Source organism: Aeromonas piscicola, from assembly GCF_000820005.1.
Classification (GTDB): domain Bacteria; phylum Pseudomonadota; class Gammaproteobacteria; order Enterobacterales; family Aeromonadaceae; genus Aeromonas; species Aeromonas piscicola.
This window is the reverse complement of record NZ_CDBL01000039.1, coordinates 100387-149913: the sequence shown is the minus strand read 5'-3', so window position 1 is coordinate 149913 and position 49527 is coordinate 100387. Positions and strand designations below refer to the sequence as shown.

At 60.4% G+C, this 49527-nt stretch carries 42 protein-coding genes, 9 tRNA genes and 1 pseudogene; 29 read left to right on the top strand and 23 right to left on the bottom strand.

What is annotated here, in order from left to right:
* Positions 1 to 50: 50 nt before the first annotated feature.
* Positions 51 to 1493: an alanine/glycine:cation symporter family protein gene (locus tag BN1128_RS08920; RefSeq protein WP_042867779.1), complete on the bottom strand. Its 1443-nt coding sequence runs from the start codon at positions 1491 to 1493 to the stop codon at positions 51 to 53.
* Between the two features lie 722 nt (positions 1494 to 2215).
* On the opposite strand from BN1128_RS08920, the gene tal reads away from it, so the two are divergent.
* Together tal and BN1128_RS08910 are read left to right on the top strand one after the other, a co-directional pair.
* Entirely contained in the window at positions 2216 to 3166 is a 951-nt protein-coding gene (tal, locus tag BN1128_RS08915) for a transaldolase (RefSeq protein WP_042867777.1), read from the top strand.
* 160 nt (positions 3167 to 3326) lie between these two features.
* Entirely contained in the window at positions 3327 to 3509 is a 183-nt protein-coding gene (locus BN1128_RS08910) for a DUF3545 family protein (protein WP_042867775.1), read from the top strand.
* A gap of 50 nt (positions 3510 to 3559) precedes the next feature.
* Here the strand turns inward: BN1128_RS08910 and BN1128_RS08905 are convergent, their stop codons facing one another.
* Positions 3560 to 4108, bottom strand: coding sequence for a hemerythrin domain-containing protein (locus BN1128_RS08905; protein ID WP_042867773.1), 549 nt, complete (start codon positions 4106 to 4108; stop codon positions 3560 to 3562).
* Between the two features lie 180 nt (positions 4109 to 4288).
* Complete coding sequence (gene ung, locus BN1128_RS08900) at positions 4289 to 4957, bottom strand: uracil-DNA glycosylase (RefSeq protein ID WP_042867793.1); 669 nt, start codon at positions 4955 to 4957, stop codon at positions 4289 to 4291.
* 610 nt (positions 4958 to 5567) lie between these two features.
* Between ung and grcA the strand changes: the two genes are divergently transcribed.
* The gene (gene grcA, locus BN1128_RS08895) at positions 5568 to 5948 is read left to right on the top strand and encodes an autonomous glycyl radical cofactor GrcA (RefSeq protein WP_042867771.1); all 381 of its coding nucleotides are present in this window, start codon (positions 5568 to 5570) and stop codon (positions 5946 to 5948) included.
* Between the two features lie 106 nt (positions 5949 to 6054).
* Here the strand turns inward: grcA and BN1128_RS08890 are convergent, their stop codons facing one another.
* From BN1128_RS08890 to hemA, 7 genes are all read right to left on the bottom strand, one after another.
* Positions 6055 to 7338 (bottom strand): dicarboxylate/amino acid:cation symporter, encoded by a 1284-nt coding sequence (locus BN1128_RS08890; RefSeq protein WP_042867769.1) that lies wholly within the window; start codon positions 7336 to 7338, stop codon positions 6055 to 6057.
* A gap of 303 nt (positions 7339 to 7641) precedes the next feature.
* The gene (gene kdsA / locus BN1128_RS08885) at positions 7642 to 8496 is read right to left on the bottom strand and encodes a 3-deoxy-8-phosphooctulonate synthase (protein ID WP_042037513.1); all 855 of its coding nucleotides are present in this window, start codon (positions 8494 to 8496) and stop codon (positions 7642 to 7644) included.
* 98 nt (positions 8497 to 8594) lie between these two features.
* The gene (locus tag BN1128_RS08880; protein WP_042867766.1) at positions 8595 to 9395 is read right to left on the bottom strand and encodes a SirB1 family protein; all 801 of its coding nucleotides are present in this window, start codon (positions 9393 to 9395) and stop codon (positions 8595 to 8597) included.
* A gap of 11 nt (positions 9396 to 9406) precedes the next feature.
* Entirely contained in the window at positions 9407 to 9790 is a 384-nt protein-coding gene (locus tag BN1128_RS08875) for a SirB2 family protein (protein ID WP_042867765.1), read from the bottom strand.
* Between the two features lie 43 nt (positions 9791 to 9833).
* Positions 9834 to 10688, bottom strand: coding sequence for a peptide chain release factor N(5)-glutamine methyltransferase (gene prmC, locus BN1128_RS08870; protein WP_042867791.1), 855 nt, complete (start codon positions 10686 to 10688; stop codon positions 9834 to 9836).
* A 49-nt stretch (positions 10689 to 10737) separates the two neighbouring features.
* On the bottom strand, positions 10738 to 11826 hold the full coding sequence (gene prfA, locus BN1128_RS08865) for a peptide chain release factor 1 (protein WP_005317010.1): 1089 nt from the start codon (positions 11824 to 11826) through the stop codon (positions 10738 to 10740).
* 53 nt (positions 11827 to 11879) lie between these two features.
* On the bottom strand, positions 11880 to 13136 hold the full coding sequence (gene hemA / locus BN1128_RS08860) for a glutamyl-tRNA reductase (RefSeq protein WP_042867763.1): 1257 nt from the start codon (positions 13134 to 13136) through the stop codon (positions 11880 to 11882).
* Between the two features lie 121 nt (positions 13137 to 13257).
* Between hemA and lolB the strand changes: the two genes are divergently transcribed.
* From lolB to BN1128_RS08785, 15 genes are all read left to right on the top strand, one after another.
* Positions 13258 to 13842, top strand: coding sequence for a lipoprotein insertase outer membrane protein LolB (gene lolB, locus BN1128_RS08855; RefSeq protein WP_042867761.1), 585 nt, complete (start codon positions 13258 to 13260; stop codon positions 13840 to 13842).
* A 26-nt stretch (positions 13843 to 13868) separates the two neighbouring features.
* Positions 13869 to 14738, top strand: a complete 870-nt coding sequence (gene ispE / locus BN1128_RS24580) for a 4-(cytidine 5'-diphospho)-2-C-methyl-D-erythritol kinase (RefSeq protein WP_082030390.1) — start codon at positions 13869 to 13871, stop codon at positions 14736 to 14738.
* Positions 14718 to 14792 (top strand) — tRNA-Gln (locus BN1128_RS08845). Before ispE ends, BN1128_RS08845 begins: the two co-directional genes overlap by 21 nt.
* A 311-nt stretch (positions 14793 to 15103) precedes the next feature.
* The gene (locus tag BN1128_RS08840; RefSeq protein WP_005317019.1) at positions 15104 to 16051 is read left to right on the top strand and encodes a ribose-phosphate pyrophosphokinase; all 948 of its coding nucleotides are present in this window, start codon (positions 15104 to 15106) and stop codon (positions 16049 to 16051) included.
* 101 nt (positions 16052 to 16152) lie between these two features.
* Positions 16153 to 18141: a bifunctional metallophosphatase/5'-nucleotidase gene (locus BN1128_RS08835; RefSeq protein ID WP_042867757.1), complete on the top strand. Its 1989-nt coding sequence runs from the start codon at positions 16153 to 16155 to the stop codon at positions 18139 to 18141.
* A gap of 197 nt (positions 18142 to 18338) precedes the next feature.
* Positions 18339 to 18935, top strand: a complete 597-nt coding sequence (gene pth / locus BN1128_RS08830; RefSeq protein WP_042867754.1) for an aminoacyl-tRNA hydrolase — start codon at positions 18339 to 18341, stop codon at positions 18933 to 18935.
* Between the two features lie 164 nt (positions 18936 to 19099).
* Positions 19100 to 20191 carry a redox-regulated ATPase YchF gene (gene ychF / locus BN1128_RS08825; RefSeq protein WP_042867752.1) on the top strand — a complete coding sequence of 364 codons (1092 nt, stop codon included), beginning with the start codon at positions 19100 to 19102 and terminating at the stop codon, positions 20189 to 20191.
* Positions 20192 to 20426: 235 nt separating this feature from the next.
* Positions 20427 to 20503: transfer RNA gene (locus tag BN1128_RS08820), tRNA-Met, on the top strand.
* Positions 20504 to 20516: 13 nt separating this feature from the next.
* Positions 20517 to 20591, top strand: a tRNA-Gln gene (locus tag BN1128_RS08815).
* Between the two features lie 47 nt (positions 20592 to 20638).
* Positions 20639 to 20713 (top strand) — tRNA-Gln (locus tag BN1128_RS08810).
* 146 nt (positions 20714 to 20859) lie between these two features.
* Positions 20860 to 20934, top strand: a tRNA-Gln gene (locus tag BN1128_RS08805).
* Positions 20935 to 21067: 133 nt separating this feature from the next.
* A tRNA-Met gene (locus BN1128_RS08800) sits at positions 21068 to 21144 on the top strand.
* Positions 21145 to 21161: 17 nt separating this feature from the next.
* Positions 21162 to 21236, top strand: a tRNA-Gln gene (locus tag BN1128_RS08795).
* A gap of 36 nt (positions 21237 to 21272) precedes the next feature.
* Positions 21273 to 21349: transfer RNA gene (locus BN1128_RS08790), tRNA-Met, on the top strand.
* A gap of 8 nt (positions 21350 to 21357) precedes the next feature.
* Positions 21358 to 21441: transfer RNA gene (locus BN1128_RS08785), tRNA-Leu, on the top strand.
* A 185-nt stretch (positions 21442 to 21626) separates the two neighbouring features.
* On the opposite strand, the gene BN1128_RS08780 is transcribed toward BN1128_RS08785, so the two are convergent.
* A complete protein-coding gene (locus tag BN1128_RS08780) occupies positions 21627 to 23459 on the bottom strand; it encodes an SLC13 family permease (RefSeq protein WP_042867750.1) in 1833 nt (610 codons plus the stop codon).
* 296 nt (positions 23460 to 23755) lie between these two features.
* Between BN1128_RS08780 and pnuC the strand changes: the two genes are divergently transcribed.
* From pnuC to nifJ, 10 genes and pseudogenes are all read left to right on the top strand, one after another.
* Positions 23756 to 24478 carry a nicotinamide riboside transporter PnuC gene (pnuC, locus tag BN1128_RS08775; protein WP_042867748.1) on the top strand — a complete coding sequence of 241 codons (723 nt, stop codon included), beginning with the start codon at positions 23756 to 23758 and terminating at the stop codon, positions 24476 to 24478.
* On the top strand, positions 24475 to 25200 hold the full coding sequence (locus tag BN1128_RS08770) for a nucleoside phosphorylase (RefSeq protein ID WP_042867747.1): 726 nt from the start codon (positions 24475 to 24477) through the stop codon (positions 25198 to 25200). The genes pnuC and BN1128_RS08770 overlap by 4 nt, the downstream gene beginning before the upstream one ends.
* A 157-nt stretch (positions 25201 to 25357) precedes the next feature.
* Positions 25358 to 26029, top strand: a complete 672-nt coding sequence (locus tag BN1128_RS08765; RefSeq protein WP_042867745.1) for a Crp/Fnr family transcriptional regulator — start codon at positions 25358 to 25360, stop codon at positions 26027 to 26029.
* A 34-nt stretch (positions 26030 to 26063) separates the two neighbouring features.
* Entirely contained in the window at positions 26064 to 26387 is a 324-nt protein-coding gene (gene yqfB, locus BN1128_RS08760; RefSeq protein ID WP_042867743.1) for a N(4)-acetylcytidine aminohydrolase, read from the top strand.
* Positions 26388 to 26465: 78 nt separating this feature from the next.
* Complete coding sequence (locus tag BN1128_RS08755) at positions 26466 to 26846, top strand: DUF1622 domain-containing protein (protein WP_082030388.1); 381 nt, start codon at positions 26466 to 26468, stop codon at positions 26844 to 26846.
* Between the two features lie 195 nt (positions 26847 to 27041).
* A complete protein-coding gene (locus tag BN1128_RS08750) occupies positions 27042 to 28649 on the top strand; it encodes an alpha-glucosidase (RefSeq protein ID WP_042867739.1) in 1608 nt (535 codons plus the stop codon).
* A 482-nt stretch (positions 28650 to 29131) separates the two neighbouring features.
* Complete coding sequence (locus tag BN1128_RS08745) at positions 29132 to 30922, top strand: hypothetical protein (RefSeq protein WP_042867737.1); 1791 nt, start codon at positions 29132 to 29134, stop codon at positions 30920 to 30922.
* A 381-nt stretch (positions 30923 to 31303) separates the two neighbouring features.
* Positions 31304 to 32863, top strand: a complete 1560-nt coding sequence (locus tag BN1128_RS08740) for an ABC-F family ATP-binding cassette domain-containing protein (RefSeq protein ID WP_042867735.1) — start codon at positions 31304 to 31306, stop codon at positions 32861 to 32863.
* Positions 32864 to 32873: 10 nt separating this feature from the next.
* Positions 32874 to 34028 (top strand): annotated as a pseudogene (locus tag BN1128_RS08735) (MFS transporter).
* 419 nt (positions 34029 to 34447) lie between these two features.
* The gene (gene nifJ / locus BN1128_RS08730) at positions 34448 to 37978 is read left to right on the top strand and encodes a pyruvate:ferredoxin (flavodoxin) oxidoreductase (RefSeq protein WP_042867733.1); all 3531 of its coding nucleotides are present in this window, start codon (positions 34448 to 34450) and stop codon (positions 37976 to 37978) included.
* An 84-nt stretch (positions 37979 to 38062) separates the two neighbouring features.
* Here nifJ and BN1128_RS08725 read toward each other — a convergent pair whose 3' ends face one another.
* Entirely contained in the window at positions 38063 to 39427 is a 1365-nt protein-coding gene (locus tag BN1128_RS08725) for an MDR family MFS transporter (protein ID WP_042867731.1), read from the bottom strand.
* Between the two features lie 175 nt (positions 39428 to 39602).
* Here BN1128_RS08725 and BN1128_RS08720 point away from each other — a divergent pair, with 175 nt between their 5' ends.
* Positions 39603 to 40199 (top strand): HAD family hydrolase, encoded by a 597-nt coding sequence (locus BN1128_RS08720; protein ID WP_042867729.1) that lies wholly within the window; start codon positions 39603 to 39605, stop codon positions 40197 to 40199.
* A gap of 7 nt (positions 40200 to 40206) precedes the next feature.
* On the opposite strand, the gene BN1128_RS08715 is transcribed toward BN1128_RS08720, so the two are convergent.
* The 11 genes from BN1128_RS08715 to rpe form a co-directional block, all read right to left on the bottom strand.
* Positions 40207 to 40422 (bottom strand): hypothetical protein, encoded by a 216-nt coding sequence (locus tag BN1128_RS08715; RefSeq protein ID WP_042867727.1) that lies wholly within the window; start codon positions 40420 to 40422, stop codon positions 40207 to 40209.
* A complete protein-coding gene (locus tag BN1128_RS24065) occupies positions 40422 to 40673 on the bottom strand; it encodes a hypothetical protein (protein ID WP_156140160.1) in 252 nt (83 codons plus the stop codon). The genes BN1128_RS08715 and BN1128_RS24065 overlap by 1 nt, the downstream gene beginning before the upstream one ends.
* Positions 40674 to 40917: 244 nt before the next feature.
* Positions 40918 to 41715 (bottom strand): DUF1338 domain-containing protein, encoded by a 798-nt coding sequence (locus tag BN1128_RS08705; protein ID WP_042867725.1) that lies wholly within the window; start codon positions 41713 to 41715, stop codon positions 40918 to 40920.
* Between the two features lie 261 nt (positions 41716 to 41976).
* Positions 41977 to 43446, bottom strand: a complete 1470-nt coding sequence (gene astD, locus BN1128_RS08700; RefSeq protein ID WP_042867723.1) for a succinylglutamate-semialdehyde dehydrogenase — start codon at positions 43444 to 43446, stop codon at positions 41977 to 41979.
* Positions 43447 to 43517: 71 nt separating this feature from the next.
* Complete coding sequence (gene astA, locus BN1128_RS08695) at positions 43518 to 44537, bottom strand: arginine N-succinyltransferase (RefSeq protein WP_042867721.1); 1020 nt, start codon at positions 44535 to 44537, stop codon at positions 43518 to 43520.
* A gap of 75 nt (positions 44538 to 44612) precedes the next feature.
* On the bottom strand, positions 44613 to 45830 hold the full coding sequence (locus BN1128_RS08690; RefSeq protein ID WP_042867719.1) for an aspartate aminotransferase family protein: 1218 nt from the start codon (positions 45828 to 45830) through the stop codon (positions 44613 to 44615).
* Between the two features lie 277 nt (positions 45831 to 46107).
* Positions 46108 to 46689 (bottom strand): aminodeoxychorismate synthase component II, encoded by a 582-nt coding sequence (locus tag BN1128_RS08685; RefSeq protein ID WP_042867717.1) that lies wholly within the window; start codon positions 46687 to 46689, stop codon positions 46108 to 46110.
* A gap of 21 nt (positions 46690 to 46710) precedes the next feature.
* On the bottom strand, positions 46711 to 46926 hold the full coding sequence (locus BN1128_RS08680; RefSeq protein ID WP_042867714.1) for a hypothetical protein: 216 nt from the start codon (positions 46924 to 46926) through the stop codon (positions 46711 to 46713).
* Positions 46927 to 47049: 123 nt separating this feature from the next.
* Complete coding sequence (gene trpS, locus BN1128_RS08675; protein ID WP_042867712.1) at positions 47050 to 48054, bottom strand: tryptophan--tRNA ligase; 1005 nt, start codon at positions 48052 to 48054, stop codon at positions 47050 to 47052.
* Positions 48055 to 48093: 39 nt separating this feature from the next.
* Positions 48094 to 48762: a phosphoglycolate phosphatase gene (locus tag BN1128_RS08670; protein ID WP_042867710.1), complete on the bottom strand. Its 669-nt coding sequence runs from the start codon at positions 48760 to 48762 to the stop codon at positions 48094 to 48096.
* Positions 48749 to 49423, bottom strand: a complete 675-nt coding sequence (gene rpe / locus BN1128_RS08665; RefSeq protein ID WP_042867708.1) for a ribulose-phosphate 3-epimerase — start codon at positions 49421 to 49423, stop codon at positions 48749 to 48751. Before rpe ends, BN1128_RS08670 begins: the two co-directional genes overlap by 14 nt.
* Positions 49424 to 49527: the final 104 nt, after the last annotated feature.

The following is a 49527-nucleotide window of genomic DNA, read 5'->3' as shown; positions in this document are numbered from 1 at the left end:
AGGGGAGCCAGTGGCTCCCCTTGTTCATCAGGCAACAGCAAACGTCAGGCTCAGGCCTGCTTGCTGCTCTGGGGCGGGTTGTCCCAGATCCCCTCTTCCAGCTGGCTGCGGATCTCTGGGTACTTGTTGGCATCGAAGGTAGGCACCTTGCCCAGCTTGAGCTGATCGTTGTAGTCCTTGGCCAGCTTGATGGCCACGCTGGAGAGCAGCAGTATGGCCACCAGGTTGACGATGGCCATCAGCCCCATGGAGACATCCGCCATGGCCCACACGGTCGGCAACTCGCCCACGGAACCGAACATCACCATGCCCAGCACGAACATCCGGAACAGCATCAGGCCGCCCTTGTGGTTGTGCTCTAGGAACACCAGGTTGGTCTCGGCGTAGGAGTAGTTCGCCACTATGGAGGTGAAGGCGAAGAAGAAGATGGCCGCCGCGATGAAGATGTTGCCACCGCCACCTATCTGTGAAGAGAGTGCACGCTGGGTCAGCTCGACCCCTGTGATGCCGGAGCCAGGTTCAAACTGGCCGGACATCAGTATGATGGCCGCAGTACAGGTACAGATGACGATAGTGTCGAGGAAGACTCCCAGCATCTGCACATAGCCCTGGGAGGCCGGGTGCGGCGGATAGGGAGTCGCGGTCGCTGCGGCGTTGGGAGCTGAGCCCATACCGGCTTCGTTGGAGAAGAGACCGCGCTTGATGCCGTTGATCATCGCCTGGGAGATGGCGTACCCCATGGCGCCGGACCCCGCCTGCTCGATGCCGAAGGCCGACTTGATGATCAGCGCAAACACCCCTGGCAATTCGCTGATGTTCATCGCCACCACGAACAGCGCCATCAGTATGTAGGCCAGCGCCATGAAGGGCACCACCAGTTCGGCGAAGCGGGCTATGCCACGAATGCCGCCGAAGATGATGAGGCCGGAGAGCACCACCAGCGCCAGGCCGGTCGCCCAGTCAGGAATGCCGAACGCCACGTTCATCGCCAGGCTGATGGAGTTGGCCTGCACCGCGTTGAACACCAGGCCGAATGCCAGCAGCAGACAGAGGGAGAATACCACCCCCATCCAGCGCATGCCGAGGCCGCGCTCCATGTAGTAGGCGGGGCCACCACGGTAGTTGCCGTCCTCGTCCTTCACCTTGTAGAGCTGGGCCAGAGTGCTCTCCACGAAGGCCGTCGCCATGCCGATGAAGGCGATCAGCCACATCCAGAAGATGGCACCCGGGCCACCGAGGTAGATGGCCACGGCCACACCGGCCAGGTTGCCGGTGCCCACGCGGGCGGCAAGACTGGTACAGAGTGCCTGGAAGGAGGAGATGCCGGCCTTGTCCGATTTGCGGCTATTGCGCAACACGGAGAACATGTGGCCGAAATGGCGGATCTGGATAAAGCCCAGCCGGAAGGTAAAGAAGATGCCGACCCCGATGAGCAGGTAGATGAGCACGGCTCCCCACATCAGGTCGTTTAGCATTGCGATCAAGGTGTCCATATGTCTCTCGTTGTTATCACGTCCATGGCCAGTCTGCGCTGACCCCTTGCTGTCTGTTTCTGAATTAGCGGTTCACTAAAGGGGCGGAATCTAGCATAGCGAGGGAGTTCAGAATAGTGATCGCGATCACTGAGAAAACAAAAAACGAGCTGTCCGGCGCAATAAAGCTTCATTTAACACGCAAATTTTCAACAAAACTTGAAACTCAATCAATCAGCTGACAAATTAGACCCAAAAGAGCACGATTTGGCAATTATCTACATAGAGGTAGATGAGTTCACGGGGAAGCAAACTAGGGCGCAAGCGTTTACCTGAAATGGATTTCAAAATGGCCCCATTTTGCCAAACGTTTTACACGTAATAAAATTTCAAGTGGCTGACCACACAATTTATGTGATCGATGACACAAAACCGATAATCAACCAAAAAAGTTGTTTTTATCGGGGGATAAATCCATTTGTGAAAAATGGATAAAAGTCGTTTTTTATCAATCACTTTTATCCACTTCATCCCCGCGCCGCCAGCGACTGGCTGATAAGCATACAAGCCCCCCTATTGCAGGATGAGCCGCATCCGTATTAATTAGGCAGGCAATGGCGATGGGCCTCCCCCATCGTGCTTTTCTGAGCCTGAGCCGCCGGGATTTTGTAATTTTATTTCAGAACTGTCGTCTCACGCCCGCAACCCCGGGATCCCTCCCTCATTAAGAGATGATATTTGCTATGGCCGATAAATTAACCCAGCTGAAAGCCCTGACCACAGTTGTCGCCGATACCGGTGATATCGAAGCCATCAAGCGCTACCAGCCCATCGATGCCACCACCAACCCCTCCCTGGTGTTGAAGGCATCCGAGATCCCCGAATACGCGGCGCTGATCGAAGACGCCATCAACTGGGCAAAATCCCAGAGCCAGGACAAGGCACAGCAAATCATCGACGCGGGCGACAAGCTGGCAGTCAACATAGGTCTGGAAGTGCTTAAGATAGTCCCGGGCCGCATCTCCACCGAAGTGGACGCCCGTCTCTCCTTTGATACCGACGCCAGCATCGCCAAGGCCCGCAAACTGATCCGTCTCTACAACGAAGCCGGTATCGCCAACGATCGCATCCTGATCAAGCTGGCCTCCACCTGGGAAGGGATCCGTGCCGCCGAGGTGCTGGAGAAAGAGGGTATCCAGTGCAACCTGACCCTGCTGTTCTCCTTCGCCCAGGCCCGTGCCTGTGCCGAAGCCGGCGCCTTCCTGATCTCCCCGTTCGTGGGTCGCATCCTCGACTGGTACAAGGCCAAGCACAACCGTGACTACACCCCGAGCGAAGATCCGGGCGTGGTCTCCGTCACCGCCATCTACGACTACTACAAGCAACACGACTACCCGACCGTGGTCATGGGTGCCAGCTTCCGCAACACCGGCGAGATCCTGGAACTGGCTGGCTGCGACCGCCTGACCATAGGCCCGGCCCTGCTGGAAGAGCTGAGCAAGACCGATGGCGCCGTGGTGCGCAAACTGAACTACACAGGCGAGCGCAAGGCCAAGCCGACCCCGATGACCGAAGCCGAATTCCGCTGGGAACTGAACCAGGACGCCATGGCCCACGAGAAGCTGGGCGAAGGGATCCGCATGTTCGCCATCGACCAGGGCAAGCTGGAAACCATGCTGGCCAGCCGCCTCTAATCAGGGCGCCAAGAGCAGACAAAAACCGGGCTCCCGCGAGGGAGCCCGGTTTTTTTATGGGCGCTGGATCCCCTGTCATGAGTTCGTCACGAAAACGTTTTAATTTTAATGGCGTTATGTTATACGGGTGATGAAAATGATAATAACCAAGGAGGGAGCCATGGAAATGTTCAACTTCGATTATGACGATGTGGTTGAGCTCGGTTCACGTAGCCGCGGGACAACGGGAAAGAAACGTAAATGGCGTGAGATTGAGGCGTTGAAAGACAAGCATCGCCTGCAGAAGGAGCTGCAATCCATTGACATCGCCTATGAAGGTCTCTCGGAAGAGATCGAACTGTAAAAACAGCGCCCCAGTTAACCGGGGCGCTGTTTTTTAGTGGCTTGTGACTGTCAGGAAGAGAGTGGCAACGACAGGCGTTTGGCCAGCTCCTGGAAGTGTTGACTGATCTCGGCGCCAAACAGGGGATCCCCTATGGCCCGGTTATGCCAGATCTGCTCCAGGTGACGCCAATCGTCCTCGGTCAGCGAATCACGCAGATGGGGGAAGATGACTCCCTCTTCATAGTTCATGTGCGCCTCTTGCAGCGCCACAAACTGCTCCAGCCTTGCCGTAAACTGATCCAGCGGGATGACGGCGTCCATCAATATCATCTCCACCATCTCCTTGAGCTCGGCACCGGCCTCCAGCAGTCTGGCGTGTTCCTCCTGCAACCGGCTGGCGACCTCGCCTTCCACCACCCGGTATTTCAGGTAGTAGTCGTAGATCATGTCCTCTTTCGGGTGGTGGTACTTGTCCGACACCTCCCGCAAATAATCCACCACGTCCCGGATCAGGAAGTAGCTGACCGGCTGCTCACTGCGAATGGCGGCGAGCTTGTGTTTGAGCAGCGCCAACAACCTGGCGATGTTGAGATGATCCTTGTGCAGACTGGCTAGCATGGGCACTCCTTGCGCTGAAATGAGACGATCCTGTTTCGAGTATACGGTCATTTATCACGCTAACTTTGCACTCAATCAAGTCATCTGCAGACAAAATGCCGAGTGACGCACAATGCCAGACTCCTGCTCCTGCCATCCTGACTCGACACCCGGCGACAGTCATGGCCCTTCAGTGTCCGCTTATTCGCAGACCGAATGCCAGTTGATGGGGCTCATCCCCTGCTGGGCCAGCAGACGGTTGGTTTCGGAGAAGTGGCCGCAACCTATGAAGCCACGATGGGCGGAGAGCGGACTGGGATGAGGGGCACTCAGCACGTGATGGCGCTGCCGGTCGATGAAACGGCCTTTCTTCTGGGCATGGGCACCCCACAGCAGGAAGACAACTCCCTGACAGCTGGCGTTGATCTGCTCTATGACCCTGTCCGTGAAGGTCTCCCAACCCAGATGGGCGTGAGAGTGGGCCATGCCCGCCTGTACCGTCAGCACCGTATTGAGCAACAGCACGCCCTGCTGGGCCCAGGACTCCAGAAAACCGTGATTGGGTGTGACAAAACCCGGCAGATCACGCTGCATCTCCTTGTAGATGTTGACCAGCGAGGGGGGCGTACGCACGCCGGGCAGCACGGAGAAACAGAGGCCATGGGCCTGGTTCGGGCCGTGATACGGGTCCTGACCCAGGATCACCACCTTGACCCGATCCAGCTCGGTCAGTTTGAAGGCGTTGAACACCTCGGTTGCCGGGGGATAGATCAGCTTGCCCGCCTCCCGCTCGCTCCTGACGGTCGCCAGGGTCGCCTTGAAATAGTCCTGCTCTTTCTCAGAGCCAATCACATCTGTCCAGCTCGGCACCCCAGCCTCCTCAATCAATGCGGCAGGATCAGACCCCTGCGGTCCTCTCCCTCTCTCCTCTTTCTCCGAATCCAGTACATCTGTCCAGGTCAGCACCCCAATATCCTCAATTAATGCGGCAAGGGGCTCAGGATAGGGGGGCAGACCACAAGACGCAACCGCAGCGCCATCGGCTGAGCCCCTCCCGGCGGATCCTCGACCTTTATAGAGGAGGCGAGAACCCGAGGTTGCCGGATGATGGGCATCCAGCCCAGCGCCATGGCCCAATCTGTCGGTGAGACCGGCAGCGCCCTGACTTCCGCAGAGTGAAACAGCTATAACATGTAGTTAAATTACTAGATTTAATTAATGAAAGATGCATAATTTGGATATCTTACATAATCAGAAAAATGACCTATTTTTGATTAATCTCAATAATTTAATCCCCACACACAGGAGCAAAACGCGCATTTTTTGATTTAGATCAATTTTCGTATTATTACCATCGTGGTATATATGACCCAACAAAGTAAAGGTGTAAGGCAAGGGCCCTTTAAATCATCCCGGTGGTTTAAATACATCAGGGTAATTTCCTTACAGTTGAATCCGCTTTCCTATGAGGAGTCATACCATGATCAAGGGCATCCAAATCACCCAGTCCACCAACGCAGCACTGCTGAACTCTTTCTGGCTGCTGGACGAAGAGAAGCAACAGGCTCGTTGCATCTGCGCCAAGGGCGACACCTTCACCGCCGATCAGGAAGTCAGCGTCTCTGACCTGGGTCAGTTCGAATACCGTGAGCTGCCGGTTCAAGCCGAACCTGCCGTGGAAGGTGGCCAGCACCTGAACGTCAACGTGCTGCGCCGCGAGACCCTGGAAGACGCCATCGCCAATCCGGAGAAATACCCGCAGCTGACCATACGTGTTTCTGGCTACGCCGTGCGCTTCAACGCACTGACCCCAGAACAGCAGCGTGACGTGGTCACCCGTACCTTTACCCAGAGCCTGTAATTCCCTCTGCGGTGATCTGCACCATGAAAAACGGCCCACACGGGCCGTTTTTTTATGGGCAAGACACAGTGCTTGCCCATCTCTCCTCGCAGGCCGCGCCCACCAGCTATCCGTGCTGGTCGACCTTCTGTACGGCGGCCGGGTTGGCGAGCACCTCATTCATCTGCTGCTCATCAAGCTGATCGCAGTAGCGGGCCACCACCACAGTGGCCACCCCGTTGCCGATCAGGTTGGTCAAGGCACGCGCCTCTGACATGAAGCGATCTATCCCCAGGATCAGCGCCAACCCGGCGAGCGGCAGGTGCCCCACCGCCGAGATGGTGGCCGCCAGCACGATGAAGCCACTGCCGGTGACGCCGGCCGCCCCTTTCGAAGAGATGAGCAATACCACCAGCAGGGTGATCTGCTGGAACAGATCCAGCGGCGTGTTGGTCGCCTGGGCGATGAAGATGGCCGCCATGGTCAGATAGATGGAGGTGCCATCCAGGTTGAAGGAGTAACCGGTCGGGATCACCAGCCCCACCACAGACTTCTTGCAGCCAAGCGCCTCCATCTTGACCAGCATGCGCGGCAACACGGATTCGGAAGAGGAGGTTCCCAGCACGATCAGCAACTCTTCCTTGATGTAGGAAATAAAGCGCAGGATGCTGAAACCATTCGCCCTGGCGATGCTGCCCAACACCATAAAAATGAACAGCAGACAGGTCATGTAGAAGCAGGCTATCAATTGCCCCAGCTGGATCAGCGAGCCAATACCGTATTTCCCTATGGTAAAGGCCATGGCACCAAATGCTCCGACCGGCGCCAGTCGCATGATCATGTTGATGATGCCGAAAATAACCTGGGAGAAGCTGTCGATGACATTGAAGATTAATTTTCCCTTCTCGCCAATATGATGCAGAGAGAAGCCAAACAGCACTGCAAACAGCAATACCTGAAGAATATTGCCGCTGGCAAAGGCGCCGATCACGCTGCCCGGGATCACATCAAGCAGGAAGGCGATGATGCCCTGCGACTTGGCCTGCTCGGCATAGGCCGAGATGGCGCTGACATCCAGCGTGGCGGGGTCCACGTTCATGCCCACCCCGGGTTGCAGCAGGTTGACCACGCACAGCCCTATGACCAGGGCGATGGTGCTCACCACTTCAAAGTAGAGCAGCGCGATGGCACCGGTTTTTCCTACCGCCTTCATGCTCTCCATGCCGGCGATACCAGTCACCACGGTACAGAAAATAACGGGGGCAATGATCATCTTGATTAATTTAACGAAGCCATCACCCAGTGGCTTCATATCCGCCCCGAGGTCGGGATAGACGTGCCCCAGAAATACCCCCAGGGTGATCGCAAGCAGCACCTGAAAATAAAGGCTGCTGAATATTTTTTTTCGCATTATTAACGTCCTGTTAATTAATCGACATATCATATGGCAGAAATAAGCATGCGGGAGCCGTAACGAGAGATCATCATTCTCTCGCCAGCTTCATGCTATTTCGTCATCGTAACGGCGCCACTGTCACACGTTATAAGAAGCAATTAAGAGACATTAATCACACAACACATTTAACATCATTAACACCACGGCAACTGTGATATATTTGGTCGGTGATTTATTTAAGACCTTAATGACAACATCCTGGATATAAAAATGCCCCGCATGGCGGGGCACCTGGCATCACGACACCGGCACTGCGGATCAGGCGGAGGTATCGAGGGGCTCGAAGCCCTTGATGAGGTCGTCGATCGCCTTCATCTGCTTGAGGAAACCTTCCAGCTTCTCCAGCGGCAGGGCACTCGGGCCATCGCAACGGGCCACTTTCGGGTCTGGGTGTGACTCGATGAACAGACCGGCCAGGCCGACCGCCATGCCAGCACGGGCCAGCTCGGTCACCTGATCCCGACGACCACCAGAGGCCGCCCCCAGCGGATCGCGGCACTGCAATGAGTGGGTCACGTCGAAGATCACCGGATAGCCACCTGTGCTCTTCTTCATCACGCCCAGACCCAGCATGTCCACCACCAGGTTGTCATAACCGAAGTTGGCGCCACGCTCGCACAGGATCAGCTGATCGTTGCCGCACTCCTCGAACTTGTCGGTGATGTTCTTCATCTGGCTTGGGCTCAGAAACTGCGGTTTCTTGATGTTGATGACGTTGCCGGTGCGGGCCATGGCCTCCACCAGATCGGTCTGGCGCGCCAGGAAGGCGGGCAGCTGGATGACATCAACCACTTCGGCCACCGGCTTGGCCTGATGAACCTCATGCAGATCCGAGATGACTGGCATACCGAAGGTCGCTTTCAGCTCCTGAAAGATCTTCATCCCCTCTTCCAGGCCTGGGCCGCGGTAGGAGTGGATGGAGGAGCGATTGGCCTTGTCCCAGCTCGCCTTGAACACGAATGGTATGCCCAGCTTGCTGGTCACTTCCACGTACTTCTCGCACACCGCCATCGCCATGTCGCGGGATTCCAGCACATTCATGCCACCGAACAGCACGAACGGTTTGTCGTTGGCTACATCGATGTCATTGATCTTGATATTCTTCTGTTCCATCTCAGGCATCCTTAAGTGAAGGGGCTTGAATCCAAATTAGTCCGCTGCGCCTTGGCACACCGGCCTTGATACTCTTCCGTTGCAGCTCCCGGGCACTTTTAATGGAGGGGCTTGGGGCTCAGATCCAGCGCGGCCAGTTGCACCTTGAGCACATCGGCCACCGGATCGTCCGGACATTGTTCAATAAAGTATTCAAAATCGTCGGCGGCGAAGCGCGGGCAGTCGAGCTGCTCATAGATGAAGCCGCGATCCCGCGTCTCCAGCGGATCGCCAGGCTTCATGCGCAGCAGCAGTTCGCTGCAGCGCAGCGCTTCCGTCATGCGATCTTCCCGCAGCAGGGCACCCTTGCTGACGTTGAGCAGCCGCTCGATGATCTCCCACTGGCCCGAGGGCTGCAGGTGTTCAGAGGTCAGGGTAGCCAGATTACCGAGGGCGCCGCGCAGCAGCAGCTCGATGCGGTGCAGGCTCAACTCGTCGCCGGTGAAGGGGTCCACATAGACCTCGCCCTCACTGCCAGCGAAGCTCACCAGGAAGTGACCGGGGAAACAGATCCCCTCAACATCCAGCCCGAGCTTGCGGCCCAGCTGTATGATGAGGATGCCGAGGCTGACCGGAATGCCCTGCTTGCGGGCGAGCACCTGCGCCAGATCGCAATTGGCGGCGGAGAAGTAATCCTGCCAGTCACCGTGAAAACCCAGGGTCTGGTAAAAGCCCTGCAGCAGCTGACGACGCACCTCGTCGCAGTTACCCTCGTCGATCGTCTCGTCCAGCCAGGCATCGAGCCGGGCCAGCTCGGCATCGCCACGACCGCCGATACCATAGATCTCGTCACTCACCGACAGCGCCAGCTCGGCGATGTCGTGGGCCTCGAAATCGGTCCATTCGTCTACGCGTATCATAGTCATCATCCTTAACCGAACAGACCGGCCTGCTTCTGCAGCGCAAGCTTGGCGATAAAGAAGAGCCAACCCAGGGCACCGAGGAAGGCAAACCAGCGGATACCCTTGTTGCGGGCCAGCCGCAGCGCCATCATGGCCAAAAATGCCACCACCAGAATGGCGGTCAGCTTCTCGCTGAGCCAGGGGGTGCCGTTGTTGAGCGGATTGAGATCCAGCACCATGCACAGCAGCACGCCGGAGAGCACCACCAGCCCATTCAACCAGCTGCTCAGTTGCAGGACCCGGCTGCCATAGGCGCCGCCCGTCCCCTTCTGAACCCAGTAAAAACGCAGCATAAACATCAGCACGGCCGAGGCGATCAGCACCAGATGCAGATGTTTGAGAGCAACATACATAACATGTCCTTGAACAGAGGCAGGCCGGGCCCGCCCGTCATCATCACCGAGCCAGGCGCCCCAGGGTCACCCGCTCGTTATCCCCGTAATCGCGCACGGTTTCCACCTGGCTGTAGCCGTGCTGCAGCAGGAGTTGACGCACCGCCTCACCCTGTTGCCAGCCGTGCTCCAGCAGGAGCCAGCCACCGGGCAGCAGATGGGCAGGCGCACCGGCTACTATCAGCCGGATATCCGCCAGCCCCTGTTCGTCGGCCACCAAGGCGGAGCGAGGTTCGAAACGCACATCCCCCTCAGCCAGATGGGGGTCGGCGCCGTCGATGTAGGGCGGGTTGGAGACTATCATCCCGAAGCGCGGCGCGCCCGAGAGTGGCTCAAACCAGCTGCCATCGCGCACCGTGATGGGCAAACCCAGCGCGGCGCTGTTGGCGCGCGCCAGTGCGGCCGCCTCCGGCATCCTATCCACCGCCCATACATCGGCATCGGGCCGCTCTGACTTGAGCGCCAATGCAATGGCACCTGTGCCTGTACCCAGATCCAGCAAGGCACAAGGCGCCTGATGCGGCGAAGCGGGCCTGGGGGGCAACCGCGCCAGCGCCTGCTCCACCAGCACCTCGGTGTCAGGGCGCGGGATCAGGGTGGCCGGGCTCACCTTGAGCGGCAGTGACCAGAACTCCCGCTCACCCACCAGGTGAGCGATGGGCTCGCCGTTGAGACGACGGCTCAGCCAGTCCTGCAGCCTTGCCTGCTGGGCGGCATCCAGGGTGCGCTCCGGCCAGGTCATCAGATAACTGCGCCGGCAGCCGAGCAGATGGCAAAGCAGCACGTCGGCGTCGGCGCGGGGAGACTCGCCTCCGGCCAGGGTCGCCATTATGTGGGCGCGAGCCTGCTGGATCTGCATCAGCGGCGCCCCACCGCCGTGATGGCGATATCTGCACAAACCGGCTGCATCAGCTGTTTTCCGCCAGGGAGGCGAGCTGATCGGCCTGATACTCCTGGATCATGGGGCTGATGATGCAGTCCAGATCCCCCTCCATGATCTCGCCGAGACGATAGAGGGTGAGGTTGATGCGATGCTCCGAGAGGCGCCCCTGCGGGTAGTTGTAAGTGCGGATACGCTCGGAACGATCGCCGGAACCCACCAGGTTGCGACGGGTGCTCTGCTCGGCGGCGCGGTGGCGCTCATCCTCGGCCGCCTGCAGGCGAGCGGAGAGCACGGACATCGCTTTGGCGCGGTTCTTGTGCTGGGAGCGCTCATCCTGGCACTCCACCACTAGGCCGGTAGGTAAGTGGGTGATGCGGATGGCGGAATCCGTCTTGTTGACGTGCTGGCCACCGGCCCCGGAGGCGCGGAAGGTATCTATCTTCAGGTCGTTCGCATTGATCTCGATCTGCTCGGCTTCCGGCACTTCCGGCAGCACGGCGACGGTACAGGCGGAGGTGTGCACCCGACCCTGGGATTCGGTCTCGGGCACCCGCTGCACCCTGTGACCGCCGGATTCAAACTTGAGGCGGCCGTAGACATGCTCGCCGTCCACCTTGGCGATCACCTCCTTGTAGCCACCGTGCTCGCCGTCGTTGCAGCTGACGATGGAGATGCGCCAGCCCTGACGCTCGGCGTAACGGGAATACATGCGAAACAGGTCACCGGCAAAGATGGCCGCCTCGTCACCGCCGGCACCGGCCCGGATCTCGAGGTAGCAGTTGTTGTCATCCTTGGGATCCCGCGGCAACAGCATAACCTGCAGCGCCTGCTCCTGCTCCTCCAGCGTGCTCTTGGCCAGCGGCAACTCCTCCTGCGCCATCTCGCGCAGGTCGGCGTCATCCTCTTCCAGCATCAGCTTGGTGGCCTCCAGGTTCTCTTCGGCCTGGCGGAAGCGCTGGAAGGCGTGAACGATATCTTCCAGCTGGGCATATTCCCGGGTCAGGGCGCGGTAGCGATCCTGATCCGAGGCCACCCCGGGCTCGCCGAGCATGGCCTGTACTTCTTCGTGGCGCTCGATGAGGCCTTCCAGCTTTCTGATCAGTGACGGATTCATAAATCTTGTTTTCTCGATGGAGGAAGGGGCCGCCAGTCGGCCACCCCGAACAATTACTCTGGTGACAATCCCAGCACCTGACGCAGGCGGGAGAGCTGATGGTGATCCCCCTGGGCCGCCGCCTGGCGCAGGGCCTGGGTCGGTGCATGGATCAACTTGTTGGTGAGGCGGTGCGCCATGGCCTTGAGGGCCTGCTCGGCATTCTCGCCCTGTTGCAGGGCCAGCAAGGCACGCTGCAACTCCTCATCGGCCACCTGCTGGGCCTGATGACGATAATCGCGGATGAGATCTACCGAATGCTGGCTGCGATACCAGCCCATGAACTCATCGCGCTCTTCCTGCACTATAAGCTCCGCCTCGGCGGCGGCCCGTTTGCGGGTCTCCAGGTTCTGCTCGATGATGCCCTGCAGGTCATCAACCGTGTAGAGGTAGGCATCGGAGAGCTCGTCCACCTCGGCCTCGATATCCCGTGGCACGGCGATATCCACCAGGAACATGGGCTTGAAGCGACGGGCCTTGAGGGCGCGTTCCACCATGCCCTTGCCGATGATGGGCAGGGGACTGGCGGTCGAACTGATGACGATGTCCGCCTCGTGCAGATAATCAGGGATCTCTTCCAGGGTCATCACCCGGGCGCCGAACTCCTCGGCTAGCAGCTGGGCCCGCTGCAGGGTGCGGTTCGCCACCATCATCTGGGTGACGTTTTGCTCGCGCAGATGACGGGCCACCAGTTCTATGGTTTCGCCGGCACCGACCAGCAGCACCTTGGTCTGGGAGAGATCGGAGAAGATGCGGCGACCCAGGCTGACGGCGGCAAAGGCCACCGACACCGCGCTGGCACCTATCTCGGTATCGGTGCGCACCCGCTTGGCCACGGAGAAAGACTTCTGGAACAGACGCTCCAGCGAACCCTTCACCGCCTCGGACTGCTGGGCATGGGCATAGGATTGCTTGATCTGCCCCAGGATCTGCGGCTCGCCCAGCACCAGGGAATCCAGGCCGCAGGCGACCCGCATCAGGTGACGCACCGCCTCTTCGTCCCAGTGCTGGTAGATGGCGGACACCACTTCTGCCGCGTCCAGGCCATGGAAACGTTGCAGCCAGTGCAGTACCTGCTCCCCCTGCCCCTGCGCCAGACTGCAGTAAAGCTCGGTGCGGTTGCAGGTCGAGACGATCACCGCCTCGCTTACGCCGGGTTGGGTGACCAGCTCACGCAGGGCGCGATCGATGCAGTCCGGGCCGAACGCGACCCGCTCCCGCAAGGCGACACTGGCGGTGTTGTGGTTGATTCCGAGGGCAAGCAAACTCATGAGTGGGTGGTGATCGTATCTGTGCGCTGGGAGTAAAGGCCGTCAATTGTACGAGAAAGGGTAAGGCTTTAAAAGCAATACGGCCGCCCCGTATACTGTGGCAAATCCCCGTATCTGGAGCATGACCTTGTTGTTGCGTATTTTCACCTTCGCCTGCCTGCTGTTGCTGGCCGGTTGTGCCACCACCCAACCCCAGCGGGATCAGGTCAATTGGCAGCAGGAGCGGGCCCGTCTCGAGCAGCTCAGCCACTGGCAGCTGTCGGGCAAGATGGCCATCATCACGGCCCAGCAGAAGGGCAGCGCCCGGGTCAACTGGCAGCAGGATGGGGACGACTACCGCCTCAACCTGAGCAGCATAGTTGGTACCCACATACTGGAACTCTCCCGCAGCAAGGGCGAGATCACCCTGATCGACAATGAGGGCAAGCCGCACCAGAGCCAGGATGCCGAGGCGCTCGTCTATCAGCTCACCGGCTGGAACATACCGGTGCAGGGGCTGCCGGAGTGGATCAAGGGGCTGCCGGGCAAGGCCGAGTTCGAACTCAATCCCGACAGCAGCCTGGCCAGCGTGCGTGACGGCCAATGGCAGATCGTCTACGGCGACTACCGGGATCAGGACGGCTACCGCCTGCCGCACCAACTGACCATGACAGGCCAGGGCAGCCGCCTCAAGTTGCAGATCAACCAATGGACGCTCGCTCGCTGATGGCTGCGACTGACAAGGAGGCGACAATGACCGCCACTCGCTGGCCGGCACCGGCCAAACTCAACCTCTTCCTGCACGTCAATGGCCGTCGTCCGGACGGCTATCACGAGCTGCAGACCCTGTTCATCTTCCTCAGTCACGGTGACTGGCTCGAATTCGAGCCGCTCACCGGTACCGACCTGCTCACCCTGAGCCCGGCCATTCCCGGCGTACCGGATGAGCAGAACCTCATCATCCGCGCCGCCCGCCTGCTGCAGGCGCGGTTGCCCAGCCCGCAGGGGGCCCACATCCGGCTTGAGAAGGTATTGCCCATGGGCGGTGGTATCGGCGGTGGTTCCTCGGATGCAGCCACCACGCTCGTGGCGCTTAACCACCTCTGGCAGGCAGGCTTGAGCGAAGATGAACTGGCACAGCTTGGCGTTCAGCTGGGGGCCGACGTGCCCGTGTTTGTTCGTGGCCGCGCCGCTTTTGCAGAAGGGGTGGGCGAGCGACTGCAACCGGTCGAATTGCCAAGCGCCTGGTATCTGGTGCTCAAGCCCGATTGCCACGTGGCGACGGCCGCAGTATTTCAGGATCCGGACCTGCCCAGAGCGACCCCGAAAATGGCATTTCACAACTTGCTGGAAGGGGATTGGAAAAACGATTGCGAATTGCTGGTGAAAAAGCGCCACCCCGAGGTTGCCAATGCGCTCGGCTGGTTGCTAGAATACGCGCCGTCAAGAATGACGGGCACAGGAGCCTGCGTCTTTGCTCAATTTGAAGACGAAGAGGCTGCTCGGGAAGTGTTGGCAAAAGTGCCGAAGAGATGGGATGGGTTTGTCGCCAAGGGCGAGAACATATCACCACTGTTCGTGACATTGCAACAAATCAGTGATTGGGGTATCGCCAAGCGGTAAGGCAGCGGGTTTTGATCTCGCCATTCCTAGGTTCGAATCCTAGTACCCCAGCCATTATCTTGGTGATTGACACAGGTGTGTCGGTAAACCGGCGGCAGAGGATCTTGACAAAGCGCAATCTCGTCAAGCCCGTCTGCAACCATTATCGCCCCCTTGTCACTCACAAAGAGGTCATCGATCTCCTGGATGACGGCGGCCCGCAAACGCGACAGCCATCCGATTTGAAACATGTAACGATATGCACCTAGCCTGAAAGCGGCCTATAGTGGCCTGACCCGTCAACCTGATAAATCGTTTGCCCCAAAACGATACGGGTCTGAATCAGACTCCCCCACATACTGGATGCAACCCCGAGGTTTCAAACCGTGCCTGACATGAAGCTGTTTGCTGGTAACGCAACGCCGGAACTAGCCCAGAAGATCGCAGATCGCCTGTTTATCAAACTCGGCAATGCTGCCGTAGGTCGCTTTAGCGACGGCGAGATCAGCGTACAGATCAATGAGAATGTACGCGGTGGCGATATCTTCATCATTCAATCCACCTGTGCCCCGACCAACGACAATTTGATGGAATTGATCGTCATGGTGGATGCTCTGCGTCGTGCTTCAGCTGGCCGTATTACTGCCGTTATCCCCTACTTTGGTTATGCCCGTCAGGACCGCCGCGTCCGCTCCGCCCGAGTGCCCATCACCGCCAAGGTTGTCGCCGACTTCCTCTCCAGCGTGGGTGTGGACCGTGTGCTGACCGTTGACCTGCATGCCGAGCAGATCCAGGGCTTCTTCGACGTCCCGGTCGATAACGTGTTCGGCAGCCCGGTGCTGCTGGAAGACATGAAGTCCAAGAACCTCGAATCCCCTGTCGTTGTATCGCCGGACATCGGCGGCGTGGTGCGTGCCCGTGCCATCGCCAAGCTGCTGGACGATACCGACATCGCCATCATCGACAAGCGTCGTCCCCGCCCGAACGTCTCCCAGGTCATGCACCTGATCGGTGACGTGGCCGGCCGCGACTGCATTATCGTCGATGACATGATCGACACCGGCGGCACCCTGTGCAAAGCCGCAGAAGCCCTGAAAGAGCGCGGCGCCAAGCGTGTATTCGCCTACGCCACTCACCCGGTCTTCTCCGGTTCCGCCGTGGAAAACATCAAGAACTCGGTCATCGACGAGCTGATCATCACTGACTCCATCCCGCTCACCGCGGAGATGAAGGCGGTCGACAAGGTCAAGCAGCTGACCCTGTCAACCGTGCTGGCCGAAGCCATTCGTCGTATCAGCAACGAAGAGTCCATCTCTGCCATGTTTGAGCATTGATAGACGCCGTTGTGACAAAAACCGCCAGCTGGCGGTTTTTGTCTTTCTAGCCCTGTCACACCCGGTATTGCCCTGCCCCACCGCAGGTTAAGGATTGATCCATGAATCGCTTGCGCCCGCTGCTGCTCCTCGTCCTCTGCAGCTTCCTGTTCGCCTGTCAGCCCGGCAAAGAAAACCAGCCCTTCGTGCTAACCCTGGCGCACATGAACGACACCCACTCCCAGTTTGACCCGGTCAACGCCGAGCTGAAGGGGCCCATCTTTGGCAAGCAGGGGGAAACCGACACCCTCTACACCCGCTTCGGCGGCTATCCGCGCCTGCTCACCATGGCGAAATCCTTTCAGGCCGAGGCGCTTGCCAAGAACCAGCCGCTCTTGCTGCTGCACGGTGGCGATGCCTGGCAGGGCAGCGGCTACTTCAAGCTCAACGAGGGAATGGCCAATGCCGAGCTGCTGAGCCAGTTCGGGCTCGATGCCATGGCCCTGGGCAATCACGAATTCGATCTCGACAACCAGAAGCTGGCCCGCTTCATCGAAGGGGTCAACTTCCCGGTGCTGGCCGCCAACCTGGATACCCGTGACGACCCGGATCTGCGCCACACCACCAACCTCAAGCCGTTCGTGATCTATGCCTTCGAAGGCAACCGAAAGAGCCCGGTCACCGATCTCAACAACCTGCCGCAGGGCAAGCAGCTGGTCGCCGTGATGGGGCTGGTGCTGGAGGACATGGCCAATATTTCTCCCAACGTCGGCAAGCTGCGCTTTGGCAAGGAGGTCGCCTCGGCCCAGGCGACCGTGGATCTGTTGCGCCAGAAGGGGATCCACCACGTCATCGCCCTGACCCATATCGGCAACCAGCGGGATCTCGCGCTGGCGGCCGAGGTGAACGGCATAGATGCCATCGTCGGCGGCCACTCCCACAGCCTGCTCGGCGATTTTCGCAACATCGGCTGGGGCAAGACAGGCGAATACGCCCAGCTGGTCACCAATCCGGACGGCGTCGGCCTGACCTGTGTGGTGCAGGCAGGCTCCTACGCCCAGGCCATCGGCCTGGCCCGGGTCAGCTTCGACGGCCAGGGCCGGGTCATCGCCTGCAAGGGCCAGAACCAGCTGCTGGCCAGCCGTGACTTCTTCGCCGATCCGGCCCGCAAGCAGGTGCTGGATGAGGCGCGAGGCAAGCAGGCGGGCAAGTTCATCGATGCCCAGCCCAACCTGGTGACAGTGGATGAAGACCCGCGCCTGCGCGGCATCATCGACAGCCACTACAAGCCGGCGCTGGAGCAGGCCTTCGGACCCGTCATCGCCACCCTGCCGGCGGCGCTGCAAAATGCCCGCCGCCCCGGCGACAACGGCAGCGACAGCCACGGCTCCGACGTCGCCCCCCTGGTGGCTGAAGGCCAATACTACTGGGCCAACACTCCGGCGGTGCAGGCCCTGACCGGCGGCCCTGTCCACTTCGCCCTGCTGGCGGTGGGAGGCGTGCGCGCCGATCTGCCCGCCGGCGAGTTGCGCGAAGGGGACGCGGCGCTCACCCTGCTGCCGTTCAAGAATCAGCTCTCCGTGCTGACCCTGACCGGTGCCGAGGTGCGCGCCCTGCTGACCGAGACCATCACGGCCACCCTGCCTGCCAGCGCCCACGCCGGCAAGTTCCCCTACGGCGGCCACCTGCGCTACACCTTCACCGAAACCGTGCCGGCCAAGCGTGGCGAGTTGACCCGACTGCAATGGCTGAGCGCCGAAGGGCAATGGCAGGATCTGGTCGACAGCCAGCGCTACCGGGTGGTGATGAACGCCTACAGTGCCAATGGCAACGACGGCTGGCAGGCTCTCGCCCGCGCCCAGCGCCAGCAGGCCGAGCGGCTGGATCTCGCCTGGGTGGATGGCAAGCTGACCGGCTTCCCCATCGAGAAAGTGGAGCAGAGCGGCGATCAGCTGAGCGCCCGCTATGCGCCGGGCCAGCAGCTCGACTGCAAGGCCAGCAGTGTCAACTGCAGCACGGACGCGGCCTCCTTCGTGCAATACGTGCGAGAGCAGCGTCCGATCCTGACCGCGTTGACAGAAGAGACGGTCACGCTGCTGCGAGCCAAATAAGGCACCACCCCAGCCAACACCGACCAGCACGGGCCTCGACAAGGGGCCCGTTTTGCTGTCATTGGCAACCCGATCAGCGGTTATTCCCTCACGGTGGCCGAGCTTTGGTTGAGTGATCGCCAGTCGGCGGCTAGAATATTGCGTCCCATTGCCTTGGGCAGTCTGCCCATTGCAAGTAGCGAGTGAAGACATCAAGCGTGACAAGCCAAATCAAACTGATCGTGGGACTGGGCAATCCCGGCCCCGAATACGCCAAGACCCGCCATAACGCGGGCGCCTGGTATGTGGAGCAGCTGGCTCGCTGGCACAATGTCAGCCTGCGCGAAGAGCCCAAGTTCTTCGGCCACACGGCCCGCATTCAGGTGGAAGGTCAGGATGTGCGTCTGCTCATCCCGAACACCTACATGAATCTCTCCGGCAAGGCCGTGGCGGCGCTGGCCCGTTTCTACCAGATAGAACCGGAAGCCATGCTGGTGGCCCACGATGAACTGGACCTGCCCCCCGGCATCGCCAAGTTCAAGCAAGGTGGTGGCCACGGTGGTCACAATGGCCTGAAAGACATCATTGCCAAGATGGGCAATAACAATAACTTCTTCCGGCTGCGCCTCGGGATAGGCCATCCCGGTGCCAAGGAGCTGGTGGCCGGATTCGTCCTGACCAAGGCCCCAAGCAGTGAACAGAGCCTGATCGAGGCCGCATTGGATGAATCCCTGCGCGCCACCGATATCCTGTTCAAGCAAGACATGACCAAGGCCATGAATCGCTTGCACAGCTTCAAGGCCGAAAAAGTATAGGGATGTTCGATCATGAGTCGGCTCCACTCAAGGGCGCGTTCAACGACGAGCCCAAGCCGGACATGCTCAGGGCCATGAGCGGTTTCATACCGTCTCGAGGCCGAAAAAATATGACACGGGACGCCTGCGCCCCTCACAGCATCTATCAAGTAAGGTAACAATCCATGGGTTTTAAATGCGGTATCGTGGGCCTGCCCAATGTAGGTAAATCCACCCTGTTCAATGCGCTGACCAAGGCCGGCATCGAAGCCGCCAACTTCCCGTTCTGCACCATTGAGCCGAACACGGGTGTGGTTCCCATGCCGGATCCGCGTCTCGACCAGCTGGCGGCCATCATCAATCCCCAGCGTGTCGTACCGACCACCATGGAATTCGTGGACATCGCCGGTCTCGTTGCCGGTGCCTCCAAGGGTGAGGGTCTGGGCAACCAGTTCCTGGCCAACATCCGTGAAACCGAAGCCATCGGCCACGTGGTACGCTGCTTCGAGGACGAGAACATCATTCACGTTGCCGGCAAGGTCTCTCCGGCCGACGACATCGAGGTGATCAACACCGAACTGGCCCTGTCAGATCTGGACGCCTGCGAGCGTGCCATTCACCGCCAGTCCAAGCGCGCCAAGGGCGGCGACAAGGATGCCAAGCTGGAAGTGGAAACCCTGGAGAAGATCCGGGTCGCGCTGGAAAACGGCCAGATGATCCGTGGCATGAAGCTGGACAAGGATGAGCTGGCCGCCGTCAGCCACCTCAACTTCCTGACCCTCAAGCCCACCATGTATATCGCCAACGTGGCGGAAGACGGTTTCGAGAACAACCCCTTCCTCGACAAGGTGCGTGAAATCGCCGCCGCCGAGAACGCGGTTGTGGTGGTGGTCTGCTGCGCCATCGAATCTGACATCGCCGAGCTGGATGACGACGATCGCGCCGAGTTCATGGCAGATCTTGGCATCGAAGAGCCAGGCCTGAACCGGGTGATCCGCTCAGGTTACGAGCTGCTCAAGCTGCAGACCTATTTCACCGCCGGCGTGAAGGAAGTGCGTGCCTGGACCATACCGGTTGGCGCCACAGCCCCGCAAGCGGCGGGCAAGATCCACACCGACTTTGAAAAAGGCTTTATTCGCGCCCAAACCATCGCCTTCGAAGACTTTATCACCTACAAGGGTGAGCAAGGTGCCAAGGAAGCAGGCAAGATGCGCGCCGAAGGGAAAGACTACATCGTCAAAGATGGCGATATCATGAACTTCCTGTTCAACGTCTAATCCCATGAGAGGCCAGCATTTGCTGGCCTCTCTTTTATCTGGCAGAACGCCGTATCTTCCGGCAAATGTCGTAAAAAAAACCAGATTGTTGGGCTTTTGCACGACAGCGACCAATAACTCGCCAAACGCACCCAAATTCGGTTTTTCTGGCAAAAAAAGGGTTGACGCCCCAGAGCCAGATACGCATAATTCGGCCCGCACAGTGACGAGGCAACGACTCACTGGAAGCACGGTTGGCTATGTAGCTCAGTTGGTTAGAGCATCGCACTCATAATGCGAGGGTCACAGGTTCGAATCCCGTCATAGCCACCATTAATTGTTCAGTTGGGGTATCGCCAAGCGGTAAGGCAGCGGGTTTTGATCTCGCCATCCCTAGGTTCGAATCCTAGTACCCCAGCCATTTTTAAAAGTTCTTTGACCAGTCACATGACTGTCGAGGAGCGCTGTTGGGGTATCGCCAAGCGGTAAGGCAGCGGGTTTTGATCTCGCCATCCCTAGGTTCGAATCCTAGTACCCCAGCCATTATTGCTTTTCATCGACCTCGTCGGTGATCGCTGTGGTAAACGTAAGAGGTTTCGATCTCGTCAACGTGCATAGGTTCGTTTCCTAGTACCACAGCAATGTTTAAACGTTCTTTGCCAGTCTACATGACTGTTAAGGAGCACTGTTGGGGTATCGCCAAGCGGTAAGGCAGCGGGTTTTGATCTCGCCATCCCTAGGTTCGAATCCTAGTACCCCAGCCATTTTTACCCGTCATCGACCTGTCGATGATTTGCTGTGGTAAGCGTGAGAGATTTCGATCTCGTCAACGTGCCTAGGTCCAAACCCTAGTACCCAGCCATTTTTACTTGTAGACGACCCTGTCGCATACAAGACGGCTATGTAGCTCAGTTGGTTAGAGCATCGCACTCATAATGCGAGGGTCACAGGTTCGAATCCCGTCATAGCCACCATTTTGCAGTTGTTCAGTTGGGGTATCGCCAAGCGGTAAGGCAGCGGGTTTTGATCTCGCCATTCCTAGGTTCGAATCCTAGTACCCCAGCCATTTTTGACTTGTCAGCAATGATATTGGTGACAAGACGGCTATGTAGCTCAGTTGGTTAGAGCATCGCACTCATAATGCGAGGGTCACAGGTTCGAATCCCGTCATAGCCACCATTAATATTGCGGAAGTGGCGAAATTGGTAGACGCACCAGATTTAGGTTCTGGCGCCCTAGGCGTGAGAGTTCGAGTCTCTCCTTCCGCACCATTAATAGCAGTACCAAACAGACCAGCTCAGGCTGGTTTTTTTGTGCCCGTTTTTCGCCCTCTATCCCCCTTGCCAACCTATCTCTGCCTCACTTCCCTCTCGCTCTGCTGCCACCCAGGCTCATGCGGAGCGACAAAAAAGCGGCCCGCAGGCCGCTTGTCTCTCTTTTCCCTGAATCAAACCAGTCAGAACGGGAAGAACCAGGGGATGGCGATGACGCTCACCACCATCACCAGCAGGGTGAAGGGCACGCCAATGCGCACGAAATCCACGAACTTGTAGTTGCCTGGGCCCAGCACCAGGGTATTGACCGGCGACGAGACCGGCGTCATGAAGGCCGCCGAAGCCGCGATGGCGATGGTCATGGCAAAGGGATAGGGGGAGATCCCCATCTGCTGGGCCGTTCCCAGCGCAATGGGCGCCATCAGTACCGCCGTCGCGGTATTGGAAATGAAGAGCCCGATCAGGGCGCACAGGGCAAACAGGCTGGCCAGCATCACGCGAGGGCCCATCTCACCTACGGCCGCAATCAGACCGCCGACAATCAGGTCCACCCCGCCGGTCTTCTGCAGCGCCAGGGCAAAGGGCAGCATGCCGACGATCAGGATCAGAGTGGGCCAGTGGATGGACTTGTAGGCGCTCTCCATGTCGATGCAGCGGAACTTGCCCATCAGCAGACAAGCCACCAGCGCCGCGATGACGTTGGGTACGGGATCCGTCACCATCAGCACCACCATGACCCCAAGACAGATCAGGGCGTGGATGGCCTGGCTGCGGGCCGGCGCCATCTCGTCCACCTCGGCGGGCAGGCCCAGCAGCAGGAAGTCGCGGCTGTGGGTCTGCAACAGGCGGATCAGGCTCCAGTTGCCCACCACCAGCAGAGAGTCGCCCATCTGCAAGGGATCATCCACCAGCTTGCCGGTCAGCGCCTCGCCGTCACGGCGGATCCCCACCACGCTCAGACCGTAGTGGGAGCGAAAGGCCACCTCGCGAATGCTCTTGCCCAGCAGACGGGATTCGGGGATGAGCGACACCTCGGCCATGCCCACCTCCCGCGCCTGATCGGAGAAATACTCCCCACGCAGTATCATGGGCTCTAGCCGTGCCTCGCTGCAGAACTCTCGCACATCCACCTCGGGGTCGGACATGTCGATCAGCAGCACGTCCTTGGACTGGAACTCGGTGACGCCGGAGACGGTCACCATCACCCGCCGAAACTTGCGCCAGCGCTCCACCCCGATGACGTTGGCGCCGTAACGGGCCCGCAGCTGCAACTCGTCCAGGGTCTGGCCTATCAGGGGGGAGTCGGGCCGGATCGCCAGCCGGCGGGCCCGCCCGGCCAGCCGGTAATCGCGGATGAGATCGCGCATGGTGCTGCGCCCCGCCTGCTTGCCTTTTCCCTCCTCCCCTTCACGCACCAGGGAGCCCCGCATCAGCAGCATGTAGATGATGCCCATCACCAGGATGATCAGCCCCATGGGGGTGAACCCGAAGAAGCCGAAACCATGGATGCCATGGCGCATCAGCTCACTGTTGACCACCATGTTGGGCGGCGTCGCCACCAGCGTCATCATGCCGCTGATGAGGCCGGCAAAGCCAAGCGGCATCATCAGGCGGCCGGCCGGGATCCCCATGCGGTTCGCCACGCTCAGCACCACAGGGATGAAGATGGCCACTACCCCTGTGCTGCTCATCACGGCTCCCAGCAGGGAGACAGCCACCATCAACAGCACCAGCATGCGGATCTCGCTGCTGCCCGCCACCTTCACCAGCATATCCCCCACCTGATAGGCGATGCCGGTACGGACCAGCCCCTCCCCCACCACGAACAGGGCAGCGATCAGAATGACGTTGGGATCGCTGAATCCCGCCAGCGCCTCCGGCAGGGTCAGGGTACCGCTCAGCACAAACAGTATGATGATCAACAAGGCGACTACGTCCATGCGTACCTTGTTGGTAATAAACAGATAGATGGCGCCCACCAGCATGCAGAGGACCCAGATCAGTTCGGAATTCACACTTGCTCCTTTCGTTCATGTCCGCCATTGCACAATGGGTGAAATGGCGGACTCCATCAGACCACAGCTTGTTCTGCCCCGGTTTGTTACATATCAATAAAGGGCAAGGGCCATCATCGCATATCGGGGCCCCCTGCGGTCCGCAAAAATGGCGAGCCTTTGCCGCCCCCCTTTATCCATTCTTTGATGTGGCTCAGGCTGGCTCGGACAAAAGTCCTGCGTTAGCCCCCGCGCAGCCCCTAGAATAGGCCCGTTCCGATCACCCCCCTTCTTTCAAATTTTCAAAGGAAACGAAAATGAGCATATTCGAGTGGTTCAGCATCAATCACACCCTGGTGACCATACCGCTAGGCGGCGGTTACGCCATGTCGTGGATTGAAGCCATCGGCACTCTGTTCGGCCTGGCCTGCATCTGGTTCGCCAGCCAGGAGAAGACCATCAACTATCTGTTCGGCCTCATCAACGTCAGCCTGTTTGCCATCATCTTCTTCCAGATCCAGCTCTACGGCCTGCTGATGCTGCAACTGTTCTTCTTCTGCGCCAACGTCTACGGCTGGTACGCCTGGACCCGCCCCGCCAACGAGCAGGGAGACTGCTTGCAGATCCGCTGGCTGAGCAAGTCCAAGCTGATGGTGACCGCTGCCCTGAGCGTGCTGGCCATCGCCCTGCTGACCCTGTTTATCGACCCAGTGTTCGCCACCCTGGCCCGCACCTCGGTCGCCCTGCTCAACCTGTTCGGCGCCGGTCTGGCTACCCCTGAGCCCTCCCCCGACGCCTTCCCGTTCTGGGATGCCAGCATGACGGTGCTCTCGGTGGTGGCCCAGATCCTGATGACCCGCAAATACGTGGAGAACTGGATCCTCTGGGTGGTCATTAACATCATCAGCATCGGCGTCTATGCCGCCCAGGGCGTCTACGCCATGTCGCTGGAGTACCTGATCCTGCTGTTCATCGCCGCCAATGGCACCCGCCTCTGGATGCTGGCTGCCAAACGCCCGCAGCAGGAAGTGATCGCATGAGCCTGCTGCCCCATCTGCAATGCCGCCCGGATCAGATTGCCGAGCGGGTGGTGCTGTGCGGCGATCCAGCCCGGGTCGATCGCATCGCCAGTCAGCTGCAAGGGTGCGAGTCACTCGGCCAGAACCGGGAGTATCGCCTGATCAACGGCCATCATCAGGGGCTGCCCATCACCGTCTGCAGCACAGGCATCGGCGGCGCCTCCGCCATCATAGCGCTGGAGGAGCTGGTGCAGGCGGGTGCCCGCTCGCTCATCCGGGTCGGCTCCGCCGGCGCCCTGCAGCATGAGATGGCGCTGGGTGATCTTATCGTGGTGGAGGGGGCCGTGCGCCACGATGGCGCCTCGCTGGCCTACCTGCCCCCCGAGTACCCCGCCTGCGCCGACATTCGGCTGCAGGCCGCCCTGCTCGAGCATATCGCCGCCAGCGGCCAGCCTCACTGGCACGGCCTGGTACGCTCCCACGACAGTTTCTACCGGGATGACGAGCAGGCGGTGTGCCGCTACTGGCACGAACGCGGCCTGCTGGGGGCGGACATGGAGACCGCCTCCCTGCTCACCGTCGGTCGGCTGCGCAAGGTGCGGGTCGCCGCCGTGCTCTGCAACGTGGTGGCATTCGAGCAGGACGTGCAGCAGGGGGTAAACGACTACGCCAGCGCAGAGGCGGCCATGATGGCCGGTGAGCGGCTGGCCATCACCGCCGCGCTCCATGCGCTGGCGCAATAAGCCAGGCCCCCCACCCGGATCTGACCAGCCCAGGGGCCGGCACCATCGCCGGCCCCTGCCAAAACGTTAAGCCCGGCACATTCGATGGCACGGGCGCTGGCATCCGGCCCCCGCTCTTGCTAGCCTCATGGCCCTCGTTTCCACGCGCGGGTTTCTCATGCAGCAACACCCCTACCCCCTCGGTCGCTTTCACGCCGAACTTGAGCAGCTTGAACCCCGCTTTGCCGCGGCGCTGGAGGCGTGCACCCTGTTTTTGCGCCGCTACCTGCCGGGCGAGCCCATCATGCGCCAGGGGGAGCAGAGCGAATGCCTCTATCTGGTGGAAACGGGGCGGGTCTCCCTCAACAGTGCCGTGCACTCGGGGCGCCTGTTTCAGCTCGGGGAGATAGCATGCCAGCGCCAGATCTTCGGTGAGATGGAGTTCTTCAGTGCCACCCCGGTGCAGTGGAGCGTGGTGGCCGAGACAGAGCTGGATGCCAGCGTCATCTGTGCTCACAAGCTGGCCCAGCGGCTACTGGCAGAACCCGAGCTGACCCTGTTCTTCGCATCGGCCCTGGCCAGCGACTATCTGGATACCCTGGACATCACCACCAGCCGCCTGCTGCACCCCATCGCCTACAACATCGCCTTTGAACTGTGGCGAGAGCGCCAGCGCACCCCCATGCTGGGCTCGCGCAAGCGTTCCCACGAGGCGGCGCGCTTTGGCACCACGGAGCGCGTCTACCGCCGCGCCCTCAAGGAGCTGGTCGAACAGGGGATAGTATGCGACGGCGCTGACGGCCCCACCATCGCCGATCTGGCCAGGCTGCGCGCCTATCTCGACCTTTAATCTCGATTCACTCTTCACCCCTGTCGGAGCATCCATGTCTACCCATCCCTATCCCGAGTTCACCTTCTTCAGCCGTTTCGTGGCCGATATCCAGGCCGGCCGCAAGACCATCACCATCCGCGACGAGAGCGAAGCCCAATGGCAGCCCGGCCAGCGGCTCTCACTCTTCACCAACCCCGAGCACCAGCCGTTCGGCGCCATAGAAGTGCTCTCGGTCAATGCGGTCGCCTTTGATGAACTGAGCGACGAACACGCCCGCCAGGAGAACATGACCCTTCCTGAGCTAAAACAGGTGATTCGGGATATCTACCCTGACCTGCCTCCGCTCTATGTGATTGAATTCAAACTGATCGCCTGATTGATGGCCCGGGCCGGATTTGGCCCTGGCCGAGCAATATGTTAATAGTGTTCCTTTTGAATCGTGGAGAAGCCGAACGTGTTTGAGATAGCGAGCCTGAAAGAGGGAATGATGCACGGCGTCGAGCTGTTCCAGCTGCTGCTGGAGATCATCTCCATCGCCTGCGTGGTCATTGGGCTTGGCAAGACGCTCTGGCTGGCAGCACGAGTCCGGGATCACGCCCCCGGTTTCCCCCGTATCCGCCTCTGTTTTGGCAGCTGGCTGATCCTGGCGCTGGAGTTTCAGCTCGCCGCCGACATACTGGCCACCACAGTCGCGCCGAGCAAAGAGGAGCTGATCCGCCTCGCCATCATCGCGGTGATCCGCACCTTCCTGAACTACTTCCTCGGCAAGGAGCTGGAAGCGCAAGCGGAACGCCAACAAGAACCAAACGCCGAGCAGGCCGGGGCGACCCGATAACGAGTTATGCCAAAAGGCATATGAGCAGCACGCCATCCCGACCACGCCCGTAGCTCGGGATGGCACCTTTGTGACCCTCCCCTCACTTTTGACAACCAGTCACTTATGGAACCCTTTTCAGCCACTCCCCTGCCCTGTTGAGGGCAACCCGGAGCGCCTAGAATAGGGTTACCCCTTCCCCAGCCGACCAGCGCCATGACCCCTCTCGACACCTGCGTGATTTACCAGATCTATCCCATGAGTTTTCAGGACAGCGATGGCGACGGCATGGGGGACATCAAGGGTATCCGCCAGCGCCTGGACTATCTGGCGACCCTGGGGGTCGATATGCTGTGGCTCACCCCTGTCTATCGCTCCCCCAAGCGGGACAACGGCTACGATGTGGCAGACTACCGCGCCATCGACCCCACCTTCGGCACCCTGGCCGAGATGGAACAGCTGATCAACGATGCGGCCACCCGCGGCATCGGCATCATGATGGACATAGTCGCCAACCACACCGCCACCGAGCATCTGTGGTTCCAGCGAGCCCTGGCGGGAGATCCCCGCTATCAGGCCTATTACGTATTCCGGGACCAGGCCTTTGTCGATGCCCACCCGGTGCAATCCATCTTTGGCGGCAGCGGCTGGGAGTATGTGCCAGAGCTTGATCTCTACTACCTGCACAACTTCGACATAAGCCAGGCCGATCTCGACTGGGACAACCCGGCGGTGCGCACCGAGATGGCTGAAGTGATCAACTTCTGGCTGGCCAAGGGGATAAAGGGGTTCCGCTTCGATGTGATCGACATGGTGAGCAAGGAGTGGTCGCCCCTTGCCATGAGCAACGGCCCCCGCCTGCACGACTATATCCGCGAGCTCAACGGCGCCAGCTTCGGCAACAAGGGGATCATCACGGTCGGGGAAACCTGGGGGGCGGATCTCGCTCATATGCAGCACTATTCGAACCCGAATGGCAGCGAATTCAGCATGGTGTTCAACTTCGAACACCTAGGGCTGGGGCAGGACAAGTGGTCGTCGCATTTTGATCCCCTCACCTTCAAGCGGTCCATGGCCCGCCACCAGCAGGGGCTGCACGGCCGGGGCTGGAACAGCCTGTTTCTGGGTAACCACGACCTGCCCCGCGCCGTCTCCCGCTTTGGCGACGACAGACCCGAGTGGCGCGAGCCGAGTGGCAAGCTGTGGGCCCTGGTGCTGCACATGATGCAGGGCACTCCCTTCATCTATCAGGGGGAGGAGCTCGGCATGACCAATCGCCACTGGCAAACCGATGAACTGCGCGACGTGGAGGCTATCCACTACAGTGCCAGCCAGCCTGGGCTGGCTCCTGCCGAGCTGAGCCGACGACTGGATGCCATCGGCCGCGACAACGCCCGCACCCCGATGCAGTGGGATGCCAGCCCTCACGCAGGCTTTAGCACCGCCAAACCCTGGATTGCGCTCAACGACAACTACATGGACATCAACGCCACCGAGCAGCTGGCCCGCACCGGCTCGCTGTTTCACTGCTATCGCCAGCTGATTGCATTGCGCAAGGCCCACCCCGTCATTCGCCACGGCGACTTCGAGCTGCTAGATGGTGACGATCCGCTGCGCATCAGCTACCACCGCCGGTGGCGGGATCCTGCCACCGGCGAGACCCACACCCTGTTGCTGCTTGCCAATCTCACCGCGGGCACCTTGCCCATGCCCCATCTTGATCTGGTGGAGAGGGGGGCCACCCTGCTGATGGGCAACTACCCGGACGCACCCACGACCACCTTCGCCCCCTATCAGGCCGCCATCTGGCTGATGCTGGCATAACCGGGTGAGTGACAGGCGGCGCTTCGGGGCCAGCACATAGCCTCCCCGCTGGTGTTGGCTCCCAATATCCGTCTCGTTTATCGCCGACAATACATGACCAGATCCTGACCCCGTTATTTTCCTGTATTGTTCTCCTCCCTATTGGCCCGCACCATTTATCTTTAATCACTTAAAAACTTCGTATTTCCAGGCAGGTGGTAACCAGCCAGAAATATAACAACCGATCTCTTTATAGATAATAGAGACACCACAATACGTTGTTTATAATGAAGTAATAATTAATGGAAGTCTATTGAATGGTTATTTACAGGATGTATTTTGTGCTGTTTAGTCAGGGTTAAAAGTCAATTCAAATCTGCGGCCTTGTTATTCCTAGCCTGAACCTTATGGTTTCCATCCGGAGCGAGGAGATCCTCGCTCTGCGCCAACATGCAGTTCAGGCTCGCGGGATAATTATCCCGCCATAACAAAAGGTAATCACCATGCGTAAAACCGGTGTGGCACTCGCCATCTCGACCCTCTTCTGGCTCAATTCAGCCACGGCAACCCCCATCATATTCCCGGACGACCCGCTGGCCAGCCATGGACCGGAGACGCCCGCCCTCGCTCGCACCTTCCAGCTGGCGCAGGATGATCTGGGCAACCGGATCCACCAGCTTCATCTGCCAATTCAGACCGAACCCGAGCTGGTGGCTGAGCTGGAGCAGATCGGCAGGCAGCAGGGATTCTCGGTCAATACCCATGGCGACATGTACACCTGGACCGAGGACAACATGTGGCTATCACGGGATGGCACCCTCGTCTTCCGCCCCCGGGCACCGCTGGCCGACAAGGACAGGTACCACGCCTTCGTCACCGCCTTGACCCCAGAAAGCCCGCAGGCCGAGCAGGAGGGCCACCACAGCCTGGGCAGCCAGGACTCCCAGGGGCTGACAGATGGCATGCTGGCCCAGGCCGACAGCTTTGCCAGCGAACAGGGGCGCGAGCTTCTCCCGACCTTCTCCATCATAGATGGCGGCAACATGCTGACCGGTCAGCGCGCCGACGGTAGCCCCTATGCACTGATCGGTCGCGATGCCCTGCTGCAGACCACTCTGCACCACAGCCGGCTGGATCGGGAGCGCATCGCCACCCGGCAGGAGACCATGGAGCGTGACGGTGACTTTCGCCTGCAGCTGATCGAGCGTGAGTGGCTGGGCAGCCCCCATACGGTGCAGATCGGCCACGATCCCGAGATTGACCTCATACTGCTGGAGGCGGCCAACCTGCTGCCGCAGGGGCTGGATGAGCCACAGCGCCACGCCTTTGCCAGAACCGCGCGCGCCAAGGTCGAGCTGGCACAGTACCAAGTGGACTGGGACAGCCGGCAGGCCGCACAGGGGCGGATGTTTCTGAGCCAGCAGCAGGGCGCCCTCATCGCCGAGCGCTATCGCGCGCTCCATGGCCAGGCGCTGCCGGCCTCCTTCAATCTGCTGGCTCAGCTGAAACAGGACTACGCCAGCCTGGTGGTCACCGCCGATCTCCACTCTGACTTTGCTGATGACCAGATAGAGAAGGAGCTGCAAACGCTTCAGGCCGATGCAGCCACCCTGACCCGGCTGGGACGCATGCTGCAAGCCGGCGGCTACCAACGCAAGGAGTTGGCCAGCGCCGAGCTGGATGAGCAGACCCGCCGTTTCCTCGCCATGATGGCCATCAGCCAGCGCCTGATGGCGCAGGAGCTCAAGGTGACCGAGCGCGATCTGGTGATCCTGGCCCAACCCGGTTTTCACCTCGACATGGCCATGCGCCCGCTGGCCGATGGCCGCATCCTGTTCAACGACCCTGCAGCCAGCGGGACGCTGATCCAGCAGGTACTGACCAATGATGGCAGCCTGAGCGACAGCGAACGCCAGGGCCTCACCGAGACCCTCACCAGCCTGAAACAGCAGGCCGAGCGCTGGCACAAGATCCATGCCCTCATCCGGCAGCAGCTGACCGACGCCGGTCTGACCCCCATCGCCACCCCGGGCGCCTTCAGCGTGAACAAGCGGGCGGTGAACTGGATGAACGGCATCATGGGCACGGCGCAGCAACCCTTCTACATCACCAACGCCGCCAGCATAGCCCCCCTGAATCAGGCCTTCGGCGCCTGGTTGAAACGCGAGGTGCCCGAGCTGACCACCTACTTCGTGGGTCAGACAGCGAGCAGCACGCGGGCAGGATTTAACCAGGCGGAGGCTCTGCTCTGGGGCAGCGGTGGCCTGGATTGCATCACCTTGCACCACGAGTAGCGAGCGCTTGAGTCAAATGTTCAACCGACGGTCATTTGACTCGCAGGCGGGTTCTGTGTACTTTGCGACCAGAATTTTTGTTGGACCGCTTTTCCATGTTGTACATCCTGTTCAAATGCTCTGTCAGGAGGCTGTGCTCCGTGCACTAACACGATGAAGTGTTGCCCGGAGCCATCCCTCTTCTGAATCTTCATCAGCTGCGTGCATGCCCTCTCACAGGGAGGCGGCCCCGCATCTGATGAAAACAGGAGACTCAGGCCGGCGAGATGCTTCATCGCCGGCCTTTTTGTTTCTGATATTCAGGACAAAGTTTCAATATTGCTTGAAACGGGGGGCCGGTACGCCAAGTACCAGCCCCCCGTTTTTTATGGATGTCACATCATGAGTTTACTCACCATTCAAAACCTGACTTGTCACATGGGTGACAAGACCCTCTACCAGCAGGCCAACTTCACCCTCTTCGCCGGTGAGCATATCGGCGTCACGGGCAAAAACGGCGCGGGGAAAAGCACCCTGCTGAAACTGCTGCAGGCGGAGCTGTTGCCCGACGGGGGCGACATCCTCTGGCAGCCCGCTGTGCGCCTCGGTTATCTGGATCAGCATGCCGAGATGGACGCGCAAACAAGCGTGCGCGAATACCTGCAAACCGCTTTTGCAGATCTCTACCGGCAGGAGGCCGAGATGATGGCCATCTACGCCTGCCCGGCGAAAAGTGTCCAAGCCCGCCATCTGGCACGTGCCGCCACCCTTCAGGCCAGCCTGGAGAGCCGGTCGTTTTATCTGGTCGACAGCCGGATAGATGCGGTGGCGGATGGCCTGGGGATCACCCAGTTGGGTATGCATACCCGGTTGGGGGAATTAAGCGGCGGCCAAAGGCACAAGGTCATGCTGGCCCGCCTGCTGTTGCTCGCGCCGGATGTCCTGCTGCTGGACGAGCCGACCAATTATCTGGATACCCTTCACCTTGACTGGCTGGCGAACTACCTGAGCGGCTTCAAGGGAGCTTTTATGGTGGTCTCTCACGACAAGGCATTTCTAAACCGGATTGCCACGGCCATTTGCGACATAGACCGGCAGCAGATCCGCAAATTCAAGGGTAACGTCGACAAGGCCATGGCTCAGAAAGCCACTGAAGATGCCGCCCATGGGAAACACTATCTGGCGCAGCAGCGACATATCGACAAGCTGGAACGGTTCATCGACAAAAACGGAGCCGGGGTCAATGCCAGCATCGCCAATGGCCGCAAGAAACAGCTGGCACGCATAGACAGGCTGGCCGCGCCGGAGCAGGAGAAGCCCCTCTCCTTCTCGTTTCGTAACGCCCCGCACAATGGCCTGCAGCTGCTTGCCGCCACTGAGCTGGTCATTGGCTATCGACGCCCCCTGTTGGCGCCCATCTCGCTGACCCTGAGCCGTGGCGACAAGCTGGTGATTGCCGGGTTCAACGGCATCGGCAAATCCACCCTGCTGAAAACCTTGGTGGGCGAGCTGCCCCCGGTATCTGGCCAGCTCGCCCTGTCACCGGCCCTCAAACTGGGTTATTTCGAGCAGGCACTGCGCTGGGCCGACCCGGATGCCACACCGGTGGATCTGGTCAAAGCTGTGTGCCCGGGCGTGGATGACAAGGTGGCCCGGCAACATCTGGCACGCTTTGGCATCACGGGAAAACTGGCATTGCGGCCGATTGCCTCCCTCAGTGGTGGTGAGCAGACCAGGGTGAAACTGTGCAGGCTGACCCTGCAACCCACCAATCTGCTGGTACTGGACGAACCGACCACACACCTGGATGCCACCGTCAAAACAGCCCTGCAACAGGCCTTGCAGGACTATCCAGGTACTGTGGTGCTGGTCTGCCACGAACGGGAGTTCATCGTCCACTGGCCGGATCGGGTGGTGGATATTCACGCCTTCACTGCCGCTGAACATACGTATTGCGTTTGAGGTCAAAGATATGTTTTTGAAAATATTGCTGTTCTTGATTGCGTTTCTGGTGGGGGCCGATGAGCTGATGCTGGGCCCCATACTGGCTCCCATCGGCAAGGATCTGGGAGTTCAACCCGAGCGCGTGACCCTCTTCATCACCGCCTACAGCCTGGCACTGGCGATGATAGCCCCCTTGCTGGGTAGCCTCTCGGATCGCCTTGGCAGGATAAAGATGATGCTGCCCGCCGCCCTGTTGTTCGGGGCGGCCTCAGTCGCAACAGGCCTGGTGGAGAACTTTGAATGGGGGCTCGCAAGCCGGGTGCTCACCGGCCTTGCCAGTGCCGGCATGTTGCCCATCGCCTTTGCCATGGCAGCTGACAGCGCAGGGACAGATGCCATGAAACGCATTGCCTAGGTTCAGGCAGGCCTGACCCTGGGCATGATAGCGAGCCCAGCAGTCGGGGCTCTGCTGACCCAATGGCTCTCCTGGCGGGCTGCCTTCATCCTGCTCGGCGTGTGCGCCTGGGGGGTGGCGGCGGCGCTGGCCTTGCTGCCCACCGGCCAAGATCCGGCAGAAAAATCGGCTGAGCATCAGGAGGACAAGGGCCCCCACCTGCTGGCCATCCCGGGCGCGGTCGGTGCCCTGCTGGCCATGTGCCTGGGCCTTGGCGGCGGCATCGGCCTGTTCAATCTCGTCGGTCAGCATTTGCGCGATACCCAGGAGTGGTCCATCGGGTCCGTGGGGGGCTTGTACGCTCTGCTTGGCATCATCAGCGTCATCGGCAACCTGCTGATGCCCCGTCTCTCTGGCCGGGTCGAGAGCGGGCGCACCCTGATGCGTATGGCCTTGGTGGTCTGCTTGCTGGTCAGCGTCTGGTTTTACCTCTATCCGGCTAGGCAACCCATGCTGCTGCCCCTGCTGCCGATAGTGCCGCTGCTGCTGTGGGCACTGGCAGGCGGCATAGGATCGCCCGCGCTGCAGGGCTATATTGCGCAGCTCTCTGCGGCTCACAGAGGCATGCTGATGTCACTGGCGATGACCATGATGCACCTTGGCGTGGCGCTCTGGTCCGGTGTCGCCGGGTTCGCCTACAGCGCCAGGCCCCTGACCATGGCCGCCCTGGCCATGCTGCTGTTCGGCAGCGCCATTGCGCTGCTGCGCCCCGTCAAACCCGCCATGTGATCCCGGCGGAATAGGTGAGCTCGGACTCTGGGCTCACTCCCATCCAGTACAACGGGCCGCCCATCCGCGAGGATCGGCGGCCCTATATCTGACTGTGCCGGCACTTTCAGCCCGCACGCTTGTCATTCACACTTTTTTGCGCCCTTTTCTACCCAGCCATGCTCTGGCAACCACGCCGTTGAATCGTTTGAGGTATGTGGCTTGCACCACCCGGTTCAGCCTGGTCATATCAACCGGCGAATACGCTGAAGCAAATAGGCTCGATTGCTTGCAGGGGGCGGACCACGAATAAAAGATGTATTCACTGATTATTTATCCCGTTTGATGCCCTCTCTCCAACCCTCTTACTATGCCTGCGACCTATCCATGGCCGGTTGCCCGCAATCGGCCTTCAAACTGGCATAGCAAGTGGACAACTCATGATCACCACAGACGGTAATAATGCAGTCGCCTCAGTGGCGTACCGCACCAGCGAAGTCATCGCCATCTACCCCATCACCCCCAGCTCCAGCATGGCGGAGCAGGCGTCGGCCTGGTCGAGCGATCGAGGCAAAAATCTGTGGGGGGATGTGCCTCGCGTGGTGGAGATGCAGTCGGAGGGGGGTGCCATCGCCACCGTCCACGGCGCCCTGCAGACAGGCGCGCTGGCGACTTCGTTTACCTCGTCACAGGGCTTGCTGCTGATGATCCCCAACCTCTACAAGCTGGCGGGTCAGCTCATCCCCTTCGTGCTGCATGTGGCGGCGCGCACAGTGGCGACCCACGCCCTCTCGATCTTCGGTGATCACTCGGACGTGATGGCGGTGCGCCAGACCGGCTGCGCCATGCTCTGTGCCAGCAATGTGCAGGAGGCACAGGATTTCGCCCTGATTTCCCAGGTGGCCAGCCTCAACAGCCGGCTGCCCTTCATCCACTTCTTCGACGGTTTTCGCACCTCCCACGAGATAGCCAAGATAGTGCCGCTGGCGGATGACACCCTGCGCGCCCTGCTGCCCGAGGCGGCCATCCGCGCCCATCGCGATCGGGCGCTCACCCCCGAAAAGCCTGTCATTCGCGGCACAGCGGCCAACCCGGACACCTACTTCCAGTGCCGGGAGGCGAGCAATCCCTGGTATGACGAGGGCTATCGCCACGTGAGCGAGGCGATGGCGGCCTTCGGCTCGCTAACCGGCCGCTACTACCAGCCGTTTGAATATGTGGGTCACCCGCAGGCCGAGCGGGTGCTGGTGCTGATGGGGTCCGCCATCGGCACCTGCGAAGAGGTGATCGAACGGCTGCTGGCCAGAGGCGAGAAGGTGGGGCTGGTGAAGGTGCGCCTCTACCGCCCCTTCAGTGCCGAACACCTGCTGGCGGTCATTCCCGAGAGCGCGCGCAAGATTGCGGTGCTGGATCGCACCAAGGAGCCGGGCGCCCAGGCCGAGCCGCTCTATCTGGACGTGATGACGGCGCTGGCCGAGGCGGTCAGCCGGGGCGATCGGGCCAGCCTGCCGCGGGTCATCGGCGGCCGCTACGGCCTCTCCTCCAAGGAGTTCAATCCGGCCTGCGCGCAGGCCATCTTCGACGAGCTGGCGCTGGATAACCCAAGGCCGCGCTTCACCGTCGGCATCTTCGACGACGTCACCGGCCTATCTCTGCCGCTGCCGGTGCTCGACTATCCCGGTCAAAGCAAGCTGGAGGCGCTGTTCTACGGCCTTGGCAGCGATGGCACCGTCTCGGCGGCCAAGAACAGCATCAAGATCTTCGGCAATCACACCCCGCTCTATCCACAGGGCTACTTCGTCTACGACTCCAAGAAGGCGGGGGGCCTCACCGTCTCCCACCTGAGGGTCGGCGAGCGACCGCTGCAATCGGCCTATCTCGTGGATGAGGCGGACTTTATCGGCTGCCACCAGTGGCAGTTCATCGACCTGTACCAGATGGCGGAGCGGCTCAAACCGAACGGGATCTTCCTGCTCAACAGCCCCTACGACGCCGATCAGATCTGGCAGCGACTGCCGCAAGAGGTGCAACAGGCCCTGCGTGCAAAAGAGGCGCGTTTCTACATCATCAATGCCGCCAGGATCGCCCGGGAATGCCAGCTCGGCAACCGCATCAATACTGTGATGCAGATGGCCTTCTTCCAGCTGAGCGCCATCATACCGCCGGCAGAAGCCACCGAGTTGCTCAAGCAGGCCATCGCCAAGAGCTACGGCAACAAGAGCGCCGAGCTGGTCGAGCGCAACTGGCAGGCGCTGGCCGCCACCTGCGAGGCGCTGATCCCGGTGCCGCTGCAGGTGCTTGATCAGTCCAGCCACCAACGCCCCCCCGTGGTGTCGGCCCAGGCCCCCGACTTCGTCCAGACGGTCACCGCCGCCATGCTGGCGGGGCTGGGCGACAGCCTGCCGGTCTCCGCCTTCCCGCCGGACGGCACCTGGCCGGTGGGCACCACCCGCTGGGAGAAGCGCAACATCGCCAAGGAGGTGCCCATCTGGCAGGCGAACCTGTGCACCCAGTGCAACTACTGCGTGGCCGCCTGCCCCCACTCCGCCATCCGCGCCAAGGTGGTGGACAAGGACGCGCTGGCCGATGCCCCCACGACCCTGGATGCGCTCGATGTAAAGGCCCGCGACATGCGCGGCCAGCAATATGTGCTGCAGGTAGCGCCTGAGGATTGCACCGGCTGCAATCTCTGCGTCGAAGTCTGCCCGGCCAAGGATCGCACCGATCCGAGCCGCAAGGCGATCAACATGGCCTCCCGGCTGGAGCACCTCGATGCCCAGAAGGCGAACTACGACTTCTTCCTGGACCTCCCCGAGCGCACCGCCGAGCAGCTGGAGCGCATAGACATCCGCACCTCCCAGCTGGTCTCGCCACTGTTCGAATACTCGGGCGCCTGCTCCGGCTGCGGCGAGACCCCCTACATCAAGCTGCTGACCCAGCTCTACGGGGACAGGCTGCTGATTGCCAACGCCACCGGCTGCTCGTCGATTTATGGCGGCAACCTGCCCACCACCCCCTACACCACCAACGCCGAGGGCCGTGGCCCGGCCTGGGCCAACTCCTTGTTCGAGGACAATGCCGAATTTGGCTTGGGGTTCAGGCTCACCGTGGATCAGCATCGCGAGCGGATGCAACGCCTGCTGGCCAGCCTGGGCGACGCTGTCCCGGCCGAGCTGCAACAGGCGCTGCAAGATGCCAGCCTGCCGGTCTCCGAGCAACGGGGCCATATAGCGCAGCTGCGCAGTCTGCTGCAGGGTCGCACCGAGCCGGGCGCGGCTGAGCTGGCACGGGATGCGGACTATCTGGTGGACAAGTCGGTCTGGCTCATCGGTGGCGATGGCTGGGCCTATGACATCGGCTTCGGCGGGCTCGACCATGTGCTGAGTCTGGGGGAGAACATCAACGTGCTGGTGCTCGACACCCAGTGCTACTCCAACACCGGTGGCCAGCAGTCCAAGGCAACCCCGCTCGGTGCCATCACCAAGTTTGGCGAGCAGGGCAAGCGCAAGGGGCGCAAGGATCTCGGCGCCAGCGTCATGATGTATGGCCACGTCTATGTGGCGCAGATCTCCCTCGGCGCCCAGATGAACCAGACGGTGAAGGCGATCCAGGAGGCGGAAGCCTATCCGGGGCCGTCGCTCATCATTGCCTACAGCCCCTGCGAGGAGCACGGCTACGATCTGGCCCAGAGCCACGAGCAGATGAAACAGCTGACCGCCACCGGCTTCTGGCCGCTCTACCGCTTCGATCCTCGCCGCAGCGACGAGGGCAAGCTGCCGCTGGCGCTCGACTCCCGGGCACCGAACGCCTCGCTGGCCGAGACCCTGAGCCAGGAGCCCCGCTTCCAGCGGCTGGAGCGCCAGCTGCCGGAGGTCGCCACCGAACTCTATCGTGAAGCGGAACTGGACGCCAACCGCCGCTTCGCCTGGCTTAGCCAGCTGGCCGGCAAGGAGGCTCCCCCGCAGGAGTGATCGGCCCGCCAGCGACCAGTGAAACCGGATAACAAAGAGGGCTCCCTGCGGGGAGCCCTTTTGCTATTGCATGCCGACGATTGCTCAGGCGTGGATGCTGGCCAGCTCGTGGCGTTTCAACGCCAGCAGCGTGATGAGGAAGGCGGCGGTGGCGATCAGCGCCATGCCGATATAGGTGGCACTGAAACCCGGGGCCAGCTCGGCCGGGCTCAGGCTGGCCAAATTGTGGCTGGTGCCGGCCGGCAGGGCGGCATGGAACAGCACGGAGCAGATGGCGACCCCGACCGCCCCCCCCAGCTCACGGCCGAAGTTGAACAGGGACATACCGATGCCGCGATCTTCCCGTGGCAGGGCATTTTGCACCACCACGGAGAGCGCCGGCAGCACCAGGCCCAGCCCCAACCCGGCGAAGCCCAGCCCCAGATTGGCCCAGACGTCGAAATGGATCTGCCACAGCGCCAGCGCCGACAGGGCGAAGCCCACCACCACGAAGCGTTTGTAGTAACCGGTGCGGCCGATCAGCTTGCCGCCGACGAAGGCCCCCGCCGTGATGCAGACCATGAAGATCACCATGTAGAGACCGCTCTCGCTGGCACCCATCCCCTTCTGCCACTGCATCTGCAGCGGCAGATAGACCAGCACGGCGAACATCAGCAACTGCGAAGCCAGCGCCAGCAGCACGCTCACCAGATAGCCTGGCAACCGGGCCAGATGGGCGGGCAGTATGGGGTCGTGGGCGCGCCGCTCCACCAGGATCAGCAGCAGCAGGGCAATCGCCAGCCCCCCCGCCAGCCAGATGGCAGGGAGCGCCGTCTCGGGCGAGAGCAACAGCAAGCTCAGTGTGGTGACGGTGATCAGCAGCGCGGCCCCCTTCCAGTCGAAGCGACTGTGGCGGCGTACATTGAGGTGGCCCAGGTTGCGGTTCACCAGCCAGAGCGCGAGCGCCCCGAGCGGCAGGTTGATCCAGAAGATCCAGCGCCAGCTCAGCTGCTCGGTGAAGTAGCCGCCGAGCAAAGGCCCGGCGATGCTGGAGACCGCATAGACGGCCGAGATATAGCCCTGGTACTTGCCCACCTCCCGCGGCGGTATGCTGTCGGCGATGACGGTGAAGGCGAGCGCAATCAGGCCACCGCCGCCCAGCCCTTGCAGCACGCGGGCCGCCAGCAGGGTCGGCAGATCCTGCGCCAGGCCGCAGGCCACAGAGCCTGCCAGAAACAGGGCTATGCCGATATTGAGCATGCGTACCCGGCCGAACATGTCGCTCAACTTGCCGTAAATGGGCAGGGCGGCGGTGGCCGCCAGCAGGTAGGCGGTGACCACCCAGGTGAGGGCGGCACCGGCGTTCAGCTCGGCGCCTATGATGGGCAAGGGGGTGGTGACTATGCTCTTTTCCAGTGAACCCAGGGCGATCACCAGGGCCACGCTTGAGAAGATGGTTTTTGGGGACATATACGGGCTCGCTAATTTGAAATGCCAGAATCTGCGGCGCAGAACTTGTTATTGTCTCATAAATCATCAGCCGATGGCCAAAACCGCCCCTGAGCGGCAAGCATGACCCCGGTCGCGGCATTGCCTCCTGCATTCTGATAGGCTGGCTGTTCACACCCCAAGAGGAAGCAGACCCATGTCCGAGCAGTTCCGGTTTGATCAATACGACGCCCTGATTTTCGATATGGATGGCACCCTGGTCGACTCCATGCCCCTGCACCTGGATGCTTGGGAGGCAACCAGCGCAGAGTTTGGTCTGCCGTTCAATCGCGAGCAACTCAATGAATATGGCGGTATTCCCACCCGCAAGATAGTGAGCATGCTGGCCGAGCAGCACGGACTGGATATCGATGTGGATGCCTTCACCCGGCGCAAGGTGGCGCTCTATCTGGCGCATATCGACAAGGTCAGCGTGTTTCCCGCCATGTGGGAGCTGGTCAAGCGCTGCCATGGCAAGGTCCCGATGGGCATAGGCACGGGCTCATCGCGCGAGCATGCCGAGCGCATTTTGAAAAACACCGGCCTGGATGCCTATATCTCTGTGCTGGTCAGTGCCGACGACATCGACAACCACAAGCCCCACCCGGATACCTTCCTGAAGGTGGCCGAGCTGCTCGGTGCCAATCCCGCCAACTGCCTGGTGTTTGAAGATACCCAGATCGGCATTCAGGCAGGCAAGGCCGGCGGCATGGCCACCTTGCTGGCCACCGAAGGCGCGCTACAGCGGGTGTGAGATCGGGTTAGCGAAGCGCCCGCCACTGCGGCCAGAGTCCGCCAAGGAAGACCAACAGGAAGAGGCCCAGGGCCATCTCCCAATGGAAAGTGAAATAGAGATCCGCTGGCAGGGACGCCAGATAGATAAACAGGGCGCTGAACAGACCGCGACAGAGCGGCCCTCTCAAGACAGACCAGCGCAGCAGCGTGACAACGCCGGCCCCCTTGCCAGACAGGGCCATCAGCTCATCCCCAGCAGGCCGAGAATGCCGGCGACTGTGTACCACGGATTGTGCACCCTGCGCTCCTCTTCCAGCGCCTCATGATCCTGCAACAGTGTCAGCGCCTCGGCCGGGGTATCGGCAAAAGAGGGGGCAACGACAGTCACAAACCCCTGCTCGACCAGTTGGCGACGTTCATCGTCATAACCGACCGCCCATGTATCGAGATAGGTAAATGACTGACCTTGTTTGAAGAAGTGATAGCGAGACATGGTGGGCTCCGAGGCGTTGGACCCCCACTCTACACCGGAGATTGCAAACTGGCTCACCCCGAATGGGTAGCCAGCTCAGCCTCACCTCATCCTCCCACCTTGTCATCGCCAGGGGCTGCAATAGCCCGTTTAAGCGAGAGCGAATGACCCGGGAGCGCAGAGCCAAGGCTGGATAAAGGGTGTATAGGCCCAACGCAAATCCATAAAAAACGCCCCTTGCGGGGCGTTTCGCCAACCATCGCCGTTACATGGCGTTGGTGGATTCAAAGATCTTGTCGGCCGAGGCTTCGACGAAGCCCGGGTAGAGTACGCCGTCGGCCTGCGGGTAGCGCAGGGCGAACTCGTAGAAGCAGCTCGGAATGGTGCGCACCCCGTCGCTGAAGGGCACATCCGCCTTGTCGGCCATGGTGGAGGATTGTTCCAGCATCACCTGCGGGTCCCCTTTCACCTCGCCACCCACGCCGTTGAGCACGAAGCCGGCCGCCTTGAGGGCTGCGTTGACCTGCAAGATGGTATCGAACTGCTTGAGGCGATTGATGTTGACCGTGAAGTGGTTGGCACGATAACCCCAGGCCGCCATCCAGGCCGCGTACTCACTCTCCGCCAGCAGGGTCTGGTAATCGTCCCAGGAGACCTGCCAGGGGGCGCCCGTGTAGAGGAAGGCCTGGGTATCGGTCAGGTGATCGGGTACCTGATCCGCCAGCTTGTGGATGATGGCCTGGGCCGCCTCGGAAAGCTCTTCTACCTTCAGCTCGCTGATGAACACCTTGGGGGCATCCGGATCTTTATGCTCAAAGTGCTTGGCATAGAGCTTCTTGGCCTTGAACACGTACTCGCCCTTCTGCTCGTAGCCGAGCGCCAGGAAGTGGGCGGCCAGCTTCTCCAGCCCCAGCTTGGGCAGGTTGTAGGTGCGAAACGCCACATGATCGTTGACGATGGGCTCGCCGCCACCCAGCAGGGTGTGGACCTTGAGGGCACTCGGGGTGACTTGAATGTAGTTATCCCACAAGTGACCGAACAGGGTGTCGATATCCTTTTGCATCTCTCTTTCCTTTGATCGCGGGTACAGACAAGGGCACCTGTTCAGTGCCCCTTTTATTTTGTTATCAGCGCTCAGCGCAGAGGAGGACAGTGTCAGCCGTGGCGGCCTTGCTGCCGGCCTCTTCCTCGTTAAAAGGTCAAACCCGGAGACAGCTGATCCGGCATGGCGGCCTTGCTGTCTTCGACGGAAGCAACCGGGGATATGGCACAGCAGTCGGCGGCATTGGCTCCTCTCTTGCTGCATCAAGCTCCCCATTCACGATTAAAACGTCAAACCCGGAGACAACTGATCCGGCATGGCGGCTTTGCTGTCCTCGACGGAGGCGACCGGATAAGCACAGTAGTCGGCGGCGTAGTAGGCGCTCGCCCTGTGGTTGCCGGAGGCACCGATGCCGCCGAACGGCGCGGCGCTGGAGGCACCCGTGATGGGCTTGTTCCAGTTGACGATACCGGCGCGGATCCGCTTGAAGAAATGCTGCCAGTCAGCCTTGTTGTCACCCAGCAGGCCCGCCGAGAGGCCGAAGCTGGTGGCATTGCCCTGGTCGATGGCGGCATCGAAGTCGTCGTAGCGGATGAGCTGCAGCAGCGGGCCGAAATACTCTTCGTCCGGCAGCGCACCGATTGCGGTCACGTCTATGATGCCGGGCGAAACGAAACCGGTGCCCGCTTCCAGGTGCTTGAGGGTGAGCAGGCTCTCGCCACCCAGCCCTTGCAGCTTGGCTTGCGCCTCGACCATGCCCAGCGCAGCTCTCTCGCTGATCATGGCGCCCATGAAGGGCTGATCGGCGGCATCATAGAGGCCAACCTTGATCTGGCTGACCACCTCCACCAGACGCTTGACCAGGGCATCGCCCCGAGCGCCGCGCTCGACAAACAAACGGCGCGAGCAGGTGCAGCGCTGGCCGGAGGTGATGAAGGCGGATTGCACTATGGCGTGCACGGCGCCATCGATGTCACTCACATCCTTGACGATCAGCGGGTTGTTGCCGCCCATCTCCAGCGCCAGGATCTTGCCGGGCTGGCCAGCAAACTGCTGGTGCAGGAAGTGGCCGGTACGGGACGAGCCGGTGAAGAAGAGGCCATCAATATCCGGATTGCCCGCCAGCGCCTTGCCGGTTTCCACCTCGCCTTGCACCAGGTTCAGCACGCCCTTGGGCAACCCCGCCTCCTGCCAGATCTTCAGCATGGCTTCGGCCACCATGGGGGTCAGTTCGGAAGGCTTGAACACCACGGCATTGCCGGCAATCAGCGCAGGCACTATATGACCGTTCGGCAGATGGCCCGGGAAGTTGTAGGGGCCGAACACGGCCACCACCCCATGGGGCTTGTGGCGCACGAACGCCTTGGCGCCCGGCATGGGGTTCTCCACCGTGCCGGTACGCTCATCATGGGCGCGGATGGAGATGGCGATCTTGCCCTGCATGGCGGCCACTTCGGTGCGGGTCTCCCACAGCGGTTTGCCGGTTTCGCGGGCTATGGTGAGCGCCAGCGCCTCCTTGTGCTCGCCGAGCAGCTCGGCGTAACGGCGCACTATGGCAAGACGCGCCGCCAGGCTCATATCAGACCAATGGTAGAAGGCACTGCGGGCGGCCTTGACGGCGGCACCCACCTGGGCGGCACTGGCGGCGCCCCCTTGCCAGATCACCTCGTTCTTCGCCGGATCCCTTGACTCGAACGGCTTGCCTTCACCGGCAAGCCATTGACCGTCTATCAGTTGTACTAACTGGCTCATCCATTCACTCCCTGTGGTTCGCAAGCAGCCTTGGCTGCCTGTTTCATATGCGATTTTACTGCCAATACGGCTCAATCGAGATCAACGGCTCGTACCATGTCGCCATCTTGCACCTTGAGTGCCGTCGCCATCTTGGGCGGGATGATGGCTTCGTGCTTGTCCAGATCGACCCGGATATTGCCGTAGCAGGCACGGTAGTGCTCGTAGCGGGTATTGCAGACCAGGTGGATCTTGCCACCTATGGGTTCGCCGATCAGCACCCGCAGCTTCTGGCTGCGGCGCACGCTGCGGATATTCTTTACGTCACACTCGACGGTGGGGCCGGCATCGAAGATGTCAACGTAGCCCCGGTTCACGAAGCCTTCATCCTGCAGCATCTTGATGGCCGGGCGGGTCTTCTCGTGGGTCTGGCCGATGACGGCGCGCGCCTCGTTGCTCAGCAGGTTGACGTAGATGGGGTACTTGGGCATCAGCTCGGCGATGAAGCGCTTCTTGCCGATGCCGGTGAGATAGTCGACGGTGGGAAAGTCCATCGAGAAGAAATGCTTTTGCAGCCACTCGTAGAAGGGGCTGTGACCATTGCCATCGGAGACGCCACGCATCTCGGCAAAGACGGTATCGTCGAACAACTCGGGATGCTCGGCCATGAACAGGAAACGATGCTTGGAGAGCAGGCGGCCGTTGAGCCCCTCGCGGGCGCATTCACGCAAAAACAGGGTGCAGAGTTCGGAATTGCCGGTGTAGTCATTGGACAGCGTGAGCGTCTCGACCACGTTGTAGATGCCGAGCTTGGGGGAAGAGTGGACCACCTTGCCGATGTGATAGTTGTAGAACGGCTGGGACAGGCCCACGGCCGCATCAATGGCACAGGTACCGACCATTTCGCCGGTCTCCAGATCCTCAGCCACGAAGAAGTAGAGGCAATCACCCTTACCTGCCGGTTTGTCCGAGAAGGTCTGGGTCGAGGCATCTATCTTGCGCTGCAGCAGTTCATCGTTGACGGGCAACGAGGTCATGCCGGTGCCGGATTCGATGGCACAGGTCTTGAGACCGGCAAAATCTTTTTGCTCGATGGGACGGATAACCAACATAAATGACAACTCCCTTTCATTGACGACAGGTGGGGTCCCGGCTCCTGCCGGGAGGGCTCCCCACCTCAATTTGGATCAGGCGTTAACCACCTGGGCAACCGCTTTCTCGAACCGGACCAGACCTTCCTTGATGTCTGCTTCCGGGATAACCAGCGAGGGCGCGAAACGCACCACGTTGGTACCCGCGACCAGTGCCATCAGCCCCTGATCGATGGAGGCCAGCAGGAAGTCACGGGAACGGCCCTTGTAGTCGTCGTTCAGCACGGCGCCGAGCAACAGGCCCTTGCCACGCACTTCGCTGAAGCAGTGGTATTTGGCGTTGATCGCCTCAAGTCCATCGCGGAACAGCTGTTCACGCTGCTTGATGCCGCTGAGCACTTCCGGGGTGTTGACCACGTCGATCACCGCCTCGGCCACCGCACACGCCAGCGGGTTGCCGCCGTAGGTGGAACCGTGAGTGCCCACTTTCAGGTGAGCCGCGATTTCATTGGTGGTCAGCATGGCGCCGATGGGGAAGCCGCCGCCGAGCGCCTTGGCGCTGGTGAGGATATCAGGCGTGACGCCCAGACCCATGTAGGCAAACAGATCGCCGGTACGACCGACCCCGGATTGCACTTCGTCATAGACCAGCAGGGCATTGTGCTTGTCGCACAGCTCACGCACGCCCTTGGCAAACTCGTCGGTAGGGCTGATGATGCCACCCTCCCCTTGCAGCGGCTCCATCACCACGGCGCAGGTATTGTCGGAGATGACGGCAGCCAGCTCCGCCAGATCGTTGTAAGTCACATGGGTGATATCCGCCGGCTTGGGACCGAAACCATCCGAGTAGGCAGCCTGGCCACCGACGCTGACGGTAAAGAAGGTACGACCGTGGAAACCCTGATGGAAAGCGATGATCTGGGTCTTGTGCGCACCGAACTTCTCGATGGCATAACGACGGGCCAGCTTGAGGGCCGCTTCGTTGGCTTCGGCGCCCGAGTTGCAGAAATAGACCTTGTCGGCGAAGGTGGCGGCAACCAGCTTCCTGGCCAGCCGCAGGGCCGGCTCGTTGGTCATCACGTTGGAGAGGTGCCACAGCTTCTCGCCCTGGGTTTTCAGGGCTTCGACCAGCTTGGGATGGCAATGGCCGAGGCCATTGACGGCAATCCCGCCGGCAAAATCGACATACTCACGGCCTTCCTGATCCCAGACACGTGACCCTTCACCACGCACCGGGATGATCTTGGCGGGCGCATAGTTGGGAACCATCACTTCATCAAACACTTCACGTGTCACTGCCAACAACTCTGACATATTGCTCTCCTTCGATCTGGCGACAGAATAATCCACCGCCCAAAAGTTAAATCCATGTAAACACATCGGCATTGTCACAGAAAAAAAGCTAAAAGTCTGCAACAAAGCAAGTTACAGGGAACAATGTTCGATTGCCTGTGAGATTTTAGGCAACCGCATTGCATAACGGCTCAGGGGGTATTGGCAAGAGATAATTTGGACAGGGAGGGAGGTGAATAAAGTGTCAGGGAAAATATTTTTGGCCTCATTTCTATTCTGGGAGGCCGATCACAACTCTTCAGGAACTTGCTAAAAAATTGGCCAGCAATTGGTGGCCCTGCTCGCTCAAAATGCTCTCCGGATGGAACTGAACCCCCTCTATATTCAACTGCTTATGGCGCAGGCCCATGATCTCGTCAAAGGAGCCATCGGCGTGCTCGCTCCAGGCGGTGATCTCGAAGCGGTCGGGCAATGTGCTCTGATCCACGATCAGCGAATGATAACGGGTGACCCGCAACGGATCGTTCAGACCGCGAAATATGCCCTGCCCTTGATGGCGAATAAGAGAAGTCTTGCCGTGCATTACCTGACGCGCGCGCACCACTCTGGCCCCGAAAGCCTGAGCCAGGGATTGGTGACCGAGACAGACGCCAAGGATGGGGATCTGACCCGCAAAACGGTTGATGGCCGACAGGGAGATGCCCGCCTCATTGGGCGTGCAGGGGCCGGGAGAGATCACCAGATAACGGGGAGCTAGCTGCGCTATGGTATCCAGCGTCAGCTCGTCATTGCGCTTTACCACCACCTCTTGCCCCAGGGCGCCAAAATACTGCACCAGGTTCCAGGTAAAGGAGTCGTAGTTATCGATCAGCAACAGCATGGGGTAACCAGAGACAGAGAATCAACGATCCAGATAACGACCCTGCTCCATTTCGCGCTCGCGCTGGCATTCGGCCAGATAGATGGCGGCGGCGATGGCAGGAGTCTTGTGGTATTTGTCGATGGCGTTGGAGACCATCAGCTGCAGGGTATTGAGGTTCTTGGCCTTGCGAAATTTACGTAGCCAGTGACCTTTGTCACCCAGCTCTTCAATCATGGTATTGGATTCGACAGACATGCTTACTCTTGGGGCAGAAGCCCGCGTTTGAAATTGGAAGATGAATTAACGAATAGCAGGTTGGGTAAAACAAAGAAAGCCAGGCAAATACCCAGCTCTCTTCTACTACACCTTCCCAGTATGTCAGGCTCGAGGAACGAAGCCGACTACATCATATACGCTGGTCAGGGTTTTTTCAGCCCTTTCACGTGCCTTTTGTGCACCTGCAGCCAAAATTGTTTGCAGATGAGCCTCATCCTGACGCAGCTCGCGGAAGCGCGCCTGAATGGGTTCCAGCAAGGCCACGACCGCCTCGGCAGTCTCGGTCTTGAGGTGACCGTACATCTTGCCTTCGAAGTGCTGCTCCAGCTCGGGGATGGAACGGCCCGTCACCCCGGACATCAGGGTCAGCAGGTTGGAGACACCCGGCTTGTTTTCCGGATCGAACCGCACCACGGCCGGCTCGTCGGAGTCGGTCACGGCGCGCTTGATCTTCTTGACGATCTGCTTGGGATCTTCCAGCAGACCGATGAAGTTGGCCTCGTTGTCGTCAGATTTGGACATCTTCTTGGTCGGATCCTGCAGACTCATCACCCGCGCCCCGTCAGTGGGGATGAAGGGCTCGGGCAGAGTGAACACCTCGCCGTGCAGGTTGTTGAACCGGGTACATATGTCGCGAGTCAGCTCCAGATGCTGCTTCTGATCGTTGCCGACCGGCACCTGATTGGCCTGATAGAGCAGGATATCTGCGGCCATCAGCACCGGATAGCCGAACAGGCCGACGTTGACGTTGTTCTCGAAACGGGCGGACTTGTCCTTGAACTGGGTCATGCGCGACAGCTCACCCATCTGGGTGTAGCAGTTCAGGATCCAGCCCAGCTCGGCGTGCTGCGGCACGTGAGACTGGATGAAGACGGTACTCTTGGCGGGATCGATCCCCACCGCCAGATAGAGGGCTGCGGCATCGAGACACGCCTTGCGCAGGGCGGCTGGTTCCTGGCGGGTGGTGATGGCGTGCAGGTCGACGATGCAGTAGAGGCAGTCGAAGTCATCCTGCATGTTGACCCACTGACGCAGGGCCCCCAGGTAGTTGCCGATGGTCAGCTGACCCGACGGTTGGGCCCCGCTCAGTACGATAGGTTTAGTCATGAGAGTGTTAATCCTTGTTATTCGGTCAGCCCAGCAGCCTTATTCGGCCAGCAGCGCATCGAGTTGGGCAAACTGCTCGCATACCCAGTCCGGGCGGGAATCTGCAATGGGGCGGCCATAGTTATAGCCGTAGGTCAGTCCCACCACCTTCATGCCGGCAGCCTGAGCGGCCAGCACGTCATTCTCGGAGTCGCCCACCATCAGGGTGCGCGACGGACTGACGCCCAGCTCGTGGCAGGCGTGCAGCAGCGGATCCGGGCTCGGTTTTTTAACGGGCACGCAGTTGCCGCCCAGCCAGAGTGCGAAACAGTCGCCGATGCCGAGGGCATCCAGGATGGGCTGCACGAAGTGACTCGGCTTGTTGGTCACTACGGCCTGTTTGTAACCAAGCTTCTGCAGGCGACGCAGGCTCTGCTCCACCCCATCATACATGGCCAGCCCTTCCAGCAGACAGGCCTGATAATGCCGATCGAACAGGGGGCGCGCCCTGGCAAACAACGCAGGGGACTCACGGTAATCCAGCGCGCGCTGGATTAGCTTGTCAGCGCCGTTGCCGACCCAGGTACGCACCACGGCCTCGTCGGCCTCGGCCAGACCCAGTTCGGTGAGGGTTCGGTTGACCGCCAGCGCCAGTTGAGGGGCGCTGTCGATCAGGGTGCCATCCAGATCGAACAGCACCAGATCAAAATCACGCTCAGCGCTCGACATGGGCAAGCTCCGCGCGCATCCGGTCGATCACCGCCTTGTAGTCAGGCTGGCTGAAGATGGCAGAACCGGCCACGAACATGTCGGCACCGGCTTGTGCTATCTCGCGAATGTTGTCGACCTTGACGCCGCCGTCGATCTCGAGGCGAATGTCACGGCCACTCTCGTCGATCAGGCGACGCACCTGGCGCAGCTTGTCGAGGGTGCCGGGGATGAAGCTCTGCCCACCGAAGCCAGGGTTGACCGACATCAGCAGGATTACATCCAGCTTGTCCATCACGTATTCGAGGCAGGAGAGCGGCGTCGCAGGGTTCAGCACCAGACCGGCCTGGCAGCCCTGCTCCTTGATGAGGCCCAGGGTGCGATCCACGTGATCGGACGCTTCCGGGTGGAAGGTGATCAGATTGGCGCCCGCCTTGGCGAAGTCCGGGACTATGCGGTCCACCGGCTTGACCATCAGGTGCACATCGATGAGCGCCTCTATGCCATAGTCGCGCAGGGCCTGACAAACCATGGGGCCTATGGTCAGGTTGGGGACATAGTGGTTGTCCATCACGTCGAAATGCACCACGTCGGCACCGGCGGTCAGCACCCTGGCGACATCATCGCCCAGACGGGCGAAATCGGCGGAAAGGATCGAGGGGGCAATCAGAAAGTCTTTCATCAGCGTCATCCATTGGCTAGCGGGCAGAAAAAGCGGCGCAATTTTACCCCAAATATCCGATGAAAACGACCCGAACGCGGGGAGGAAAAAACGGGCCGCCAGCT

Excerpts from the sequence above, each read along its gene's own strand:
- BN1128_RS08920 (WP_042867779.1), bottom strand. The coding sequence starts at position 1,493 with ATGGACACCTTGATCGCAATGCTAAACGACCTGATGTGGGGAGCCGTG.
- tal (WP_042867777.1), top strand. The coding sequence starts at position 2,216 with ATGGCCGATAAATTAACCCAGCTGAAAGCCCTGACCACAGTTGTCGCC.
- BN1128_RS08910 (WP_042867775.1), top strand. The coding sequence starts at position 3,327 with ATGGAAATGTTCAACTTCGATTATGACGATGTGGTTGAGCTCGGTTCA.
- BN1128_RS08905 (WP_042867773.1), bottom strand. The coding sequence starts at position 4,108 with ATGCTAGCCAGTCTGCACAAGGATCATCTCAACATCGCCAGGTTGTTG.
- grcA (WP_042867771.1), top strand. The coding sequence starts at position 5,568 with ATGATCAAGGGCATCCAAATCACCCAGTCCACCAACGCAGCACTGCTG.
- BN1128_RS08890 (WP_042867769.1), bottom strand. The coding sequence starts at position 7,338 with ATGCGAAAAAAAATATTCAGCAGCCTTTATTTTCAGGTGCTGCTTGCG.
- kdsA (WP_042037513.1), bottom strand. The coding sequence starts at position 8,496 with ATGGAACAGAAGAATATCAAGATCAATGACATCGATGTAGCCAACGAC.
- BN1128_RS08880 (WP_042867766.1), bottom strand. The coding sequence starts at position 9,395 with ATGATACGCGTAGACGAATGGACCGATTTCGAGGCCCACGACATCGCC.
- BN1128_RS08875 (WP_042867765.1), bottom strand. The coding sequence starts at position 9,790 with ATGTATGTTGCTCTCAAACATCTGCATCTGGTGCTGATCGCCTCGGCC.
- prmC (WP_042867791.1), bottom strand. The coding sequence starts at position 10,688 with ATGCAGATCCAGCAGGCTCGCGCCCACATAATGGCGACCCTGGCCGGA.
- prfA (WP_005317010.1), bottom strand. The coding sequence starts at position 11,826 with ATGAATCCGTCACTGATCAGAAAGCTGGAAGGCCTCATCGAGCGCCAC.
- hemA (WP_042867763.1), bottom strand. The coding sequence starts at position 13,136 with ATGAGTTTGCTTGCCCTCGGAATCAACCACAACACCGCCAGTGTCGCC.
- lolB (WP_042867761.1), top strand. The coding sequence starts at position 13,258 with ATGACCTTGTTGTTGCGTATTTTCACCTTCGCCTGCCTGCTGTTGCTG.
- ispE (WP_082030390.1), top strand. The coding sequence starts at position 13,869 with ATGACCGCCACTCGCTGGCCGGCACCGGCCAAACTCAACCTCTTCCTG.
- BN1128_RS08835 (WP_042867757.1), top strand. The coding sequence starts at position 16,153 with ATGAATCGCTTGCGCCCGCTGCTGCTCCTCGTCCTCTGCAGCTTCCTG.
- ychF (WP_042867752.1), top strand. The coding sequence starts at position 19,100 with ATGGGTTTTAAATGCGGTATCGTGGGCCTGCCCAATGTAGGTAAATCC.
- pnuC (WP_042867748.1), top strand. The coding sequence starts at position 23,756 with ATGAGCATATTCGAGTGGTTCAGCATCAATCACACCCTGGTGACCATA.
- BN1128_RS08770 (WP_042867747.1), top strand. The coding sequence starts at position 24,475 with ATGAGCCTGCTGCCCCATCTGCAATGCCGCCCGGATCAGATTGCCGAG.
- BN1128_RS08765 (WP_042867745.1), top strand. The coding sequence starts at position 25,358 with ATGCAGCAACACCCCTACCCCCTCGGTCGCTTTCACGCCGAACTTGAG.
- yqfB (WP_042867743.1), top strand. The coding sequence starts at position 26,064 with ATGTCTACCCATCCCTATCCCGAGTTCACCTTCTTCAGCCGTTTCGTG.
- BN1128_RS08750 (WP_042867739.1), top strand. The coding sequence starts at position 27,042 with ATGACCCCTCTCGACACCTGCGTGATTTACCAGATCTATCCCATGAGT.
- BN1128_RS08745 (WP_042867737.1), top strand. The coding sequence starts at position 29,132 with ATGCGTAAAACCGGTGTGGCACTCGCCATCTCGACCCTCTTCTGGCTC.
- BN1128_RS08740 (WP_042867735.1), top strand. The coding sequence starts at position 31,304 with ATGAGTTTACTCACCATTCAAAACCTGACTTGTCACATGGGTGACAAG.
- nifJ (WP_042867733.1), top strand. The coding sequence starts at position 34,448 with ATGATCACCACAGACGGTAATAATGCAGTCGCCTCAGTGGCGTACCGC.
- BN1128_RS08725 (WP_042867731.1), bottom strand. The coding sequence starts at position 39,427 with ATGTCCCCAAAAACCATCTTCTCAAGCGTGGCCCTGGTGATCGCCCTG.
- BN1128_RS08720 (WP_042867729.1), top strand. The coding sequence starts at position 39,603 with ATGTCCGAGCAGTTCCGGTTTGATCAATACGACGCCCTGATTTTCGAT.
- BN1128_RS08715 (WP_042867727.1), bottom strand. The coding sequence starts at position 40,422 with ATGGCCCTGTCTGGCAAGGGGGCCGGCGTTGTCACGCTGCTGCGCTGG.
- BN1128_RS24065 (WP_156140160.1), bottom strand. The coding sequence starts at position 40,673 with ATGTCTCGCTATCACTTCTTCAAACAAGGTCAGTCATTTACCTATCTC.
- BN1128_RS08705 (WP_042867725.1), bottom strand. The coding sequence starts at position 41,715 with ATGCAAAAGGATATCGACACCCTGTTCGGTCACTTGTGGGATAACTAC.
- astD (WP_042867723.1), bottom strand. The coding sequence starts at position 43,446 with ATGAGCCAGTTAGTACAACTGATAGACGGTCAATGGCTTGCCGGTGAA.
- astA (WP_042867721.1), bottom strand. The coding sequence starts at position 44,537 with ATGTTGGTTATCCGTCCCATCGAGCAAAAAGATTTTGCCGGTCTCAAG.
- BN1128_RS08690 (WP_042867719.1), bottom strand. The coding sequence starts at position 45,830 with ATGTCAGAGTTGTTGGCAGTGACACGTGAAGTGTTTGATGAAGTGATG.
- BN1128_RS08685 (WP_042867717.1), bottom strand. The coding sequence starts at position 46,689 with ATGCTGTTGCTGATCGATAACTACGACTCCTTTACCTGGAACCTGGTG.
- BN1128_RS08680 (WP_042867714.1), bottom strand. The coding sequence starts at position 46,926 with ATGTCTGTCGAATCCAATACCATGATTGAAGAGCTGGGTGACAAAGGT.
- trpS (WP_042867712.1), bottom strand. The coding sequence starts at position 48,054 with ATGACTAAACCTATCGTACTGAGCGGGGCCCAACCGTCGGGTCAGCTG.
- BN1128_RS08670 (WP_042867710.1), bottom strand. The coding sequence starts at position 48,762 with ATGTCGAGCGCTGAGCGTGATTTTGATCTGGTGCTGTTCGATCTGGAT.
- rpe (WP_042867708.1), bottom strand. The coding sequence starts at position 49,423 with ATGAAAGACTTTCTGATTGCCCCCTCGATCCTTTCCGCCGATTTCGCC.